This window comes from Caballeronia temeraria (assembly GCF_001544795.2).
GTDB classification, from domain to species: Bacteria; Pseudomonadota; Gammaproteobacteria; order Burkholderiales; family Burkholderiaceae; genus Caballeronia; species Caballeronia temeraria.
The window spans coordinates 56050-113720 of the sequence record NZ_FCOI02000015.1; the positions used below are offsets into that span (position 1 = coordinate 56050).

Sequence of the window (57671 nt, forward strand, 5' to 3'; positions counted from 1 at the left end):
CAACGGTTCGCGCGATCTCTCGAACCGCCTCGCTTCCGCCGATGCGAAACGCACGCGCGCCGCATCGATCGAAGTGCGCAGGCGCATGCGCGAGCAGTGGAGCGCGTGATGCATCGCGCGCCGCGTCCGCACGATCTGCTTCAGGTCACGGCCGGCGCCGTCTCTTTCGCCGATGCGCCCGCGTGGGTCGCGGCCTCGCTCGCGCGCGCGTCGTTCGTCGTCGTGCGACGTGCGCCGCGTATCGGCGACGGGATTGCTGTCGGCGTGCGCGGCATGACGCGCGGCGAACGCTTCGGAAGCTGGATCGAGCCGAGCCGCATCGACGCGCTTCTCGCGCCCGAAGATCTGCGCACGCGCGAGCCGGAACCCGCGCGCCGCGATCTGTCCGCGTTCGCGTTGCTGCGCGCGGTTTCGCCGATCATCGACGGATACGGCCTCGACTGGGGCCCGGCCGGCAGCGCGGGCTTCGAGCTCGCGAGCGCAATGCCGACGATCACGCGCGATAGCGATCTCGATATCGTCGTGCGCGCGCCGATGCCCTTGCCGCGCGACGACGCGTCATCACTCTTCGATGCGCTTTCGCACGCCGCGCAGAAGGAAGGCACGCGCATCGACGTGCAGATCGAAACGCCCCACGCCGCGTTCTCGCTCGCGGAATTCGCGCGCGCCAATCTGCGCGTGATGCTGCGCCACGCCGACGGTCCGCGTCTCGTCACCGATCCGTGGGCGGCGTCGTGATCGCGTATCTCTTTCCCGGGCAAGGCGCGCAAACGCCGGGCTTTTTGCATCGTCTCGGCGGCGGCGAGCGGCATCCGGCGATCGTCCGTGCATTCGACGAGGCATCGGACGTGCTCGGCGCGAACGTCCTCGAACTCGATCACGCCGATGCGCTGAAATCGACCGTCGCCGTGCAGATTGCGCTCGTCGTCGCGGGCGTGGCGGCGGCGCGCGCGCTCGCGGATGCGGGCATCGAGCCGGACAGCGTGGCGGGGCTGTCGGTCGGCGCGTACGCGGCGGCGGTCGTCAGCGGCGCGATCGCTTTCGACGATGCGCTCAAGCTCGTGCGCCTGCGCGCGAAACTGATGGAAGACGCGTATCCGCGCGGCTACGGCATGCTCGCCGTGCTCGGGCTCAACGAAAGCGAGATCGCGCGCGCGATCGCCGACAGCGGCGCCGATGCCTACATCGGCAATCTGAACGCGCCGCGTCAGATCGTCGTGTCGGGCAGCGATGCCGCGCTCGCGCAGGTCCGCGACATCGTGCTCGCGCGCGGCGCGCGCCGGGCCGAGCGGCTGTGCGTGAGCGTGCCGTCGCACTGCGTGCTGCTCGAGGACGCCGCCGAACGGCTGATCGACGCGGCGCGCGACGTGCCGATCGACACGCCGCGCATCGCGTATGTCGGCAATCGCGGCGCGCGCGTGCTGCGCCGTGCCGATGCCATCCGCGAAGACCTCGCCACGAACCTGCGCCATCCGGTGCGCTGGCACGATTCGACCATCGCGCTTGCCGAACTCGGCGCGAAGGTGTTCGTCGAGATGCCGCCGGGGCAGACGCTCACCCAGCTCGCCGCCGAAGCGTTGCCGGACATCGCCTCGGTCGCGATGGACGCGGCGCCCGTCGCATCCGTGGCGGCCCGCGTTCGCGCCGCATCGCGCCGGGCGCAGGATTGATTCGCTTCCCGCGCGCCACTGGTTCACGTTCCGGGCTGTCATTTTCGTGCTTTCTGCCAGCAAAATCGGAATTTTCGAATAGCTTACTTGTCGACTGTCATTAGCATTTCGCGGCGTCGGTGCTTTTGCGCATCGACCACCACAATGACAATCAAAAGGTAAAAATATGACGTTCTTCCGCATCACATTGGCGGCATCCGCCGTGGTCACGCTCGCGTCGTGCAGCAGCATGGGCAGCATGGATCCATCGCAACTGATGCAATCCGGGCAACTGGCCACTCAGGCGCTCTCGCTCAGCGATTCCGATGTCCGCACACTGTCCGACAAATCGTGCGCGGAGCTCGACAAGGAAAACAAGATCGCGCCGGCGAACAGCCCGTACACGCAGCGCCTGAACAAGATTTCGAAGCAGCTCGGCGACAACATCAACGGCGTGCCCGTCAATTACAAGGTCTATGTGACGAAGGACGTCAACGCGTGGGCGATGGCGAACGGCTGCGTGCGCGTCTATAGCGGCCTCATGGACCTGATGAACGACGATGAAGTGCGTGGCGTCGTCGGCCATGAGATGGGCCACGTCGCGCTCGGTCACACCAAGAAGGCGATGCAGGTCGCCTACGCGACCTCGGCGGCGCGCACGGTGGCGTCGTCGGCGGGTGGCGTCGTCGGCAGCTTGTCGGCTTCGCAACTCGGCGATCTGTCGGAGAAGTTCGTCAACGCGCAGTTCTCGCAATCGCAGGAAACGGCCGCCGACGATTACTCGTTCGATTCGCAGAAGAAGAAAGGCTATGACCCGAAAGGTCTCGTGACGGCGTTTCAGAAACTCGCGAACATCGACGGCGGACAGTCGAGCATGCTGAGTTCGCATCCGGCGTCGCCGGCGCGCGCGAAGCATATCCAGGATCGGATTGCTTCGGGAAAGTAAGGACGTAAAAAAGCGCGAGCGGCGAACGCTCGCGCTTCGATCGCGGGACGATCAGAAGAAGTAGTAATGCACGCCGGCGGTCAGGCTGTCATTACGGCGATGACCGTCCTGGTAGCTCGCGCTGTCACGGGTATATTCCGCTGCGACGCTCCAGTTTTTCGCGAACTTGTATTCGACGCCCGCGCCGTAGTGCAGACGCGTATCCGGCCACGTGCCCGTAAAGCCGATGCGCGCGTACGGCATGATGTCCGTGTTGACCGGCATACCGAATTTCACGTCGATACCGCCGTCTTTCTTGGTCGTCGAGCCGCCGTGGAAATCCATGAAGCCTTCGAAGCCGACCACGAAACGGTCGACATCGTAATTGACGCCGGCCACGAGGCCCGGGAAGAACGTCATGTGCGTGGAGCGCGGATTCTGACCCGTGCTCTCCGACCAGTTCAAACCGAGCTTCGCGCCGACATAGGGGCCGGCGAACTGGCTATGCGGGCCGTCGACACCCATCAATTTGAGGAGCGCCGGATCGATCGCTTCCGAATGGGCCTGCGTCGCGCAAACCAGCGACAAGAGCGCCGGAGCAATGAGTTTTTTGATACCTGCCATGACTAACCTGATGAACCGTGAAAGGTGTGTTGCCCGACGGCATCAGCGCATTCGGGCAGCATCCGGACAACGAACGCTTGCGTTGCGTTACGCCATGCTTGCCTTTCGGCAAGCAACACGTGAGGTTAGTGAGCTACCAGCCGCTTCGAAAGCGGAAATCTCCTAAAGAAACGTTGCTTTTCGTCCCACAACCGCGTCCGAACGGCAAGCTTTGTTCGATCGCAATGAATCGCAATGTTTTGAAGGAGGACGAAGCAACGGACTGCGTGCCACGGGTCGACCTAGCTCTCTTGTGAGCGTGCCGACACGCAAAGTCGAAGCGAAAAAGAAAAACAAAAAGAAAAAGCCCCGCAAGTTTTTAACCTTGCGGGGCCTTTCCACTACTACTGGCGGAGACGGAGGGATTCGAACCCTCGATCCAGTTTTTAGCCAGATGCTCCCTTAGCAGGGGAGTGCCTTCGACCTCTCGGCCACGTCTCCCAAACTTTTCGTTGCACCGGGAGTGCAGCGCAACGAGATCGAGATAATAGCGTGTTCGCGGGCCGGGGTCAAATTCGCATGACGATTTTTTACCAACCAATCCATTCTGGATCGCCGTGTGCCGCAAACCGCAATGGTGCAACGGCCCGCGAGCCGTCACACGCATGTCATACAGACAATCAGCCGCGATCCAGCTCGAATGCCTTGTGCAGCGCCCGTACGGCGAGCTCGGTGTACTTCTCGTCGATCAGCACCGAAATCTTGATTTCCGAAGTCGAGATCATCTGGATGTTGATGCCCTCTTCCGACAGCGTGCGGAACATCGTGCTCGCGATGCCCACGTGCGAGCGCATGCCGACACCCACCACCGACACCTTCGACACCTTCGGGTCGCCCAGCACGGTTTCCGCCTGCACGTGCCCTTTCACCTGGTTGTTCAGGATTTCGAGCGCGCGCTGGTAATCGCCGCGGCCGACCGTGAACGTGAAATCGGTCTTGCCGTTCACGCTCTGGTTCTGGATGATCATGTCGATGTCGATGTTCGCATCGGCGACCGGCCCGAGAATCTGATACGCGACGCCCGGCTTGTCGGGCACGCCCATGACCGCGATGCGCGCTTCGTCGCGCTGGAACGCGATGCCAGAAATCACTGCTTTTTCCATGTTCTCGTCTTCTTCAAAAGTAATCAGGGTGCCGGAGTGCATCTCGTCGGCGAGCGGCATCAGCGGATCGGTCAGGCTGGAGAGCACGCGCGTCTTCACCTGATACTTGCCCGCGAACTCCACCGAGCGGATCTGCAGCACTTTCGAGCCGAGGCTCGCCATTTCCAGCATTTCCTCGAAGGTCACGCGGTCCAGCCGGCGCGCTTCTTCCACCACGCGCGGATCGGTCGTGTAGACGCCGTCGACGTCGGTGTAGATCAGGCACTCGTCGGCCTTCATCGCCGCAGCGATGGCGACCGCCGACGTGTCCGAGCCGCCGCGTCCGAGCGTCGCGATATGGCCTTCCGGATCGACGCCCTGGAAGCCCGTGATCACGACCACCTTGCCTGCGTCGAGATCCTTCAGGACGCGTTCGCCGTCGATCTCGCTGATGCGCGCCTTCGTGAACGCGCTGTCGGTCTTGATCGGGACTTGCCAGCCGGCATAACTCACGGCGTCGAGGCCTTCGGCATGCAGCGCGATGGCAAGCAGCCCCACGCTCACCTGCTCGCCGGTGGAGGCAATCATGTCGAGTTCACGCGGGTCCGGATCGGCCTTGATGTCTCTCGCGAGACCGAGCAGGCGATTGGTTTCGCCGGACATTGCCGAAGGCACGACGACCATCTTGTGGCCAGCCTTGTGCCATTTGGCGACGCGCTTGGCGACGTTCTTGATGCGCTCGACCGAGCCCATCGAAGTGCCGCCGTATTTGTGTACGATGAGTGCCATTGTCGTTCTTGAACTGGAGAGAAAACCGCGCTTCACGCGCTTTGGCGCGAGAACGCTCGAGACTCGTGCTCGATCGCTTCAGGGGATGTCGAAGCCGGCGACGATACGCGGGCGCTGCCGCACGCCCTTCGCGCTCGCAGGATGTAATGACACGGCGCGCGGATGCGTCGTTGCGGGCGAAATCGAGTCTTTTGAACGGAGATGCCGCGCAAAAACGCGCTTGGGCGAAACGAGTTACCGTACCCGATCGAGGCCGAAATTACAAGATGGAACGCCCGTGACGCCGATTTTACCGGCTTCGGCACCACGGTCGCCGGAAACATCCTAGGCGAGCAGGAGATCCGGCCGCCATGAAATGCGGCGCAGCGGACCGCGCGCGGCGCTCGGCGCGGCTTCGCGATTCACGCCCACATGCGGCACGAACAGCAACGCTTCGCCGATGAAAAGCAGCGGCACATCGCGCTTCCATGCCGGCACGCCGCGCTCCTGAAACAGGTTCTTGAGCGTGCGGCCCGGCGCTTCGGCCGCGACACGCATGCGCTCGCCACCCGCCCGCGAACGCGCGACGAGCGGCGCGGCGCGCAAGACGCCCTCCCCGACGACGTCATCGGCGGAAGAATCGGCCGGTTCGAACACGAACGAGCCGCGCCATTGCGGCAGACGCCAGACTTCTTCGCCCTGCCATCGCAGTTCCGTCGCGGCTTTGGGCGCGAGCGCGCCTTCGTCGAGATCGGGTGCATAGGCGCTATCGCCCGGTTCCCAGAACAGCAGATTGCGATAGACGCGCAGGCTATGTCCCGCATGATCGACGCGCAGCGCGTGGCCATCGCGCGCGGCGGCGGCATCGCGTAGCTGGCGCAGCATATCGGCGATACGCGCCGTCGATGCCGCCAGCAAACCGCGCGAGCGAATCCAGAAACGCATGAGGTTGATCGCGCGTTCGTCGTCGAGTGCGAGGACCGCGTCGAGCATGAGCGCGCCCGCTTCATCCGCGCTTTGGGCGTGTTCGAGATCGATGCGCGCGAGCTGATCCAGCAGCCGCTGCGCCGACGCGGCATGCGATGCCGTTCGCGCGAGCGCATCGCGAAAACCGGGAAAGTGGACCGCGAGCATCGGCAGCACGTCGTGGCGCAGCGCGTTGCGCGAATAGCGCGTGTCGGCGTTGGATTCGTCGTCGATCCAGCTCAGATCGCGCTCGTGTGCGTATTGCTCGAGTTGCGCGCGCAGCAAACGCAACAGCGGACGCAGACGCGGCACCGCGCCATCCGCGCGCTGCGGCGCCATCGCCGCGAGGCCTGCGACGCCCGCGCCGCGCAGCAGTTGCAGCAGCACGGTTTCCGCTTGATCGTCAGCGTGATGCGCAATCAGGAGTGCCGCCGCGCCGTGCGCGTCGCAGAGTTCGTCGAGCGCGCGATAACGTGCGTCGCGCGCCGCCGCTTCGAGACTTTCGCCGCCCGCGCGGGTCACATCGACATGACGCGCGTCGAAACGCACATCGAGCGACGCCGCGAAGCGCTCGCAATGCGCCGCCCACGCGTTCGCGTTCGGGCTCAGACCGTGATGAATGTGCAGCGCGACGACCCGTTGCGCGCCGAAGCAACACACGGCCGCGTCGAGCAGCGCGGTCGAGTCGAGTCCGCCGCTCAGGGCGACCGCAAGCAGTGAAGCCGGGGGAAGATCCGCACCCAAAACCGCCGCGCGCACCGCCTCGAAGACGAGGCGGCCGGCGGGAGTTTCGTTGTCGAATGTCACGAGAATTCGTGATGGATGAGATGACGAAGATGCCGGATTACGCGCCCGGCAGCGATTCCTTGAACTTGCCGTAAGCCATCAGCTTTTCGAAGCGGCGTTCGCGCAAGTCGTTGACGCTCATGCCCTGGAACTGGCGCAGCGAATCGGCGAGTGCGCGGCGCAGAAGCGCGGCCATGCCCTTCGCGTCTCGATGCGCGCCGCCGAGCGGCTCGTTCACGATCTTGTCGATGAGACCCAGCGCCTTCAACCGATGCGCCGTGAGGCCGAGCGCTTCGGCCGCTTCCGGCGCCTTCGCCGCGCTCTTCCACAGGATCGACGCGCAGCCTTCCGGCGAAATGACCGAGTACGTGGAGAACTGCAGCATCATCACGGTGTCCGCGACGGCGATCGCGAGCGCGCCGCCCGAGCCGCCTTCGCCGATGATCGTCGTGATGATCGGCGTCTTGAGCTCGGCCATCACATACAGATTGCGGCCGATGGCTTCCGACTGCCCGCGCTCTTCCGCGCCGATGCCCGGATACGCGCCCGGCGTATCGACGAACGTGAAAATGGGCAGCGCGAACTTCTCGGCGGTGCGCATCAGACGCTCGGCCTTGCGATAGCCTTCCGGGCGCGGCATGCCGAAGTTGCGCAGCGCGCGTTCCTTCGTGTCGCGGCCCTTCTGATGGCCGATCACCATGCACGGCTGGCCATTGAAGCGCGCGAAGCCGCCGACGATCGCGAGGTCGTCGGCGTATGCGCGGTCGCCATGCAATTCGTGGAAATCGGTGAAAAGCTCGCTCACGTAGTCGAGCGTGTACGGACGCTGCGGGTGACGCGCAATCTGCGACACCTGCCACGGCGACAGATTCGCGTAGAGATCCTTCGTGAGCTGCTGGCTCTTCTTCGACAGCCGATCGATTTCTTCCGAAATATCGACAGCGGAATCGTCCTGAACGAAGCGGAGTTCTTCGATCTTCGCTTCGAGTTCAGCGATCGGCTGCTCGAAATCCAGAAACGTGGTCTTCATATGTTCGAGTCCTAGGAACATCGGGCAGCGCGTATTCTAACCGCGTCCGTCCCTCAAAAATTCGCGCGCGAACTATCGATTATAAAGCAACGATAGCGCCCGCTTGCTCGTGTGTAGTTTAGTGATCCGCCGGAATCGGATTGAGACTGCGCCACATATACCAGGTCGCCACCGTGCGCCACGGCTCCCAGTTCGCCGCCACCTCGCGCGCCTCGCTGCGCGTCACCGGCTCGCCGCTGAAGTAGTTCACGCTGATCGCCTGAATCAGGCCGAGATCGTCGAGCGGCAACACGTCCGGGCGCGACAGATTGAAGATGAGGAACATCTCCGCCGTCCATCGGCCGATGCCGCGAATCTGCGTCAACTCGGCGATCACGGCTTCGTCGTCCATCGACGTCCATGCATCGACATGCAGCGCGCCTGATTCGAAATGCTGCGCGAGATCGAGAATGTACTCGGCCTTGCGTTTCGACAAACCGCACGCCTGTAGCTTCTCGTGGCCGAGCTTGATGAAATGCGCGGGATGGACTTCCGGACATGCGCTTTTCACGCGCTCCCAGATTGCCTGCGCCGCCTTCACCGAAATCTGCTGACCGGCAACGGAGCGCGCGAGCGTGGAGAAGGGATCGCCGAGATTGACGAGATGAATCTCGCCGAACTTCGGAATCAGCTTCTTGAGGATGCGGTCGCGCCTCATGAGATCCGCGCACGCGCGATCCCAGTAATCGGGACGCGTGACTTCGCGCGTAAGCCCGCCGATCTGCACCGGCACCGCGGCGTCCGATGTCACCACGCGCGACTTGCGCACGACTTCACCGCGCTCCGCGACGAGCGCCTGCGCATTCGCGGCATCGCCGCCGACAGCGCGGCCGTTGCCCTTCACGGGCGACGCTTCCGCTTCTTCGGTGCCCGCCTTCGATGCGCGCGCAGCGCCGTTCAGGCGCGCGGCCGTCTCGGGCTTCGTCGCCTTGAGCGCGGCGCTGCGCGTCGGCTTCGCCGCGACGCCGCCACGCTTGACCGCGGTCTTGCGTCCGATCGTTGCACCTGCGCCATCGATGTTCTGCGTGTTCGCTTTCGTGTGCGCGCTGCGCGTGCGCTCCGTAGCGCCCGACGCATCGCTGACAGACGCGGGTCGCTTGACCGGCGTCTTCCTGGCCGTTGCCATCTTGCCTCCTGCCTGGTGAGTCGATCAGAGGGTTTGAAGGGCCGCGCTCAAACGCGGCGCCATTCGGTCGACCCACCCGGTTTGTCTTCAAGAGCAATACCGGCTTCGAGCAATTCAGCCCGGATCCGGTCTGCTTCGGCATAGTTCTTCGCCTGCTTCGCGGCGATGCGCTCGGCGATCTTCGCTTCGATCTCCTGCGGCGAGAGCCCGTGCTCCGAACCCGCGCCGCTCGCCTGCTGCAGGAATGCACGCGGTTCGCGCCCGAGCAGACCGAGCACGCCCGCGAGACCCTTGAGCTGGCGAGCGAGCGCGGCATCGCGCGTACGGTTCACTTCGCTCGCGAGATCGAACAACACCGACACGGCCACCGGCGTGTTGAAGTCGTCGTTCATCGCAGACTGGAAACGCTGCGCGTTCGCTTCGTTCCAGTCAAGTTGCTGATTGTCCGGCTCGACATCCTTCAACGCCGTATATAGGCGCGTCAACGCGTTCTTCGCGTCGTCGATATGCACATCGCTGTAATTCAGCGGCGACCGATAGTGTGCCCGCGCAATAAAAAAGCGCACGACTTCGGCATCAAATTTTTCAAGGACTTCACGGATCGTGAAGAAGTTGCCGAGCGACTTCGACATCTTTTCACTGTCGATCTGCACGAAGCCGTTGTGCATCCAGTAGTTCACGAACTGCTTGCCGGTTGCGCCTTCGCTCTGCGCGATCTCGTTCTCGTGATGCGGGAACTGGAGATCCATGCCGCCGCCGTGGATGTCGAACTGTTCGCCGAGCAAGGTGCAGCCCATGGCGGAACATTCGATGTGCCAGCCCGGGCGCCCGCGGCCCCACTTCGAGTCCCAGCCCGTGTCTTCCGGCTCGCCCGCCTTCGATTGTTTCCACAGCACGAAGTCGAGCGGATCTTCCTTGGCGTCGTTGGCCGCGACGCGCTCGCCCGCGCGCAAGTCTTCGATCGACTTGCCCGACAGCTTGCCGTAGTCGGCGAACTTGCGCACCGAGTAATTCACGTCGCCGTCTTTGGCCTGATACGCGTAACCGTTGGCGTGCAACGCATCGATCATGCCGAGCATCTGCGGCACGAACTCGGTCGCGCGCGGCTCGATGTCCGCACGCTCGACGCCGAGCGCATCCATGTCTTCATACATCGCCGCGATGAAACGATGCGTGAGCGACTTGATGGTTTCGTTGTTCTCCACCGCGCGACGAATGATCTTGTCATCGATGTCCGTGATGTTGCGGACGTAAGTCACCTTGTAGCCGAGCGCGCGCAGCCATCGTTGCACGATATCGAACACTACGAACATGCGCGCGTGTCCCACGTGACAGTAGTCGTACACGGTGATTCCGCAGACATACATGCGCACCTCTCCGGCGCGAAGCGGCGTGAAGGTTTGCTTGTCACGCGCGAGCGTGTTGTAGATGCGCAGCGAGTTCATAGAAGGGCGAAGCATGGGCCGGAATCAACCGTGGACCGGGCAGCAGGCGGCGTGGACGATGCATGCGGGAGCAAAAAGAGACCCACACGCGAGCGCGAACACGACGGTCATGCGACCAGGACGGAGACGGCCACGAGTGGCGAAAGACAGTCCGGCGCCGGCGCGGGATGCTCGCCCGGAGAACCAGGCGCGAGACACGTGCGCGGGACGTGCAGACCTTTTGTTAGAATGGGTCGGAGTATAACACCGGGACTTGAGCCTATGAAATCTCGAAGCGGCCGCGCGGCGGGCATTGCAAGCCGCGCTCCGGGCCGGGCTGAAAGCCTTGCCGGACCGCATGCCGCATCGGGCGTTTCTGCTCGTTTTCGGGTGCTAGCGCGCATGCATGTATTCGGGCGCTCGCCTTCCCATTCGCCGCTTTCGTGGCTTCTTTCGCTGCATCATTCATTGACTCGATTCCAAGTGACTCATCGCAAAGCGCGCACGCCTCTGCAACTCTCTTGCCGGCTCGTTTCCCGTACGCTCGTCATCGCGGCGCTCGGCTTCGCCGCATGCGCCGGCATGTCCGGCGCGGCGCTCGCGCAGACCTCGCCCGCCACGCGCGACGACACGCCGCAGATCGATACGGCCATCGCGAGCAAGGACTGGAACGCCGCGCTCACACAACTCGATGCGCGCATCGCGAGCAATCCGCGTGACGTGCAGGCAAAGTTCAAGCGCGGCACCGTGCTCGCGCGCCTGAATCGCGACAACGATGCCATCGCCGCCTTCACCGAACTCACGCAGGCCTATCCGGAGCTGCCGGAGCCGTACAACAATCTCGCCGCGCTCTATGCGAAGAAAGGCCGCTACGAGGACGCGCGCGTCGCGCTCGAAACCGCGGTCAAGGCGAACCCGGGCTACGCGCTCGCCTACGAGAACCTCGGCGATCTTTATCTGCGTCTCGCGAGCGAGTCGTACAAGCGCGCGCAATCGCTCGGCTCGAAGAGTGCGCTCACGAGCCAGCGCATCGCGGCGATCCAGAACATCTACACGCCGCCGAAGAAGCGCGCGGGCGCGGACCTCGGCGCATCGGGCGCAGGCGCGGCAACGGCGCCGCGCACGGGCGCCGACGAATGGGCGCCGGCGTCCGGCACTCCTTCGACGACAATGCCCGGCCCCGACGACTACTCGCCGTTCGGCGGCCCGACCAGCCCGCTGCCGACCACGCCTTACGTCGCGCCACAAGCGCAGCCGTAAGCACGCGCCCTGCGGGCGACCGATTGCATTCACCACACGAGGATCGATCCTTCATGAAATTGTTGATGTTGGCGCTGTCGAGCGCTGCCCTGATCGCGAGCGCACCGTCGTTCGCCCAGCCGAATGCGCAGGCCGCGCACCCCACCGTGCTCTTCAAGACCACGCAAGGCGACATCAAGGTCGAGCTTTATCCGGAGAAGGCGCCCAAGACGGTCGCGAACTTTCTCGACTACGTGAAGTCCGGTCAATACAGCGGCACGATCTTTCATCGCGTGATTCCGGGCTTCATGATCCAGGGCGGCGGCTACAGCACGAGCTTCGCCGAGAAGCCGACGCGCGCGCCGATCCCGCTGGAAAGCAAGAACGGTCTGAAGAACATGACGGGCACGCTCGCGATGGCGCGCACGAGCGACCCGAACTCGGCCACCGCGCAGTTCTTCATCAATACGGTCGATAATGCGGGTCTCGACTATCCGAACCCCGACGGCAACGGCTACGCCGTGTTCGGCAAGGTCGTCGCGGGCATGGACGTCGTGAAGAAGATCGAAGGCAGCCCGACCACCACGCGCGGCCCGATGCAGGACGTGCCGCAAAAGCCGGCCGTCATCGAGTCGGCAACCGTGGTCTCGCAGTAACTCAAGCGCCTGTCGCTGATCTGGCGCGCCTCGCGCCAGCGCTCAATCAAACACAACGGAGAAAACATCATCATGGTCGAACTGCATACGAACCACGGCATCATCAAACTGGAACTGGACGCCGAGAAGGCGCCGAAGTCCGTCGAGAACTTCCTCAACTATGTGAAGAAGGGTCATTACGACAACACCGTGTTCCACCGCGTGATCGACGGCTTCATGATCCAGGGCGGCGGCTTCGAGCCGGGCATGAAGCAAAAGCCGACCGACGCGCCGATCGACAACGAAGCCAATAATGGCCTCAAGAACGAGAACGGCTCGATCGCGATGGCGCGCACCAACGATCCGCATTCGGCGACCGCGCAGTTCTTCATCAACGTGAAGGACAACGACTTTCTGAACCACTCGTCGCCGACGCCGCAAGGCTGGGGCTACACCGTGTTCGGCAAGGTCGTCGAAGGCATGGACGTGGTCGAGAAGATCAAGAAGGTCAAGACCGGCTCGAAGGGCTTCCATCAGGACGTGCCGGTCGACGACGTGGTGATCGAGAAGGCCGTCGTGGTCTGATCGGTCATTGCATGATCGATACGAGCACTTCATTCGATCGCGAAGCAGCGGGCGCAGCGAAAGACGCGCGCCCGCTGTTTTTCATTGGCGATCTGCACCTCTCCGAAGCGATCCCGAAAACGGTCGCCGCCTTCGAGCATTTCATCGAGGTCACGGCAAGCGACGCGGACTCCGTCTTCATTCTTGGCGACCTGTTCGAGTTCTGGATCGGCGACGACATTCTCGATGGTCCCCTGACCGACGCGCGCGCCAACTTCGCGCGCCGCATGACGCGGCTCATGCATACGCTCTCGGAGCGCGGCATCGGTCTCTATGTGATGCACGGCAATCGCGACTTCCTGCTGGGCAAGCGCTTCATGAAGGATGCGGGCGCGATGCCGCTGCCCGATCCGTTCGTGATCACCGCGTTCGGCAAGCGCATCGTGCTCGCGCATGGCGACGGCCTCTGCACCGCCGATCACGCCTATCAGCGCTTTCGCGCCGTCGCGCGCAATGCGCTCGCGCAGCGGCTCTTTCTCGCGCTGCCGTTTCAGACGCGCCTCGGTATCGGCCAGCGCATGCGCACGAAAAGCGAAGGCGCGCGCGTGAGCACCGGCGTCAAGGCGAAATACGACGTCACGAAGAAAGCGGTCGCCGAACTCTTCATCAACAGCCGCACGAATACGCTGATTCACGGCCACACGCATCGTCCGGCGATGCATCGTGAAGTCGCAGGCGTGCGCTGGGTCCTGCCCGACTGGGAACTGGACGCGGACCCGCCGCGCGGCGGCTATCTGCGCGTCGACGAAGAAGGCGTGCGCCCGCTGCCGCTTTAACGCTCCATCGATGCGGCGCGCTCTTCCGTGGCTTTGCCGTCCATCGACGTGCATAGACGTTTGAGATCGACGAGCGCCGCGCCATCGACGGCATTGAGCGCTTCCACGCGCGCGCCGAGCCGCTCGAGCGCCGCGACGATGTCGTCGATGCGCTGCGTCTGCGTCGATGCGTGATCGATCAGGCCGTGGATCGCGAGCGACACGGGATCGTCCGCGTTCGGCGTGATGCCGTAGGCGCAGAAGCCGCTCTTCGCGGGTTCATCAGATTTCTTTTTCTCGACGGCCGGCATCACGATGCGCGCCGGATTGCCTACCGCCGTGCCGCCCGCCGGAACCGGCTTCACGACCACCGCATTCGAGCCGATCTTCGCGTCCGCGCCGACCGTGAAGCCGCCGAGCACCTTCGCGCCCGCGCCGACGATCACGCCGCGCCCGAGCGTCGGATGCCGCTTCGCGCCGCGCGTGAGCGACGTGCCGCCGAGCGTGACGCCCTGATAAATGGTGCAGTCATCGCCGATTTCCGCCGTCTCGCCGATCACGACGCCCATGCCGTGATCGATGAACACGCGCCGCCCGAGGGTCGCTCCCGGATGAATTTCGATGCCCGTGAGAAAACGCGCGACCTGCGAAACGAAGCGCGCGAGCCAGCGCCACTGCGCGCGCCAGCACGCGTTCGCCACGCGATGCAGCACGATCGCGTGCAGCCCGGGATAACAGGTGACGACTTCCCAGGCGCTGCGGGCGGCGGGATCGCGCTCGCGGATGGCAGCGATGTCTTCGCGGAGTCGTTCGAACATGGCGATGTCTCTGAAAGGGGGGACGAGCGCTTTGCACGGATCGCGCAAAGCTTATACGGCGAGCGCCGCTTTCGCCGATTGTAGGACGAGCGCGGCGAGTCTGCCCGATGCCCCCGATGACGGCGCGGTCAGTCTTTTTTCGATCGCAGCAGAATGTGCTTCGCGATGCCGCGCAGGATATTCACTTCTTCGGGCTCGAGTCCCGAACGCGCGAACATCCGCCGCACGCGCGACATCAGTTTCTTCGGATTGGCCGGATCGAGGAAATCGAGCGCGACGAGCGCTTCTTCGAGATGCGCGTACATGCCTTCGATTTCATCGCTCGATGCGCCCTGCCCCGCCGATTCCACGACGGCGAGCGGACTCACGGGCGTCTGGAACGCGACCCGCAATTCGTACGCGAGCACCTGGACGGCCTGCGCGAGATTGAGCGAGCTGTAGGCGGGATTGGCCGGAATATGCGCGAGCGCGCTGCAGCGCTCGACGTCCGCGTTGGACAGCCCGGTGCGCTCGTTGCCGAACACGAGCGCGATATCGCCGTGGCGCACAAATTCGTGTGCGCGTTCGGCGAGCGCGCGCGGCGGCATCTGCGGCGGGCCGTATTCGCGCATGCGCGCGGTCAGCGCGACGGACCAGCGCACCCCGACGAGCGCATCGGCGAGCGTGTCGACGACATGGGCGGACGCGAGCACGTCGTCGGCGCCGGAGGCCATCGCGATGGCTTCGGGCTCGTTCTTGACGTCGGCGACGCGCGGCGCGACGAGGACGAGGCGCGCGAAGCCCATCGTCTTGAGCGCGCGGGCGGCCGCGCCGACATTGCCCGGATGACTCGGCTCGACGAGGATGAAGCGCGTGGACGTGAAGCCGCCGGCGGGCGCGGAAAGTTCGTTGGGTTCCAAGGCGCGGTTCGTGCTGAAGTTCGTGCTGCAGTTGAAAAAAGTGCCAGCCCGATATGTTAACGCGCTTTGCCCAACTGACGAAACCGCGCGGCCACTTTCGGGTAAAATGGCGCCTTCGCGCGCGCCGCGAACGGGTTTGGTGCACCAGGTCGAACCTTCGCGCGAACGCCTCGCTCTTATTCAATTCGTCTTTCGTCGACATAGTCGTTGTCGCCAACTTTTCCGTCCACACGAAGCTGTCGGGCGGTCAGAGGATTTCGCTCATGCATCCGATGCTCAATATCGCTGTCAAGGCCGCGCGCCGCGCCGGACAGATCATCAATCGCGCCTCTCTCGATCTGGATCGCCTCCAGGTCAGCAAGAAACAGCACAACGACTTCGTGACGGAAGTCGACAAGGCGTCCGAAGCCGCGATCATCGAGACGCTGCACACCGCCTATCCCGACCACTCCATCCTCGCCGAAGAATCCGGCGCGACGGATCGCGAGTCGGAGTTCCAGTGGATCATCGATCCGCTCGACGGCACCACCAACTTCATCCACGGCTTTCCGTACTATTGCGTGTCGATCGCGCTCGCGCACAAAGGCGTCGTGCAGCAGGCCGTCATCTACGATCCGACGCGCAACGACCTCTTCACCGCATCGCGCGGCCGCGGCGCGTATCTGAACGAGCGGCGCATCCGCGTCGGCAAGCTCGATCGTCTGTCGGATGCGCTGATCGGCACCGGCTTTCCGTTCCGCGACGGGCAAGGTCTGAACGGCTACATGCGCCTTTTCAGCGAAATGACGCTGTCGTGCGCGGGCCTGCGCCGTCCGGGCGCGGCGGCGCTCGATCTCGCGAACGTCGCGGCCGGGCGTCTCGACGGCTTCTTCGAGCAAGGCATCCATCCGTGGGACGTGGCGGCGGGCAGCCTGATCGTGACCGAAGCGGGCGGGCTCGTCGGCAACTACACCGGCGAATCGGATTTCCTGTTCAGGAACGAGATCGTCGCCGCGAATCCGAAGGTGTACGCGCAGATGATCAAGATTCTCGACATGTACTCGCGCACGCGCCTGACCGGCGAATAAGCGGCATCGACGGGGCGCGTTTTGCGCCCCGTTTGTTTTTCCTCCCTTCGCGCTCCGGGCGCGCCGCCTGCTCTGCAATGAATGCAGGGCTCCGTTACAGTGCAAGCTTTGCCCGCGTTCCGGTCAGGGCGATGCGCGCTTTCCCCGCCTTCTGCTCCTGCGCCGCGCCACCCATCCAGCCCGCTCATGAAGAAAGGCTTCTACACGATCATCGCCGCGCAATTCGTCTCGTCGCTCGCCGACAATGCGCTCCTGATCGCCGCGATCGCCATGCTCGCCGTCGTGCATTCGGCGCCGTGGGTCACGCCGCTCTTGCAGATCTTTTTCACGATTTCGTATGTAGTGCTGGCGCCGTTCGTCGGCGCATTCGCCGATGCCATCCAGAAGCGCCACGTCATGTTCATCTCGAACGCGCTCAAGGCAGCCGGCTGCGCGATGATGATCGCGGGCGTCCATCCGATGATCGCGTATGGCGTCGTCGGCCTCGGCGCGGCGGCCTACTCGCCCGCGAAATACGGCATTCTCACCGAACTCCTGCCGCCGCAGAAGCTGATCGCGGCGAACGCGTGGCTCGAATCCGCGACCGTCGGCTCGACGATTCTCGGCACCGTGATCGGCGGCGCGCTCGTGAGCCAGGTCATCGGCAACTGGGTCGCGCATGCGCATCTGCCGTTCGTGAGCACCGCCGCGCACGCCGCGCTTTTCGCCGTGATGGTCATTTATGCGTCGGCGGCGGTCATCAACGTGTTCATTCCGGATACCGGCGCGCGCTATCCCGTCGTGCTGAATCATCCGACGAAGCTCATCCACGATTTCTCGCACTCGTTCAAGGTGCTGTGGAAGGACAAGCTCGCGCAGATCGCGCTGTGGGTCACGACGCTGCTCTGGGGCGCGGCCGTCACGCTGCAATTGCTCGTGCTCAAATGGGCCGACGCGAACCTCGGCCTCTCGCTCTCGAAAGCCGCCGTGCTGCAAGGCGTGACGGGCGTGGGCATCGCGTTCGGCGCCGCGGCCGCGTCCGCGTGGATCATGCTGCGCCAGTCGCTGAAAGTGCTGCCGGTGGGCGTGCTGATCGGCGCGGTCTCGGTCGCGATGGCCTTCTACAACAAGGACCTCTTCCCGGCCGGCGCGGGCGTGCATATCGGTCCGCTCTTCGCGCCCGCGTACATCCTGATGGCCTATCCGCTGATGATCGCGCTCGGCGGTCTGTCGGGCTTTTTCATCGTGCCGATGAACGCGATCCTGCAGCATCGCGGCGCGACGCTCTTGTCCGCCGGACATTCCATCGCGGTGCAGAACTTCAACCAGAATCTCGCCGTGCTGGCGATGCTCGGCGCCTACGCGCTGCTCCTGACGAGCAAGGTGCCGGTGCAGTGGATCATCGTCGTGTTCGGGCTTTTCGTGTGCCTGATGATGGCGCTCGCGATGCGCCGCCACGCGCAAAACGAACGCCAAACGGATCTCGGTGCGCTCGTCGAGGAATGAAGCTTGCTCCACGGTGTATTCTGGGTTCATACCCCGGCGCCGCCTCACGACGAACTCAAGGGAGGGAACGCGGGCGGCGGGGTCGGGTCGTAACGCTTCAAGCGGCGCGCGGCGGTTTTCCGCGCGCGTCGCGTGGCGTATCGCGGGCCGGACCCGGCGATATTCATTCCTCGGCAACGTCAATAAAGGAGCATGGAAATGGGATTGTTCACACGTTCGACGCTCGATAGCAGGATCGATGGCGCAGCCGACCTCGGCCAGCGCGCGGTGCGCGGTGCGAGCGACGCGGTCGATTCGGCCAGCAGCCAGTTGCGCAGCCTGCTCGACGACCTGGAAAGCTCGATTTCCGGCGCGAAGGACATCGACGCGGACAAGCTGCGCAAGGAGCTGCAATCGAGACTCAAGACCGCGCGTTCGCAGATGAACGGCGCGGGCACCGTGCTGTCCGGCAGGCTGAACGATGCAGCCGGTTACGCCGACGACTTCGTGCATGACAAGCCCTGGCACACGCTCGGCGCGGTGGCGGGCCTCGCCCTGCTCGTCGGTTTCCTGGCCGGGCGCGCGTAACGCGTCCAGACGCCTTTTAACGGCTGCCGCCGGCACGAGCGCGTTCGTGCCGGCGGCAGCGTTCGTTCGCGCGATTTCCATCGGCTCGTAACACGGCATCGGCCATTCGGCCGACTCCGCCGTCATCCCACGACAGGTTAAACTCATGCCCTATCGGTCGATTAACGGCCGGCGCACGTCGCGCCCGGCCGTTTAGTCATTCTGGCCTTCACAGCACGCAAGATGGGCAATCAAACGGCAACTCCCGACACTTCCACTGACACCGCCGCCCCGCTCGCGGACCTGTCGCAGCACACGCCGATGATGCAGCAGTATTTGCGCATCAAGGCGGAACATCCCGGCACGCTCGTTTTCTATCGCATGGGCGATTTTTACGAGCTTTTCTTCGACGACGCCGAGAAAGCCGCGCGTCTGCTCGATCTGACGCTCACGCAGCGCGGCGCATCGGGCGGCAATCCGATCAAGATGGCGGGCGTTCCGCATCACGCGTGCGAGCAATATCTCGCGAAGCTCGTGAAGCTGGGCGAATCGGTGGCGATTTGTGAGCAGATCGGCGATCCGGCGACATCGAAAGGGCCGGTCGAGCGCAAGGTCGTGCGCGTCGTGACGCCCGGCACGCTGACCGACGCCGCCCTGCTTTCCGACAAAAGCGATGTCTATCTGCTGGCGCTGTGCCCCGCGCACAACCGTCGCGGCGTGGTGACGAGCGTCGGCCTTGCGTGGCTCAATCTCGCGAGCGGCGCGCTGCGCCTCGCGGAAGTCGCGCCGAATCAGGTCAGCACGGCGCTCGAGCGCATTCGTCCGGCGGAAACGCTCATCGCCGATTCAATCACCGACGTGCAGGCATCGCTCGGTGTGACGAACCCCGGCGCGACCACGCGCGTGCCGGCATGGCACTTCGATGTCGGCTCGGGCACGCAGCGTTTGCGCGAGCAACTCGATGTCGCGAGCCTCGACGGCTTCGGCGCGCAGACGCTCACCTGCGCGTGCGGCGCGGCCGGCGCGCTGCTGCTCTACGCCGCGGCCACGCAGGGCCAGCAGTTGCGCCACGTGCGCAGCCTGAAGGTCGAATACGAATCGGAATACATCGGGCTGGACCCGGCTACGCGGCGCAATCTCGAACTCACCGAGACGCTGCGCGGCACCGAATCGCCCACGCTGTTTTCGCTGCTCGATACCTGCTGCACGACGATGGGCAGCCGCCTCTTGCGCCACTGGCTGCATCATCCGCCGCGCGATGCGTCGATCGCTCAGGCGCGCCAGCAGGGCATCGGCGCACTGCTCGACGCGCCCACGAGCGGCGGCCTCGACACGCTGCGCGGCGCGCTGCGCAAGATATCGGACATCGAACGGATTACGGGCCGGCTCGCGTTGCTGTCGGCGCGGCCGCGCGATCTGTCGAGCCTGCGCGACACCTTCGCCGCGCTGCCCGATCTGCGCGCGCTCGTCGCCGGCGTGGCCGCGCATGCGCCGGCGCTCGGGCGTATCGATGCGGCGCTGGAGCCGCCGCACGAGTGTCTCGATCTGCTGACGAACGCGATTGCGACGGAGCCCGCCGCGCTGATCCGCGACGGCGGCGTGATCGCGCGCGGCTACGATCCCGATCTCGATGAATTGCGCGATATTTCGGAGAACTGCGACCAGTTCCTGATCGACCTCGAAACACGCGAGCGCACGCGCACGGGCATCGCGAATCTGCGCGTCGAGTACAACAAGGTGCATGGCTTCTATATCGAAGTCACGCGGGGGCAGACGGACAAGGTGCCCGATGATTATCGGCGCCGTCAGACGCTCAAGAACGCCGAGCGCTACATCACGCCGGAACTGAAGACGTTCGAAGACAAGGCGCTTTCCGCGCAGGAACGGGCGCTGGCCCGCGAACGCGCGCTCTACGACGCGCTGCTGCAGAACCTGCTGCCCTTCATCGCGGATTGCCAGCGCGTCGCCAGCGCGCTCGCCGAGCTCGATCTGCTGTGCGCCTTCGCCGAACGCGCCCGCGCGCTCGACTGGGTCGCGCCGGAGTTCACGGCCGATGCGGGCATCGATATCGAACAGGGACGGCATCCGGTCGTCGAGGCGCAGGTCGAGCAGTTCATCGCCAATGACTGCTGTCTCAGCCAGGACCGCAAGCTTCTGCTCATCACCGGCCCGAACATGGGCGGTAAATCGACCTTCATGCGTCAGACCGCGCTCATCGCGCTGATGGCGCACGTCGGCAGTTATGTGCCCGCGAAACGCGCGCGGTTCGGCGCGCTCGATCGCATCTTCACGCGCATCGGCGCCGCCGACGATCTCGCGGGCGGCCGCTCGACCTTCATGGTCGAGATGACCGAAGCGGCGGCCATTCTCAACGACGCGAGCGCATCGAGCCTCGTTCTGATGGACGAGATCGGACGCGGCACCTCGACCTTCGACGGCCTCGCGCTCGCATGGGCCATCGCGCGGCATCTGCTCACGCACAACGGCTGCTATACGCTTTTCGCAACGCACTACTTCGAGCTCACGCAGTTGCCCGCGGAGTTCGCGCAGGCGGCGAACGTGCATTTGTCGGCGGTGGAGCACGATCACGGCATCGTGTTCCTGCACGCCGTGAGTGAAGGACCGGCCAATCAGAGCTACGGCCTGCAGGTCGCGCAACTCGCCGGCGTGCCTGCCGCGGTGATCCGCGCGGCGCGCAAGCATCTCGTGCATCTGGAGCAGCAGTCCGTCAGCCAGCCGGCCGCGCAATTCGATCTCTTCGCGAGCCAGCCGTACGCGCCGTATGAAGACGATGCACCGCTTCACGACGAAAAAGCCGAAGCGCCCGAGCATCCGGCGATGGAAAAGCTGCGCGCGCTCGACCCGAACGATCTGCGTCCGCGCGATGCGCTCGATCTGCTCTACGAACTGCATGAACTGGCGAAGCGTCCGCCGGATGCCTTGCGTTGAGCGCGCCGCGCCGCGCGTCGAGCGTGCCGCCGCGGCACGCCTGACCCGCGCCCTGACGATCGCCGTCGCGCTCGCGTGCGGCGCGATCGCGCAGGCGCACGCCGAAGGCAACGTGCCGCTCGGCTTCGCCGTGCTCTCCGACGCCCTCTCCCGCCCCGCCGACGAAGCGCCCGTGCGCCGCATGCTCGACGCGATCGGGCGCGACAGCGGTATGGCGTTCATCGTGTACGACGGCAATCTGAAGGACGGCGCCGAGCCATGCCGCGACAGCGTCTATCAGTCGCGGCACGACCTGCTGGACGCATCGCGCACGCCGCTCGTGCTGCTGCTGGGCCAGCACGACTGGGCCGACTGCGGCCTCGCGCATGCGGGCGGTTACGATCCGGTCGAGCGTCTCGACTTCGTGCGTCAGCTCTTCTTCGCCGATGCCAGCTCGCTCGGACAAAGCCCGCTCATGCTCTCGCGCGAAAGCGATGTCGCGCGCTTTCGCACGTTTCGCGAGATCGTGCGCTGGCAGGCACAGGGCATCGCGTTCATCGGGCTGAACGTGTCGAGTCCGAACAATCACTATCTGACCGCGGGCGGGCGCAACGGCGAGTTCGAGGATCGCGCCGTCGCGACGACTTTCTGGCTCGAACACGCGGCGGAAACGGCGCGGCGTACCGAGATGCGCGCGCTCGTCATCCTGATGCAGGGCGACCCGGACTTTTCGCGCTACGAGCGGCGCGAGCGCTTCGCGTGGCTGCGCTTCTCGCATTCGAACCAGCCGCGCGATGGTTTTCTCGAACTGAAACGCAGCCTCGTGAAGGCGGCGGAGATCTTTCGCGGGCCGGTCCTCGTGATTCACGCAACGGACACGCCCGAGCCCAACGGCTTTCACATCGACCAGCCATTGCGCAACGACAAGGGCTTGATCGTCACGAATCTCACGCGCGTGGCGATCGCGTTCAAGAAACCGCATTCGCAATGGCTCGAAGTGCAAAGCGATGCGCAATGGCATCCGCCGTTTCGTCTGCGTCTGCGCGATGTCAAGGACACCCGCACGCATGAGCCGGTCGCGCCGCAATCCGAGGCGCCCGCTGCGTCTTATCCTGCGCCGTATCCAACGCCTCAGCCCGCGTTGCCCGCCTCTCCCGCCCTGCTGCGCAACGATCTGCCCGAGGCGTTGCCCGCGCCGCCGTCGATGCCGCTGCCGGCGTCCGATCTGCCGCCGATCCTCACGCCGCCGCAGTCCTTGCCGCCCATCTATCCCGTGCCCGCATCTGGCGTGCAAAGCGGCATCGGCTCGGCGAACGGGCAATAAAAAAGCGCAGCCGTAGCTGCGCTTTTTTCATCGGCCGACGCGCTCAGTGCAGCGTCGGACCGGAGTCCTTGCGGGGTTCGTCGTCATCGTCGTCTTCATCGACCACATGCAAACCGTCCGCGCCATGCGCGTGTTGATGCTGGATTTCGTCGTCCGTCGCCGTGCGCACTTCCTGGACGGAGAGCGCGAAACGCAGCGCCATGCCCGCGAGCGGATGATTGCCGTCGAGCACGACTTTGTCTTCCGCGACATCGGTCACGGTGTAGATCAGCGAGTCGATGTCGTCGTCGCCGTCTTCGGGCGTGCCCTCGAACTGCATGCCGACTTCGAGCGGCTCGGGAAAGCGGCTGCGCTCCTCGACCTTCACGAGTTCGGGATCGTATTCACCGAATGCATCCTGCGGCTCGAGCTGAATGAGCGTTTCGTAGCCCGCCTCGTGACCGTCGAGCGCTTCCTCGATCTTGGGGAACGTGCCATCATAGCCGCCGTGCAGATAGACCATCGGCTCGTCGCTCTCCTCAATCAGATTGCCTTGCGCATCCGATAGCTTGTAAGCGACCGAAACGACGGTGTCTTTCGCAATTTTCATTGGATCCTCCAAGATACAAGCCTCGATTATACGATGCCCAAGCGGCCCTCTCACGCAACTCCATCCCCCGTTTCCGGCCTTCCCGAGCATGCCCGCGCGCCTCTGCCGGATGAACTCACACCGCTGTTGGGCAACCGCACGCCGCGGCAGTTCATGCGGCGATACTGGCAGAAGAAGCCGCTTCTGATCCGGCGGGCGATTCCCGATATCGTGGCGCCGCTCGCACGCGACGAACTGTTCGAGCTCGCCGATCTCGACGACGTCGAATCCCGGCTCATCACGCACTTCCGCAATGCGTGGGATCTGGAGCACGGCCCGTTCGCGCCCGACGAATTGCCGTCGATCAAAAAACGCGAGTGGAGCCTGCTCGTGCAAGGCGTGAACCTGCACGACGACCGCGCGCACGCGCTGATGAACCGGTTCCGCTTCATTCCGGATGCGCGTCTCGACGATCTGATGATCTCCTATGCAACCGACGGCGGCGGTGTCGGACCGCACTTCGACTCCTATGACGTGTTTCTGCTTCAGATTCATGGCAAGCGGCGCTGGCGTATCGGCGCGCAGCGCGATCTTTCGCTAAAACCCGGACTGCCGTTGAAAGTTTTACAGAACTTCGAGCCCGAAGAAGAATGGGTTCTGGAGCCGGGCGACATGCTTTATCTGCCGCCGCATATCGCGCATGACGGCATCGCGGAAGGCGAATGCATGACGGCGTCGATCGGCTTTCGTGCGCCCTCCTCGCACGAGCTCACGGCGCAGTTCCTCTATCATCTCGCCGAGCGCGCCGGCGATGGGCCCGATGGCGCTCGCGGCAACGCGCGCTATCGCGATCCGGCGCAGGAGCCGGTGACGAACCCGGCGGCGCTGCCGGCGCTTCTGGTCGAACGTGTTGGCGCGATCCTTGCGAACGTCAACTGGAGCGAAAAGGACGTCGCCGCATTCCTGGGCACCTATTTGAGCGAGCCGAAAGCCAATGTCGTATTCGACGCGCCTGAACGCGCGCTGAATGAGCAAAAATTTGTGGAGCGCGCGAAAAAGACGGGCGTCAGGCTAGATAGAAAGACTATTTTGCTCTATGACGCGAGGTCATATTTTGTAAATGGCGAAGCGGAAGTGTTGTCGGCGAAACTGAAAAAGTGGCTCCCTGAATTGGCCGATACTCGGTCCTTGGAGGCGAAACGCTTTGTAACACTTACAGACGAATCGTCAATGACAGCGCTGCTGCACGAATGGTATCGTGCGGGCTGGATTTTGATGGGCGCTTTGCCTTGACAGGCTTGCCTTTTAGAGACTTCCAGGCGTGCTGCGGATGCTAGAATTTTGCTGTTCCGCAATATGAAAATTTGTATGAGAAAGACAACGTATCGTCCCCTGATTTATCGACGGTCGTTACGAAAGTGCCTATAATTTCCGGCCAAGCCGTAGGAAGTCTCACATAAAAAAGAATTGTGAGTCTCCACAGCGGCCCAGGTCGGTGTTGGAGCACACATTACCGGTACTTTGCGCTGTTGCTTACCTTTAACCATAAAAGGACGTGATCATGAAGAAATCCCTCCTCGTAGCATCCCTGTTGGCTGCTGTTGCTCTGGCTGCATGCAACAAGTCTAGCGAAACGGCTGCTCCGAGCGCTGCAAGCGATACGTCGGCTGCTTCGGCTCCGGCTGCTGCTGCTTCGGACGCAAACGCTGCTGCATCGAGCGCTTCGGCCGCTGCAAGCGATGCAGCTTCGGCTGCTGGCGCAGCTTCGGACGCTGCCGCTTCGGCTGCCGCTCCGGCATCGGGCGCAAGCCAGTAAGGCCAGCGTCACGCAGCGGGCCGCCCAAGGCGGCCTGCGAACGAAAAAACCGGCTCTTGGGCCGGTTTTTTTGTATCTGCTTGCCTGTATTCGTTTGCTGGGTTCTACGCTCCAGCTAGCTATCGCGTGATTCAGAGCGTGAGCCAGTCGAAGCCTTCCGCCTGCGTTGCGACGACGACATCCACCGCGCACGCGCCCAGCACGGACGCAAGCGCCGTCTGCGCCAGATGCGGCAGATTGTTTTGCTGGCTGAGATGCGCGGCTACGAGATGGCGCAACCTGGAACGGTCCAGCGACGCGAGAATGGCCGCCGCCGCCTCGTTATTCAGGTGTCCGTGCGTCCCGCCGATGCGCGCCTTCAGCGAAGGCGGATAGCGGCTCGCGGCGAGCATCTCTACGTCGTGGTTGGATTCGAGCACGAGCGCGTCACAGCCGCTCAGCACGCTCGTGATATGCGGCGTCGACACGCCTACATCCGTCAGCACGCCAAGGCGGCATGCGCCGTCTGAGAAGACGTATTGCAGGGGCTCGCGGGCATCGTGCGGCACCGTGTAAGGCAGCACGCTCAGATCGCCAATAGCGACGCTTTCATCGCCCCACAGCACGTTGAGTTCGATGTTGGCTTCATCGGCGCCAATCGCCCGTGCCGTGCCCCAGCTCATGTGCAGCGGAATGGACCATCGGCGAGCGAGCGTCAACGCGCTGCCGATATGGTCCGTGTGCTCATGCGTGATGACGATGGCATCGAGATCTTCGGCACGGCAATTCAGCCGCGCGAGACGGCGCTCGATCTCCTTGCCGGAGAACCCGCAGTCGAGCAGCACGCGCGTCGTGGTCGTGCCACTCGATGCCTCGACGAGCAATGCATTGCCCTCGCTGCCGCTGCCGAGACTCGCGAATCTCACAATGCTAGTTCAACTGAGCATGCAGCAACGAGACGATGCGCTGCGCATCGGACGACGTGTCCGGCTGGCCATTCGCATCGACGACGCCGACTTGCGTCAGCGAGTCGGCCTTCGGCTTCACGTTGACGAGGAACTGGCGCGTCGGCTTCGGCGTGTTGCTCGAAAATAACTTGCCGAAGAGACCGTCCTTCTTCAGCTCCGCCATGGAGTCCGAAAAATGCACGTAGTAGATGCCCTTGTCGCGATCGCGATTATCGACCGTGAAGTTGGTGCGATCGAGCGCGAGGCCCACGCGCAGCCAGGCGCGATCGAACGGCTCGGCCAGATCGAGCGTGGAGCCGCCCGCGGCCTGATCCACCGCGACCTTCGCGCCAATCGGGCGCGCCTGCGCCATCAACTGTTGCGACTGCTTTTCCGTCAGGCCGAACTTCTGCATCAGCCGCGTGAGCACCGCGGCTTCGAGCTGCGGATTGCGCGGACGTGCTTCCCAGCGCGACGATGTCTTGTCCTGCCCCGTCAGCACTTCCTCCATCGCGCTGTGCGTGACGGAGATATCGGTCGAGCCATCCGATGCGCGGTCGACTTGCGTGCGGAACATGTCGCGCGTGCCCGACGAATAGGCGAAGTCGAGCAGCTTGCCCACGCTGTTGCGGAACCAGTCGTTCGGAATGTTCGCGCGATTTTCGGCCCAGTCCGTCGCCATGATGCCGGTCTGCGGGGCATCGGTCTTGAGCGTGAAGCCGTTCTCTTCCCAGAACTCCTTCAGCGGGCCCCAGATCTGGTCCGGCGAGCGGCCGTCGACGACGAGCCAGCGGTGATCGCCGTCGCTTTCGATGTGCATGCCGAACGGATCCTGCGCGTTCGGCACACCGAGGGTTGCGTTGCCGGCCGGCGTGACCGCGCGTTCGGCGGCGCCGCCGAGCGCGTTGACCTTAGGCGGCGCGGCATAGCGCTGGCTGATGTCGGCCGTGGTGAGATCGGACGGAACGGCAAGCGAGGGCGCGGTTTCAGCAGCCTTGTAGTTGACGCGATCGGGCGCGAGCCAGTCGTTGAGCGTGTCGCAACCCGCGAGCGCGAAAATCGCGCCGGCGCCGAGCGACAGCACGCTCAGGCGCTTGGCATGAGTAAGAAGAGCGGAACGTTTCATGAGGTCCTTCTTTGCTGCTGATGCGCATTGCCTCGCGCCGATCCCGCTCTAGCCGAGCGGCTCAGCGAGGCCAATGTCGAGGCCAATGAGCGGCGGTTGATGACTGAAGGTGTGGTTCATTTCGATCACTTGCGGCGGCGCGGACTTTCGATTCCTTGTGACGTGTCGCGCCGCCCCGTGCGATCAGGCGAGAAGCCCGGCGTCGCGCAACGCGTCGCGCACCACGTCGTGGTAGCGCGCGTCGAGCGGCGTGAGCGGCAAACGAATGCCGCCTTCCATGCGGCCAAGCGCCTGCAGCGCCCATTTGGCCGGAATCGGATTCGATTCGCAGAAGAGTTGCTTGTGCAGCGACAGCAGCTTCAGATGAATCCGGCGCGCGGTGATCGCATCGCCTTCGATTGCGGCGCGGCAAAGCTGGCTCATTTCCTTCGGCGCGACGTTCGCCGTCACCGAGATGTTGCCGTGGCCGCCGAGCAGCATCAGCGCGATGGCCGTGGGATCGTCGCCGCTGAAAATGCTGAAATGCGCCGGCGCGTGCTTGATGAGATGCGCCGCGCGGTCGATATTGCCCGTCGCTTCCTTCACACCGATGATGCCCGGCACGTCCGCGAGACGCAGGATCGTTTCGTTGCTCATATCGGCAACGGTGCGGCCCGGCACGTTGTACAGGATCACGGGCAGATCGACAGCTTCGGCGATCGCTTTGAAATGGCGATACATGCCTTCCTGCGTCGGCTTGTTGTAATACGGAACGACCTGGAGCGTGGCGTCGGCGCCGACTTTCTTTGCCTGCTTTGAGAGCTCGATGGCCTCGGCGGTCGAATTGCCGCCCGCGCCCGCGATGATCGGAAAGCGCTTGGCCGCATGCTCGACGGCCGTCTGGATCATCAGGATGTGCTCTTCCACCGACAAAGTGGCCGATTCGCCGCTCGTGCCGACGACGACGAGACCGTTCGAGCCTTGCTCGACGTGCCAGTCGATCAGTTTTCGAAACGCCGGCAGATCAAGACTACCGTCCTCGTGCATCGGTGTGACGATGGCAGGAATGCTGCCGCGGATCTGGATGCCGCCGTGTGTTCCGTTTGTCATGAAACTCTATGAATTTAATCGTGAATTTAATCGCAAAAAGCGATATTACGCGATTGTAGCGGATTAGCCGGTCAGCGCGTAACGTGGCGGACCCGGGGGTATGTTACTAATCGTGAGCGGTTTTTCGGCTGACTGCGGTTCGCGAACCGCGCAGATTCGCTGCACGTAGGCAGGACGCGGATCGTCGACGAATCCGTCTTCGTAGGCGATCACCCGCAAGCGCCCTCGCACCGCGTCGAGCAATTCGCCCGGTTCGAGCAGAAACGCCGGATTCGACGGCTTGCCGATGCTGCCATTGCCCGCCGCGAACGTCTCGTAGATCAGCACGCCGCCGGGCGCGAGCGCATCGATGAAATGCCCGAAAAGCGGCCGATGCAGATAATTCGTGACGACGACCGCAGCGAACGTCCGGTCGCTCGGAAACGGCCAGGGCGAGCCGTCTTCGAGATCCGCCGTGAGCGTTTCGATGCCTTCGAGCGATGCCATCGATGCGAGCGCCTCGCCATCGCGATCGACCGCCAGAACCGGACAACCGCGCGCCGCGAACCACCGCGCGTGGCGGCCGCGGCCCGCGGCGACGTCCAGCAACGCGCCGCCGGGCGCAACGAGATGCGCCCAGCGCGCGACCCACGGACTGATCGCGCTTTCCATCAGTTGTAGGAGAGGCCCATGGCTTCGCGCACGTCGCGCATGGTTTCCGTGGCGAACTTGCGCGCCTTGTCGCAGCCGTCCGCGACGATCGCGCGCAACAGCGACGGATCGTCCATGTACTTTTGCGCGCGCTCCAGCATCGGCTGCTGCTCGCGCAGGATGCCTTCGATCACCGGCTGCTTGCATTCCAGACAGCCGATGCCCGCGCTGCGGCAGCCCTTCTGCACCCATTCGTGCGTCTTTTCGTCGGTGTAGACCTGATGCAGCTGCCACACCGGGCACTTGTCGGGATCGCCCGGATCGGTGCGCCGCACGCGCGCCGGGTCGGTCGGCATCTTGCGAACCTTCTGCTCGATGGTCGCCGCGTCCTCGCGCAGACCGATGGTGTTGCCGTAGGACTTCGACATCTTCTGGCCGTCGAGGCCCGGCATGCGCGACGCTTCGGTCAGCAGAACCTGCGGCTCGACCAGAATGAGCTTGCGCGCGCCTTCAAGATAGCCGAACAGGCGCTCGCGATCGCTCATCGACAGGCTTTGCGACTCCTGCAGCATCGCGCGCGCCTGTTCGAGCGCTTCGTCGTCGCCTTCCTGCTGATACGCGACGCGCAACTCGTGATACAGCTTCGCGCGCTTGCCGCCGAGCTTCTTCGCCGCTTCGAGCGCCTTCTCCTCGAAATCCGGCTCCTTGCCGTAGAGATAGTTGAAGCGGCGCGCGATCTCGCGCGTCATCTCGACGTGCGGCACCTGATCCTCGCCCACCGGCACGAGCGACGCGCGATACAGCAGAATGTCCGCCGCCATCAGCACCGGATAGCCGAGGAAGCCGTACGTCGACAGGTCCTTCTCGCGCAGCTTCTCGATCTGTTCCTTGTAGGTCGGCACGCGTTCGAGCCAGCCGAGCGGCGTGCCCATGCCGAGCAGCAGCGAAAGTTCGGCGTGCTCGGGCACGCGGCTCTGGATGAACAAGGTTGCCTGCGCCGGATCGATGCCCGACGCCAGCCAGTCGATGAGCACCTCCCAGACGTTTTTCTCGATGACCTCGGGCGTCTCGTAGTGCGTCGTGAGCGCGTGCCAGTCGACCACCGCGAAGAAGCACGGGTATTCGGACTGCAGCCGCACCCAGTTTTTCAGCACGCCGTGATAGTGGCCGAGGTGCAGCGACCCGGTGGGCCGCATGCCGGAGAAGATACGGTCAGGGAACATGATGTTATGGGAATAGTGAAGCGAGGGGATTCAGAATAGCCGACACCGCCGTATAACCGACGTTCACGAGCGGCCCGAGCCAGTAGCGCGTCAGCACGCCGGTCACAACGAGCGCCATCACGATGAAGAAGCCATACGGCTCGAGCTTCGAAAACGCGATGGACGCCCGCACCGGCAGAAGCGCCATGACGACGCGGCCGCCGTCGAGCGGCGGCAACGGAAAGAGATTCAGCACGCCGAGCACGAGATTCACGCCGACGCCGGCGGCCGCCATGCGCGTGAAGAACACCTCGTCGACATGAAAGGCCGCGAGCAGCACCGCGATGACGCCCCAGACGATCGCCTGGACGAAGTTGCTGCCCGGCCCGGCCGCGGCGACCCACAGGCTGCCCCAGCGCGGATTGCGCAGATTGCCGAACGCCACCGGCACGGGCTTCGCGTAGCCGAACATGAACGCGCCGCTCGTCACGAAATACAGGACGATGGGAATGACGATCGTGCCGATCGGGTCGATGTGGCGCATCGGGTTCATGGAAACGCGGCCCAGCACGTAGGCCGTGTTGTCGCCGAGCAGTCGCGCGGCATAGCCATGCGCGGCCTCGTGCAGCGTGATCGCGAAAATCACGGGAAGCGCGTAGACCGCGATGGTTTGTATCAGGGAAGGATCCATGGGAGGGTATTGTATCAAGCAGGCAGGTCGGATCAGGCGCGCGCGGCGGCGCCGGGCGGGCACTATTTCGCCCATCATGTGCGAAAACGCTTAATCGGGACTTATGCCCGTGTGCGTCACTGCGCGGCGCTTACGCCGTGAGCCCGAACGGTTCGAGACTGCCTCTCCCCGCGCGCACGAGCACTGGCTCCCCCGATGAAAGATCGATCACTGTCGACGGCTCCGCCGGGCACGCGCCGGCATCGATCACGAGTTCGACCTGCTTTTCCAGGCGCTCGCGGATTTCTTCCGCGTCGTTGAGCGGCTCGGTGTCGGGCGGCAGGATCAGCGTCGACGCCAGCAGCGGTTCGCCGAGCGCCTCCAGCAGCGCGAGCGTGATCGCGTGATCGGGCACGCGCAGCCCGATCGTCTTGCGCGACGGATGCGAGAGCCGTCGCGGCACTTCCTTGGTCGCCTGCAGCACGAAGACGTACGGCCCCGGCGTCACCGACTTGATCAGCCGATATTGCTGGTTGTCGACCATTGCGAAGTTGGAAAGCTCGGAGAGATCGCGCACCAGCAGCGAGAGCAACTGTTTATCGTCGATGCCGCGCACGCGTCGCAGCCGCTCGACCGCGTCTTTATCGTCAAGATGGCAGCCGAGCGCGTAGCTCGAATCCGTCGGCAACGCGACGAGACCGCCGTCCTTGATGATCTGCACGGCCTGATTGATGAGCCGCGGCTGCGGATTGTCCGGATGAATGCGAAAGAATTGAGACATGGCGACGCCTTATTGTTTCGATCGTTATCGCGAAGGCCACGACGGCCTCGAACGCGGCGCGAATCACGCGCGAGCGCGCCCGACGCGATGCGCGTGCGGAAAATCACAGGTGATGCAAAGACCGTGCGCGCGACGCAAGAAGACGCGCGCCGAAAGAACGCTAAAGCCAGCGCTCCCAGACAGGCGTGAGGTCGTCGGGCAGCGGGGGAAGCAGCCCCAGGTCGATGCGCCCTTCGCCCGCGCCGTGGAAGTCCGAACCGCGCGAGGCCTCGAAGCCGTAGCGGCGCGCGACATCGGCATATTCGCGGTACTGGTCGGGCGTATGGCTGCCCGTCACGACCTCGATGGCCTTTCCGCCGAGCTGGATGAATTCGTCGAAGAGCGCGGCGAATTCGACCGGCGTGTAATCGTAGCGGCCCGGATGCGCGATGATCGGCTCGCCGCCCGCTTCCTTGATCCATTTCACGGCGTCAGCGAGCTTCGCCCAGCGATGCCCGACGAAGCCCGGCTTGCCGTCGCCGAGATAGCGCGCGAAGACGTCCGATGTGGACTGCGCATAGCCCGCTTCCACGAGATACCGCGCGAAATGCGTGCGCGAAATCATGTCGGGGTCTTCGGTGTAACGCAGCGCGCCTTTATAGCAATCCGGAATGCCGACCGCGGCGAGCGCCTCGCCGATCGCCACGCCGCGCGCCGCGCGTCCGTTGCGCGTGCATTCGAGGCCCTTGAGCAGCGCGTCGTTATGTGGATCGACATTCATCCCGACGATATGCACCGTGCGCGATGCCCACGTCACCGAAATCTCGACGCCGGGCAGATAGCCCATGCCGAGCGCTTCGGCCGCCTCGCGCGCTTCGTCCTGCCCGCCGAGCTGGTCGTGATCCGTCAGCGACCACAGCGTGACGCCGTTCGCATGCGCGCGCGCCGCGACCACGGCGGGTGCGAACTGGCCGTCGGACACGGTGGAGTGGCAATGCAGATCGGCGTTCATCTTGGTTTCTAGGGTTTCACTGACATTCTAACTGTAACGGCGTGACACGCCGATTATGCAGTTCCTTCGTTCCGTGTCGCGCCGCTCACGCGCAAAACGATTCGATCAGCGCCGCGACGCGCTCCGGCTGATCGTGATGGATCATGTGACCGGCATCGTCGATGAGTTCCTCGCGCCAGTCGGGAAATGCCTGAAAACGCGTCTTGAATTCAGCGATGGGCATCTCGCCCGCCAGTTCCGCGAGCGTCGGAGAATGCTTTGCTTCGACGTGCAGCACCGGCGCCGTGATGCGCGTCCACGCCGCGCTCACCTCGTCCAGCCGATACAACACAGGCCCGCGCAATTTGTGCGCCGGATCGGCGAGCAGATGAAAGCGCCCGTCCGCTTCCTCACGCGACCAGTGCTGCGCGAGGAATCGCGCGCGCGCGAGAGGCAGACGCGGATTCGTGCGGATCAGCCGATCGGCGACTTCGTCGAGGCTCGCGTAGCTGCGCAGCGCGGGTGGCGCGCGCAGACCGTCGAGCCATTGCGCGATGCGCCCCGGAGACTGCGACGCGCGCGCCGCCGGCAGCCCGAAGCCTTCCAGATCGACCACGCGACGCACGCGCGCGGGCCGCACGCCCGCGTAGAGCAGCGCGACGTTGGCGCCCATGCTGTGCCCGACGAGATCGACCTGCGCGCCCGGCGCGTAATGGTCGAGCAGCAGGTCGAGATCGGCGAGATAGTCGGGAAAATAGTAGTGACCGCCGCCCTTCTCCGCGACCGGCCAGTCCGACAGCCCGAAGCCGCGCGCATCGGGCGCGAGCACTTGCCAGTCGCCGGCGAGCGCATCGACGACGAACTGGAACGACGCGCCGATATCCATCCAGCCGTGCAGCATGAAGAGCATCGGCGCGTCGGGTGCGCCCCAGCGGCGCACATGCAGGCGCACGCCGCGCGCATCGACGAATTCGGAACGCGAATCTTTCATGGTGTCGTCTCGATAAAAAAGGATGATCGCTCGATTATAGCGACGATGATTCGTCGAGGCCCGCGAGCGCGCGCAGTTCGGCTTCGTCGAAGCCGGCGTCGCGGCGCGCTTCGAAGTTGAACGGACCGCGCAGCTTCGGCGCGTGATATTGCGCGGCGAGGCGTTCGTAGGTCGCGTGCGCGTCGAGATTCTGGCCGTCGCACAGAAAACGGAACCAGCGATTGCCGATCAGCACGTGACCGATTTCATCGCGCAGGATCACGTCGAGAATCGCCGCCGACGCGTGATCGCCGGCCTGCGCAAGACGCTTTCGGATCGGCGGCGACGCGTCGAGGCCGCGCGCCTCCAGCGTGCGCGGCACGAGCGCCATGCGCGCGAGCACGTCGTCGCGCGTGCGCTGCGCCATGTCCCACAGGCCGTCGTGAGCCGGAAAATCGCCGTAAGCGTGGCCGAATTCGGCGAGCCGCGCGCTCAACAGCGAAAAGTGATGCGCCTCCTCCGCCGCGACCTTCAACCAGTCGAGATAAAACTCGCGCGGCATCGACGGGAATCGCCAGACGGCGTCGAGCGCGAGATTGATCGCGTTGAACTCGATGTGCGCGAGCGCGTGCAGCAGCACCGCGCGCCCCGCGTCCGACTGCATGCTGCGACGCTTCAGCGACGACGGCTCGACGAGTTCCGGGCGCTCGGGCCGGCCGGGCAGATCGGCTGGCTCCGCGAGCGCGGCTTGCGGATCGATGCTCGACGGCGCTTCGCGCGTCATATCGAAGAGCGCGCTGGCTTGCGCCGCCTTCGTCGCGGGGTCGCGCTCACGCAGAATCGCGAGCGCCGCGCGGCGCGCGCAGGCGGTGGCTTGCGGGGAAATCACAGGATCGTGCATCGGACTATCTCGAAAACGGGCGTCGAATATCGCGTTCCAGCGGACGCTTACAGCAAACAGCTAAAATGGTAATCGCGGCGGACACCGCAAAACGCGTAACAATCGCTCCCGCGACACCCCGCCGACAGCCGCGCATTGTAGCGCCGCGCCGATTCCCACCACGACGACATCACGCCCCAGGAGACAATGTGGCCATCTACAAACTCGGCGACGACGCCCCGACCATCCACGAGAGCGTATTTCTTGCGGATACCGCGACCATCATCGGCCGCGTGACGCTGGAGGAGAACGCGAGCGTGTGGCCCGGCGCCGCGCTGCGTGGCGACAACGAGCCGATCGTCGTCGGACGCGGCAGCAACGTGCAGGAAGGCGCGGTGCTGCATGCGGACCCGGGTTTTCCGCTCACGATTGAAAACGACGTCACCGTCGGTCATCAGGCGATGCTGCACGGCTGCACGGTCAAGGAAGGCTCGCTGATCGGCATTCAGGCGGTGGTCTTGAATGGCGCGGTGATCGGCCGCAACTGTCTGGTTGGCGCGGGCGCCGTCGTCACCGAAGGCAAGGTGTTTCCGGACAACACGCTGATTCTGGGCGCGCCCGCGAAGGCGGTGCGGGACATCGGCGAGGCGGATATCGCCCGCATGCGCGCGGCCACGGCGAGTTATGCCGACCGGCGCGAATATTACAAGGCGCATCTCGTGCGCATCGGCTGAACGGACGTCGCGCAAGACGGCGCAGCAGCCTCAACACCCAAGGAAGAGTTGTGAACGACCAGTTGCAGAAATTCATGTTCAATGCGGCGCCCGTGCGCGGCGAGATCGTCTCGTTGCGTCACACGTGGCAGGAAGTGCTCGCGCGCCGCTCCTATCCCGTCGCCGTGCGCAACGTGCTTGGCGAGATGATGGCCGCGTGCGCGTTGCTGTCCGCGAACCTCAAGTTCGACGGCACGCTCGTCATGCAGATCTATGGCGACGGTCCCGTGAAGATGCTGGTCGTGCAGTGCAATTCGAACCTGTCGCTGCGCGCGACCGCGAAGCTCGCCGAGGGCAGCGAACACGAGCTGGACAACGAGATGTCGCTGCCCGATCTGCTGAACCGTCACGGGCGCGGCCGCTGCGTCATCACGCTCGATCCCGCCGATAAAAAGCCGGGACAGCAGCCGTATCAGGGCATCGTGCCGCTGTCGGGCGAGCACGGCCCGCTCAAGTCGATGGCCGAAGTCCTCGAGCACTACATGCATCACTCCGAGCAGCTCGACACGCGACTGTGGCTCGCCGCGGATACCGATCGCGCCGTCGGCATGCTGTTGCAGAAGCTGCCGGGCGATGGCGGCATCGTTCCGCATCCGGGCGCGCACGACTCCGATACGTGGCAGCGCGTCTGTCATCTCGGCAGCACGCTGTCGAACGAGGAATTGCTGAAGGAAGAGCCGGATACGGTGTTCAAGCGCCTCTTCTGGCAAGAGAACGTGCAGCACTTCGAACCCGCGCCGGCGCGCTTCCAGTGCACGTGCTCGCGTGAGAAGGTCGGCGGCATGCTGAAGATGCTCGGCCGCGAGGAAGTCGACAGCGTGCTCGAAGAGCGCGGCAGCGTCGAAGTGCATTGCGAGTTCTGCAACCAGCGCTACGACTTCGACTCCGTCGACGTTGCGCAACTTTTTGTCGCAAAAGAACTCTCACAAGGCGTGAGTCCAGCGTCGGACCGGCGCCACTGAAACACCTGCAAGCCTTGTCCAGTCAGGGTTTCGCAGTGCGCGCCGTGAGCTCGTGAAGCGCGGCGCGCCGCTTTGCAGCCTGAGTTTCACGACCGACGCCGCGAGCTATCATGGGACTTCCGTACAGACGTCCGACCCGCTGGAGGTCGCAAAATGAAAACCGCTACGCTCAACTGGAAATTGCTGCCGTGCCTCGCCGGGGTCGCGCTCGTCGCCGGCTGCATGATGGATCCGCCCGGCCCATCGCCGATCTATAGCCGCCTGCCCGACACCGCGCCCGCGCCGCAGCAGACGCTGACCTCGCAGCAGCAGATGGAACGCTATAACGCCATCGACAAGCAGGCGCTCAACGAATCGCAACAGGCCGCAGCCGCCGGCAATGCCGCGAAGACGATGTCGCAGTTCTACGCGCCCGCGCCGGTCTCGGTCTACGGCGGCTATTCGAGCGGCGGCTGGGGCGGGCCTTACTGGGGCACCGGCATCGGCTTCGGCACCGCCTGGTAAGCGAATCAGCACGCCACCCGGCAGAAACAAAAATGGCGCGATCGATGACCGCGCCATTTTTTCGTTCAGATGAAAAGCCGCCGCGCTATTGCGCCGCGCCCTGCTGCTGTTTCTTTTTCGCTTCGGCCGCTTTTTCCTTCTGCGCCTTCTTGTCCAGATCGCGCAACTCCTGCTTCGAGCGCGACACGGGATTCGGCACCACGCGCAGCGGCGCCGCCGACACCTGACCGCGCGTCGAACCATTCATGCCCGGCACGTTCGCGGAATTGACGGGCGCATTCGAATTCGGCGAGACGAACTGCACGAACACCTCGCTGTCCTTCACCATGCCCATCTCGTAGCGCGCGCGCTCTTCCACGGCCGCCGTGCCGTTTTGCAGATCCTGCACTTCGCCCTGGACGCGATCGTTGCGCAGTCTAAGGTTCGTGTTCTTCTCCGCCTGCTGCGCGAGTTGCTGCTGCAATTCATGCACACGCAGCCAGCCGCCGTGCCCCCACCAGAGCGGGTATTGGATCAGCACCAGCAACAGAACCAGAACGACAGTTACGAGCCGCATTCAAGTAGCCGAAATAAGCGCCGCCCGGCGGCGAGAAAGCCGTGGGCGGCGGGCTTTAAAAGATGACGCATCAAGAACGACTAAGCGTTCTTATCGACTAAAGCGGCAAAAGCTTTAGCGCAAGTTGTAGAACGCCGACTTGCCCGGGTAGCTCGCGATATCGCCGAGATCTTCCTCGATACGCAGCAACTGGTTGTACTTCGAGATGCGGTCGCTGCGCGACAGCGAGCCGGTCTTGATCTGGCCGGCGTTCAGACCGACCGCGATATCCGCGATGGTCGAATCTTCCGTCTCGCCCGAACGGTGCGAGATCACGGCCGTGTAGCCCGCGCGCTTGGCCATCTCGATTGCCGCGAAGGTTTCCGTCAGCGTGCCGATCTGGTTGATCTTGATGAGGATCGAGTTCGCGATGCCCTTCTCGATGCCTTCCTTCAGGATGCGCGTGTTCGTGACGAAGAGATCGTCGCCGACGAGCTGGATCTTCTTGCCGAGCTTGTCGGTCAGGATCTTCCAGCCTTCCCAGTCGCTTTCATGCATGCCGTCCTCGATCGACACGATCGGGAATTTATCCGCGAGCGTGGCGAGGTAGTCGGCGAATTCCGCCGACGACAGTTGCAGGCCTTCGCCCGCGAGCTGGTACTTGCCGTCGTGGTAGAACTCGCTCGCCGCGCAGTCGAGCGCGAGCAGCACGTCTTCACCGGCGCGATAGCCAGCCTTCTCGATGGCTTGCAGAATCGTTGACAGGCACTCGTCGTTGCTGCCGAAGTTCGGCGCGAAGCCGCCTTCGTCGCCCACCGCGGTGCTCATGCCGCGCTCGGCCAGAATCTTCTTGAGCGCATGGAACACTTCCGCGCCGCAACGCAGCGCTTCGCGGAACGTCGGCTGGCTCACCGGCACGATCATGAATTCCTGGATGTCCAGGCTGTTGTTCGCGTGCGCGCCGCCGTTGACGATGTTCATCATCGGGACCGGAAGCTGCATCGCGCCCGAGCCGCCGAAGTAGCGGTACAGCGGCAGGCCGGCTTCTTCAGCAGCGGCCTTGGCGACCGCCATCGACACGGCCAGCATCGCGTTCGCGCCGAGGCGCGACTTGTTGTCGGTGCCGTCGAGCTCGAGCAAGGTCTTGTCGAGGAAAGCCTGTTCCGAGGCGTCGAGGCCCATGATGGCTTCGGAGATCTCGGTGTTGATGTGTTCGACGGCCTTCAGCACGCCCTTGCCGCCATAGCGGCCCGCTTCGCCGTCGCGCAATTCGATGGCCTCGCGCGAACCCGTCGATGCGCCCGACGGCACTGCCGCCCGGCCCATCGTGCCCGATTCGAGCAACACGTCGCATTCGACGGTCGGATTGCCTCGCGAATCGAGAATCTCGCGGCCGATGATATCTACGATAGCACTCATGGTTTCCTCAAGAAATGACGATGAATTCTGTCAGTCACAACGAAGCGCGCCGTCAGCTTTTACACTTCGATACACGCTGCGCACGCGTTTCACAGGCTTCGCTCAGACCATCTCGATGCCCACCGGTTCAGTCCCGGCGTACAGAACGGTCGTTTCGGAATCGAACTGATTCGATTCGCATCGCTTTCATGGGGAGCGGGCGCCGGTCCCGCTGATCGCGGGTATCGCCCTGATGCGATGCACGCTCCTCCAATGCCCTGATCGCTCCAGGCGACCTATTTTCGCAACACGGGCGCCGATGATGACGCCCGTGCCTTACTACCTTTTGCAGCTGATGCTCAGTTGAAGTCGTTCTCGAGGAACGGACCGCTCTTCACCGCGCGATCGATCGTGATGAGCGTGGACAGCAGCGCTTCCATGTGATGCAGCGGCACCGCGTTCGGGCCGTCCGACTTCGCGCAGGCCGGGTCCGGATGCGTCTCCATGAAGAGACCGGCGACGCCCGTTGCGACCGCGGCGCGCGCCAGCACCGGCACGAATTCGCGCTGACCGCCCGAACTCGTTCCCTGCCCGCCCGGCAACTGCACCGAATGCGTTGCGTCGAACACGACCGGCGCGTTGGTTTCGCGCATGATCGCGAGCGAGCGCATGTCGGACACGAGGTTGTTATAACCGAACGACACGCCGCGCTCGCACGCCATGAAACGGTCTTCCGACAGACCCGCTTCACGCGCGGCGTCGCGCGCCTTGTCGATCACGTTCTTCATGTCGTGCGGCGCGAGAAACTGGCCCTTCTTGATGTTGACCGGTTTGCCCGAGCGCGCGCACGCGTGGATGAAGTCGGTCTGACGGCACAGGAACGCGGGCGTCTGCAACACGTCCACGACCGATGCCACCGCTTCGATCTCATGTTCGGCATGCACGTCCGTCAGAACCGGCACGCCGAGCTGCTTCTTCACTTCGCCGAGGATGCGCAGACCTTCGTCCATGCCGAGGCCGCGGAACGACTTGCCCGAGCTGCGGTTCGCCTTGTCATACGACGACTTGTAGATGAACGGCACGCCGAGCTTCTCGGTCATTTCCTTGAGCCGACCGGCGACGTCGATCGTCATTTGCTCCGACTCGACGACGCACGTGCCCGCGATCAGGAAGAACGGCTTGTCGAGCCCTGCTTCGAAGTGACACAGCTTCATGCTTGCGCTCCCGCGGTGGCCTTGGCCGGCGCCTTCACGCCATTGCCTTCGGCGTGCGCGCGTGCGGCATCGACGAATGCCTTGAACAGCGGATGCCCGTCGCGCGGCGTCGACGTGAACTCGGGGTGGAACTGCACGCCGACGAACCACGGGTGCAGCGACTGCGGCAACTCCATCATCTCGGGCAAATCCTCGCTCGGGGTACGGGCGCTGATGATAAGCCCACCGGCTTCGAGCTGGGGCACGAAACGGTTATTGACTTCATAACGGTGACGATGACGCTCGTTCACATCGCTGCCGTAAATGCGTTCGGCCATCGTGCCGGGCTTGATCGGGCACTTCTGCGAGCCGAGGCGCATGGTGCCGCCGAGATCCGACTCTTCGTTGCGCTTCTCGATGCGGCCCGCGCGGTCGTACCACTCGGTGATAAGCGCGACGACCGGATTCTGCGTGTCCTGATCGAACTCGGTGGAATTCGCATCCGTGAGGCCGGCGACATCGCGTGCGAACTCGATCACCGCGAGCTGCATGCCGAGGCAGATGCCGAGATACGGCGTCTTCGATTCGCGCGCATAGCGGATCGCCTTGATCTTGCCTTCCGTGCCGCGACGGCCGAAGCCGCCCGGAACGAGCACGGCGTCGAGATGCTTCAGCGCATCGGTGCCTTCGGCGTCGATCTGCTCCGAATCGATGTACTCGATGTTGACCTTCGTCGACGTGTGAATGGCCGCGTGACGCAGCGCTTCGATCAGCGACTTGTACGACTCCGTCAGCTCGACATACTTGCCGACCATGCCGATGGTCACTTCGTGCTTCGGATTCTCGAGCTTCTCGACGAGGTTCGACCACATCGTGAGATCGGCCGGCGGCGGCGACAGCTTCAGCGCTTCGCAGATGATGTCGTCGAGATGCTGGTCGTTGAGCATCTGCGGAATCTTGTAGATGCTGTCCGCGTCCCACACCGAGATGACGGCGTCTTCGGGCACGTTCGAGAACATCGAGATCTTGGCGCGCTCGTCGTCCGGAATGGGGCGGTCAGCGCGGCACAACAGAACGTTCGGATAGATACCGATTTCGCGCAGCTTCTGCACGCTGTGCTGCGTAGGCTTCGTCTTCAGCTCGCCCGCCGTCGCGATGAACGGCACCAGCGTGAGGTGCACGAAGCACGCGCTGTTGCGGCCCATGCGCAGGCTCATCTGACGCGCGGCTTCGAGGAACGGCAGCGATTCGATGTCGCCCACCGTGCCGCCCACTTCCACGATCGCCACGTCCGGCTGGCCGCACGTCGCCGCTGCGGCGCCGCGCTCCACGAATGCCTGGATTTCGTTGGTGATGTGCGGAATAACCTGCACCGTCTTGCCGAGATACTCGCCGCGGCGTTCCTTGCGGATCACCGATTCGTAGATCTGGCCCGTGGTGAAGTTGTTGGCCTTGCGCATCTTCGTGCTGATGAAGCGCTCGTAGTGGCCGAGGTCGAGGTCGGTCTCCGCGCCGTCTTCCGTCACGAACACTTCCCCGTGCTGGAACGGGCTCATCGTGCCGGGGTCGACGTTGATGTAGGGATCGAGCTTGAGGAGAGTGACTTTGAGACCGCGCGATTCGAGGATCGCGGCGAGAGAGGCGGCGGCAATACCCTTGCCAAGGGACGAAACTACGCCGCCGGTGACGAATACATATTTGGTCATCGCTAGATGCTCGCGGGAAAAACGGATTATACCGTAAAGGCCGGTTCCCACGAAGCGCGCGCGGCGCGGATATTGACTACAAATACGCGCATTTCGGCGTCATTTTTGCGGAACGTGGCGCAGGCCGTTCGTCAAGTCCCGCGTGCGTGCTCGTGCCCTTTTGAGCGCGCCGTCAGCACGGCGCGCGCATGGCCTCGAGCAGGCGTTGCACGGCGCGCGCGGTATCGATCGGGCGCTCCATCGGAAAGAGATGGCTGCCTTCCATCCATTCGACGTTTTCGCCCGCGATGCGCCGCGTCATGCCCAGGCCGACCTGCCGCACTTCGCGCGAATGCGTCCCCGCGATGAAACCGACCGGCACCGGCGCGCCATGCGCGAGCCGCGCGCCGAGCGTGTGCGGCAGCGTGCGATAGATCTGATATTCCACCTGACGATCGAAGGCGAGCGTGCGTGCGCCGTTCGGGTGCGTCTGCGGAATGCCGAAATCGATATAGTCGGACAGCATGCGCTCGTCCCAGCGCGCGAACGCGGGCTTCGACTGAAAATGGCGCCACGCCTCGTCGCGGCTCGCCCACTGCGTGCGGCGCTTACGGGTCGCCGCGGCGGGCGAGAGGCGCTCGTCGAGCCCGGTCCACTGCGTGACGCGCAACAGGCCGCTTTTCCAGCCCGCGATCACCGGCGAATCCAGCATCACGACACCCTTCACCCATTGCGGGCGCTTCAGCGCCGCCAGCAGCGACAGATAGCCGCCGAGCGAATGCCCGACGAGCCACACTTTCGGATGATCGTCGCCCGTTTCGCGCCGATAGCGGCTCATGTCGTCGATGAGCTGATCGACGAGATACGGCCAGTCGCGCGTCACCGGAAAGCGCGCGTCATGACCGATGCGCTCGATGCTGCGCACGTCGTAATCGTCAGAAAGCTCCGCGAAAATCGTGCGATACGTCGACGCCGGAAAGCCGTTCGCGTGCGAGAAATGGATGATGTCTTTCAAGCGTGTCTCATTTTTTTCTAGCGCGCCATCCAATAGCGCGCGTGGCTTTGCCGGTAGCGCTCGAACGTGATCTGCGAACCGATTTCGATACGCGCCGCGCCGTCTTCGTCGCTGCGCGACAGCACGATCTCGCGCATCCGGTAGCGCGCGTACACGGTTGGATGCGGATGATGAAAACGGTTGCGATAGCCTACCTGAAATATCGCCGCCGACGGCCCGACGGAATCGAGGAAAGGCTCGGTAGACGAAGTGCGGCTGCCGTGATGCGGCACGATCAGCACGTCGGCGCGCAGGTCGGCGGGCGCACGCGCGATCAGTTCGCGTTCGACGTCCGCTTCGATGTCGGCCGCGAACAGCGCCGCGCGCCCTGCCGCGTTCGTCACCTTGAGCACGCACGACTGATGATTCGGCTTGCCCGAAAGCGGTCCCGGCTCGGGCCACAGCACGCGGAATTCGACGCCGTCCCATGTCCAGCGCTGTCCGGCGATGCAGCGCAGCGTGTGCGCGCCGCGTGCGCGGGCATCGGACCACAACGCGTCCTGCGCGGGCAGCGACGCGAGCAGTTGCCGCACGGCGATCGATTGCAGTACGGCCGGCGCGCCGCCCGCATGATCCGAATCCGAATGGCTGATGACAAGCGTATCGAGCGCGCGCACGCCCGCGGCCTGCAGATATGGCACGACGATGCGCTCGCCCGCATGCGTCGATTCGGGGCCGGGACCAGCGTCGAAGAGCAACGCGTGCCGCGCGGTTTCGACGACGAGCGCCGAGCCCTGCCCGATATCGAGCGCCGTGACGCGAAACGCGCCCACGGGCGCGGGATGCATCGCGGGTGCGAGCAGCGGCAGCCACGTCAACGGCGCCGCGAAGCGCAACGGCCAGCCGCGCGGCGCAAGCGCCCATGCGACGCCGACGCACGCCGCCGCGAGCGCGAACGCATCCGGCCGGGGCAGAAGCCAGAGCGAGGACGGCGCGGCATCGGCGAGACGCGCGAGCATGTCGCAGAGCACGGACAACGCGGCGTGCGCGAGGTGGAACATCGGCGCATCGAGCGGCGCGGGAAGGAGGAGGCCCGCGAGTGTGGCGGGCGTCACGATCACGCTGACCCACGGAATCGCGAATGCATTCGCGAGCGGACCGAGCAAGGGAATCTGCGAGAACCAGTAGACCGTGAGCGGCGCGAGCGCGATCGTCACCGCGTACTGCACGCGCGCGCTCGACGCGATGTGACGCCGCATCCGACCTGCGAATCGCGCGACGATCGCAAACGGCCTGCGCTTCTTCGGAGTTTGCGGACGCTGCCCCACTTCGCTCGGATCGACGCGATCCCACTGGTCGATGTCATCGTCGTCTTCCGTCTGCGCACGCGATTCGCTGCGCCCCGCCGACGCGATCGCATGCAGGATCGCCGCCACCGCGCCGAACGACAACCAGAATCCCGTCGACGTCACCGCCCACGGATCGCCGATCAGCACGAACGCGAGCGCCCAAAGCAGCACGAGCGATGACGCCGGCCGTCGCCCGCCGAGAAACGCGATCGCGAAGATCAGCAGCATCCACAGCGTTCGTTGCGCGGGCACGTTGAAACCGGCGAGCGCGGCATAGCACGCGGCGAATGCAACCGCGCCGAGCGCCGCCACTTTCGGCGCGGGCGCGATCAACGGCGCGCTCACGCCACGCCAGCGCACGCGCTTCCAGACGAAGCCGAAGATCAACGCGGCCAATCCCGCGACGAAGCCGATATGCAAGCCCGATATCGCGACGAGATGGCTCGTGCCGGTGGCGCGCATGACGGCCCAGTCGGCATCGCTGACCTCGTCCTGCGCGCCCACCGCGAGCGCGACGATGATCCCGCGATGCGGCGCATCCCCAAGCACGCGCTCGATGCGATCCCGTGCGCGCGCACGCAGCCGATCGATCGTGAGTCGCGGGCCGGTCGCATCGGATTTCAAATGGCGCGGCGCGCGCGCAGTCGAGACATAACCCGTCGCGCGAATGCCGCGTTCGAGCAGCGTCACTTCGCCGTCGCGCAGACCGAAATTCGCGTTGGCGTTCGGACGCTTCAACCGCGCGGTCAAAGTCCATCGCTCGCCTGCGTGAAGGTCCGGAACATGATCGCCCGACATCCACAGCAAGCGCACGACGCGCGGAAATTCATGCAGTTTCGCGCCGTTGGCTTCGACTTCGAACAGAAAGCGCGTGCCATCGGCCTGTTGCTCGGGCAGCCCGCGCACGAAACCCGTCAGTTCGATATCGCGCTGCTCGTACTCGGATGGCAATTGCTCGCGCAGCCGCACGTCGGCGCGTATCGACGCATACGCGAAACCCAGCGCGCACGCCGCCATCGCGAAGCTCGCGATGCGCACGCGCGGCTGCATCGCGCCGAGCATCGTCGCAATGGCGAACGCCGCGCCGCACATGAACCACACGGTTCCATCCGGCAGGCGCGCCTGCTGCTGCAACAACACGACGCCCAATGCAAAACACAGCAGAATCGCCCGCACTTCTTTCCTCGTCCTCGTCGTCACGCCGAACGCATGCAGCCGATGCGTCGATCGAAACGATTATGAAGAGGCGAGCGCGAGCCGTGGGAGCGCCGCGTGAGCGTTAGCCGTTGTGCCTAGGGCGAGCGCGTTTTCGTCGATGCCGCGAAGCTGCGCGAGCACCTCCGCGATGCGCGCGACCTGATCCGGCGTGTTGCGCCCTTTGTACCGCCACGACGGCGCGATATCGGGCGCATCGGTTTCGAGGACGATCGCGTCGAGCGGAAGTTCGGTCGCGAGCCGGCGAATCTGCCGCGCGCGCTCGAACGTGAGATTGCCGCCGAAGCCGAGATGCATGCCCTGCGCGATGAACGCCTCGGCCTGCTGGAAGCTGCCGTTGAACGCATGCGCGATGCCGCAATGAATGTCATGCACGCGCAGGCCCTTGAGCACCTTGTCCTGCGACTTGCGCACGTGGCAGATGACGGGCAGACCGAACTCGCGCGCGAGCTTCAGTTGCTCGTTGTAGAAGAACTGCTGGCGGGCGTCGTCGAGCGCCGGCACGAAATAATCCAGCCCGATTTCGCCGATGCCGACGAAACGCGGATCGTACATGCTCGCTTCGATTTCCTCGCGCAGCACGCGCAAGTCATCGTCCTGCGCGCCCGGCGTGAAAAGCGGATGGATGCCCAGCGCATACGCACCGCCTTCGATACGATGCGCGAGCGCGCGCACCGTCCCGAAGTTGAAGCGCCCGACGCCCGGAATCACGATGCGATTCACGCGTGCATCGCGGGCCGCGTCGGCGACGGCATCGCGGTCGGCATCGAACTCGCCGGCATCGAGATGACAGTGCGTATCGATCCACATGACGCCTCCCGCAGAGGACCGCGTTAAACCGGCACGACCGGCTCTTCGTGCAGCACGCCGTCGCGCAGGCGCATGATGCGGTCGCAGCGCGCGGCGAGATCGGGATCGTGCGTGACGATCACGAAGCTCGTTTCGAGCGTCTGCGACAGCTCCAGCATCAGGTTGAAGACGGTGTCGGCGGTGCCGCCGTCGAGATTGCCGGTGGGTTCGTCGGCGAGCACGCACGCGGGATGCGTGACCAGCGCGCGCGCGATCGCCACACGCTGCCGCTCGCCGCCCGACAGCTCGCCCGGCCGATGCTTCGCGCGATGCCCGATGCCCACACGCTCCAGCATGACCTGCGCTTCCTTGCGCGCGGCTTCCTCGGGCATGCGGCGGATGCGCAGCGGCATCGCGACGTTATCGAGCGCCGTGAATTCGGGCAGCAGATGATGAAACTGATACACGAACCCGAGCGCGCGATTGCGCAGCTCGTTGCGCTCTTTTTCCTTCAGCTCGGTGAACGGCTTGCCGAGGAGCGAGACCTTGCCCGCGCTCGGTTCGTCGAGACCGCCGAGCACGTGCAGCAGCGTGCTCTTGCCCGAACCCGACGCGCCGACGATCGCGAGCTTTTCGCCCTTCATCACGTCGAGTTGCGCGTTGTTGAGCACCTGCACGTTGAAGCCGCCCTGCACGAACGTCTTCGAAATCGCCGATGCCTGCAGCACGATATTGTTGGCCGGAATCAGATCACTCATAGCGCAGCGCCTCCGCCGGACGAACCTTCGCGCCGCGCCAGCTCGGATAGAGCGTGGCGAGCGAGGACAACAGGAATGCGATCACGCCGATCTTGACGACATCGCCCGGCACGAGCTCCGACGGCAGCTCGCTGATGAAATACACCGACGACGGCAGGAACTGCACGTTGAAGAGATGCTCGATCATCGGCACGAGCCACGGAATACTCCACGCAATGAGGCAGCCGAAAGTCACGCCGAGCGCCGTGCCGATGAAGCCGATCGTCACGCCCTGCACCACGAAAATCTTCATGATCGAGCCGGGCTGCGCGCCGAGCGTGCGCAGGATGGCGATATCGGCCTGCTTGTCGGTGACGGTCATCACGAGCGACGACACCAGATTGAACGCCGCCACCGCGATGATCAGTGTGAGGATGATGAACATCATGCGTTTTTCGATCTGCACGGCGGAGAACCACGTCTTGTTCTGCTGCGTCCAGTCGCGAATGTAGAGATCGCCGGAGAGCGTGCGCGCGAGCTGGCGCGCGACTTCCGGCGCGCGCTGCATGTCCTTCAGGCGCAGACGCACGCCGGTCGGCGCGTTGAGGCGAAAGAGCGCTTGCGCATCGTGGATTTCGATGAGCGCGAGCGTCGAGTCGTACTCGTAGTGTCCCGACTCGAAGACGCCGACCACGGTGAACTGCTTGAGGCGCGGCATCATCCCCGCCGGCGTGATGGTGCCTTCGGGCGCGACGAGCGTCACCTTGTCGCCGTCCATCACGCCGAGATTGGACGCCAGATCCTTGCCGAGCACGATGCCGAACTCGCCCGGCTTGAGGTCCGTGAGCTTGCCCGCGCGCATTTCCTTGCCGATATCCGACACTTCCGGCTCCAGCGTGGGTTCGACGCCGCGCAGCGCGACGCCGCTCACGGCGCCCTGGCGCGTGAGCAACGCCTGTGCTTCGACATAAGGCGCGGCGCCGATCACTTCGGGATTGCGGCGCGCCTCCTGCGCGGTCAGTTGCCAGTTGGGCATGGAACCCGTCGGCGAGAAGATTTCGACGTGCGCGAGCACCGACAGCATGCGGTCGCGCACTTCCTTCTGGAAGCCGTTCATGACCGACAGCACGACGATCAGCGCCGCGACACCGAGCGCGATGCCCGCCATCGACACGAGCGCGATGAAGGAGATGAAGCCGTTGCCTGTGGTGCGTTTGCTGGCGCGCGTGTAGCGCCAGCCAATCTGCCATTCGTACGGAAGTTTCAAGCGATTCCTTTCTGCTGCTGGTTCAGCGTTGTTGTGCCCCGGTGGCGCGATTTTGCGAAAGTTTGCCATACATGACGCGGACGGGACGGCAGCGAACGCCAGAAGCGGCGTTCAGTGCAAGCTCACGCGGCACCATTGATAGAGGCTGACACCCTTTCCGATTCCGGCCCGGCGGCGTTCGCACGATGCCGCGTCGAGCGCGAAGCCGTAGCGCGCGAATGCCGGCGCCGCGCGCTCGGCCAGAAAGCGGTTTTCAGCGTCGACGTCGCGCACGTCGTCGGCGCGCAGATCGAGATGACAGCGCTTCGGGCCGGCGGCATCGTCGTGATAGCTCGCCCGCAGACGCAGACGATCCACCGCCCAGCGCAGCGCGCCGCAGCCGTTCGCGCCCGAAGTCAGGCCGAGACGGTCGAGTATCGCGTTCGTGCGCGCGATGGTGTCGGTTCGCGCGTTGTAGCTTCCGTCGATCAGGGCGAACGCGGGGCCGCCGCGCGAACGGACCAGCTCGCGCACGCGTTCGTCGAAGGCCGGGCCGCGCGGGAAACTGCTGTCGATTTGCGTGAACGCGACGTCGACCGGAAAGCGTGTTGCGAGCCACGCCCATGCGGTGCTCTCGCTGTAAATGATCGCGGTGGTGCGCGCAGGCTCGGCGAGCGACGGCAATTCGGCGTGATAAAGCGGGTCTGCCCAGCCTTCATGTCCCCAGCTGCGCACGCCGCCCGCGACTGTCACCACTACCGCGCCGCCGATGATCCAGAACGCCACGCGCCGCGCCCGCCGATAATCGAGCAGTTGTTGCAGCAGCACGAACGTGACGACGGGCGTGAGCACTTCGACGGCGACGACGTACCGGTAGATGCTGAAGCCCTTCATCCACAAGAGATATCCGAGCGCGACGAACACCACGACGAAGCGCGAGCGCGCATCCAGACGCGGCATGCTGCGTCCGCGCAGTTTCGCGATCCCGCACGCGGCGACCCAGACCCAGAACACGGCATAGACGATCGGCCAGACGACCTCACGTACCGGCGATTCGCCGACGCGCTTCGGATCGGCGGCGATCACGAACGGCCACAGCAGCGTTTCGAGCAGGTTGCGCGGCAGCCAGCGCACGTCGCCGCTGATCGGCACGGTCATCGGATTGGGAAACCACTTCGCGAAGAGCGGAAAGAAGGGATTGCCGAACGACTGCCACATGTGGACGAGCCAGTAGCCGCCCGTTACGGCGAATCCGGCGAGCGACCCGACGCCGAAGACGAACGCGAACCGCACGCGCGCGCCGAACGACGCGGGATAGCCGAGCAGCGCCGCGCACAGCGCCACCGCGAAGATGGCGTTGGTGAGCTTGAACCCGACGCCGAGTCCGCACACGAAGCCGCCGCCGGCGACGACGAGCCAGCTGCGCAGCCGCCCCGACGACAGCGTGTCCCAGCTGGCGAGCAAAATGAGCAGGCTCGCGAGAATGAGGAGCGACGTCGTGTCGTCGCCCATCGAGTTGCCGAGGCCGGTCAGAAAGCTCGGGCTCAACGCGCCTGCGAGCGCGAGCAGCAACGGCACGCGATTCGCGTCTTCCGCCGCGCTCTGCGCCACCGCGTGACGCGCGATGTGGAACACGAGCACGAACACGAGGCCATGCAGCGCGCCCATCGCGAAGCCGACGACGCGCGACGGCACATGCGTGTTCAGCCAGTACAGCCCGACATCGAGCATCGGGTTGAAGAACGATTGCATGCCCGCCGGCGCGAAATCGATCGACAGCTTGCCGTTGAGCCACGCAAACGGGTTGTAAAGGTGATAGTTGAAGAGATCCCAGTTGGCGTCTGCGCCGAGCCAGAGGGAATACAGGCCGAACAGCACCGGCACGAGAAAGCACGCGAAAGCGCGCGTGCGCGGCGCGTTCAGATCGATCGATTTCAATCGCGCCATCCGTGAGGACGACGGCGCGGGCACATCAGTTGACGGCATCGGACGGCTGGTTTCGATGTTAAAAGGCGCACCGTTCGACGGTGGCGATATGGCCGGTCGTGCCGGCGAGCGGGCCTGCGGACGCCGCGGCGAAGGCCGGACATCACCGCAACCGCGGAATCTGCGATTCTACCTTTCGCCTCCCGGCGTGCGATGCAGCGCGCCCCACTTCGCCTGCGCCAACGCCGCCCGTCGCACCATCGGCTTTGCCCTACAATGCCGAGCATCATGCCTGTTCACCACCTCCATCTCCTGCTGCCGTTCGCCCTGCCCTCGGCCGCAGACGCCGCCACCGCCCTGCACGGACTGGAGAGCGCGGCGCTCGACAAGCTGCTTGCCCGCGCCACGCTCGAGGAGCGGGTCATCGGCGAGGATTTTCAGCGCACGCTGCCGCACGAACGCTGGATCGCGCGGCGCTTCGACGCCGTCGCGCCCGCCGACCGGCTCTACGCCGACGACGCCCCGCTCGCGCCCTTCATGCTGCTCGCCGACGGCGGCACGCCCGGCGATGCGTCCTGGGCGTGCATCGAGCCGGTTCACGTGCGTATCGCGCACGATCATCTGGTGCTGATCGATCCGGACACGCTCGGCGTGCACACGGAAGAAGCGCGCGCGCTGCTGCAAACCGCGCGGCCGGTGATCGAAGCGCTCGGCGTGACGCTGCAGGCGCCCACGCCGTTGCGCTGGTACGTATCGGGCGAAGCGCTGGGCACGCTCGCGGGTGCATCGCCGTTGCGCGCGACGGGACGCAACATCGAAATCTGGCTGCCGCACGAAGCCCGCACCGGCGAGCGCTCGCGCGCGTGGATGAAGCTGCAGAACGAAGTGCAGATGGCGTGGTTCGAGCATCCGCTGAACATCGAGCGCGAATCGCGCGGGCTGCCCGCGATCAATTCGATCTGGCTGCACGCACAAGGCGCGATGCGCCCCGTGACGAGCCCGTTCGCCCGCGTGATGTCCGACGCCGCGGCCACCCGCGGCCTCGCGCTCGCAGCCGGCGTGAAGCCGTCGATGCCGCCGGAGTCCTTCGCATCGCTCCCGAAAGACGATGCGCAGGGCACGACGCTCGTCGAGCTGAATGCGTTCTCCGCGCCGTTCATCGAGCAGGACTGGGCGCGCTGGAACGCATCGCTGAAGGCGCTGGAAAGCGGCTGGTTCGCGCCCGCGCTGCAGGCGCTCGGCGACGGCTCGCTCGGCCGCCTGAGCCTCACGCTCTGCGGCGACACCGGCTCGGTCACGCTCTCGGTCACGCGCGCCGACTTGCGCAAGTTCTGGCGGCGCCGTCCGATCGCGGCGCTTTTCATCGAATAAGGCACTTTGCAATGACGCGAATCGTTACGCGCGCTTCCTCCCCCGCCGATGCCGAAGCGCTGATGCGCCACGGCCTGCATCCTGTCATCGCGCGTCTGTACGCGTCGCGCGGCGTGACTTCGCCCGATGAAGTCGAAACCGAATTCAAGCGCCTGCACGCGCCCGCCGGCCTGAAAGGCTGCGACGACGCCGCCGTCGTGCTCGCCGATGCGCTCGCCGCGGGCCGCCGCATGCTCGTCGTCGCGGACTACGACTGCGACGGCGCAACCGCCTGCGCGGTGGCCGTGCGCGGGCTGCGGATGTTTGGCGCGAGCATCGACTATCTCGTGCCGAACCGCTTCGAATACGGTTACGGGCTCACGCCGGAGATCGTCGAGCTGGCGTCGCGCTCGACGTCCGGCCTGCCCGATTTGCTCATCACGGTCGATAACGGCATCGCGAGCGTCGATGGCGTCGCGGCGGCGAATGCGCTCGGCATCGACGTGCTCGTCACCGATCACCATCTGCCCGGCGACGAACTGCCCGCTGCCCGCGCGATCGTCAATCCGAATCAGCCGGGCTGCGAATTTCCAAGCAAGTGCATCGCGGGCGTGGGCGTCATGTTCTACGTGCTGCTCGCGTTGCGCGCGGAGCTGCGCCGGCGCGGCGCGTATGCCGATGGCACGCCCGAGCCGCGTCTCGACGGCCTGCTCGATCTCGTCGCGCTCGGCACCGTCGCCGATGTCGTGAAGCTCGATTGCAACAATCGCATTCTCGTCGCGCAGGGTTTGAAGCGGATTCGTTCGGGCCGGATGCAGCCGGGCATCGCCGCGCTCTTCCGCGCCGCCGGCCGCGATGCGCGCGCCGCCTCGGGCTTCGATCTCGGCTTCGCGCTCGGCCCGCGCCTGAACGCGGCGGGACGCCTGTCGGACATGTCGCTCGGCATCGAATGCCTGACGACCGACGACGTCGGCCGCGCGTGGGAACTCGCGCAGCAGCTCGACTCGATGAACCGCGAGCGCCGCGAAATCGAAGCCGGCATGCAGCAGCAGGCGCTCGCCGAACTGCAGACGATCGATCCGGGCGAGCGCGCGACGCTCACGCTCTACGACGCGAGCTGGCATCAGGGCGTGATCGGCATCGTCGCGGGGCGGCTGAAGGAGCGGTTTCACCGGCCGTCGTTCACGTTCGCGCACGCCGACGACAGCGGCACGCTCTGCAAGGGCTCCGGCCGCTCGATTCCGGGCTTTCATCTGCGCGATGCCGTCGATCTGATAGCCAAGCGCGAGCCCGGCCTCATCCACAAATTCGGCGGCCACGCGATGGCTGCGGGCCTGACGATCGCCACCGCCGACATTCCGCGCTTCACCGCCGCGTTCGAAGCGATCGGGCGCGAATGGCTGACCACGGAAGCGCTCTCGCGCACCGTCGAAACCGATGGCGAATTGGAGGACGCGTATTTCACGCCGCAATTCGTCGAAATGCTCGACGCCGCCGTCTGGGGACAAGGCTTTCCCGCACCGACGTTTTCCGGCGAGTTCGAAGTCGCGTCGCAGGCGCTCGTGAAGGAGAAGCATCTGAAGCTGTCGCTTCTGCGCGGGCGTCAGCGCTTCAACGCGATCTGGTTCAATCACGTCGATCCGCTGCCGCCGCGCGCGACCGTCGCGTACCGGCTCGTCAGCGATTCGTGGAACGGCGTCGCGCGGGTGCAGATGATCGTCGAGCACGCGGGCTGAACGGGCGTAAGGCACGCAGGGCACGCCGAATCCAGAATTCGGCCTCGTCTCATTGATCGACGTATTTCGATCGCCTTAGGATCACGGGGGTCAAAACCAGGGAAACGCCCACACGGTCTGCCCCGATCCTCATGCCAACAAATAAAATCGATCTACGCAACGTCACACTGTGCTCGGTGGACTGCCTGAACCCCATCCTCGCATCGAGAGCGCTGACTCTTTCGGAGCATCACTGCCGGTTCGGTGAGACGCTCCTGCTCACGGACAAGCCGATCGATACCCATGCCCGACTCGTTTCCATCCCCTCTATTCGTTCGACGGCGGAATACAGCGCCTTCATCCTGAAAAAACTCGCCGGCTATATCAGCACGCCTTGGGTGCTCATCGTTCAATGGGACGGGTTCGTTCTGGATGGCGCAGCATGGACGGACGACTTTCTCGAATACGACTACATCGGCGCGCGCTGGCCTCAGCATCACGATGGCATGGCCGTGGGAAACGGCGGATTTTCGCTGCGTTCGACCCGGCTCTTGAACATTCTGGCAACGGACCCACGATTCCAACCGCGTCCGAAAGCCGGCGAAGACGAACTCATCGGCCGGGATTTTCGCCCGGCGCTCGAAAGGGAATATGGGATTCGCTTCGCGCCGGAAAGCCTCGCCGACCGATTTTCAGTCGAGTTGTCCGAATCCGCCGGTCCGACATTTGGCTTTCACGGGCTATTCAACATGCATCGCTTTGTCGATTCCGACGAAATCCGGTTCATCGCGCAAAACGCTGACCCCGCCACGGTCGTTTCGGGCGAATTCATCGGACTATGCTTCCGATGTCTCCTATCGGGCCACGCCGCCGCCGCACGCGAAATCTATGCGCGATTGCGAGAGCAGGTTCATCCGCGAGAAATCGAAGCAGTCCTTGCCCACAACGGCCTTAGCCAGCCGGAGGCCGAGGAACACGTCGCATTTTGCGAATCCATGCTCGCTCGCGCCCCGATCGCAGGCTGAGGCAACACGCGTCACAAGCGCGACCGCCCCACCGAAGGCCGGCGCTGCGCGCGCGGACGTAACGAGTCGATCGGCTATAATTTCATCTTTTTACGAAGCCGAAGATCGACAATGGAAGCGGAACGTCTCAACGCGATCGAAAGCCTTCTGGCCGACCTGCGCCGCCGCGCGGGCGAGCTACGGGGGTATCTTTGACTACGACGCCAAGTCCGCGCGTCTAGCCGAAGTCAATAAAGAACTCGAAGATCCGAACGTCTGGAACGACTCGAAGAACGCCCAGGCGCTCGGTCGCGAAAAGAAGCTGCTCGACGGCGTGGTGTCCACGCTCACCGCCCTCGACAACGACCTGCGCGACGCGAACGAACTGTTCGACATGGCGCGCGAGGAAGACGACGAGGACACGCTCGTCGCGTCCGAATCCGACGCTGACGCCTTGCGCCTGCGCGTCGAGGACATGGAATTCCGCCGGATGTTCTCGAACCCGGCCGACCCGAACAACTGCTTCATCGACATTCAGGCGGGCGCCGGCGGCACCGAAGCGTGCGACTGGGCGTCCATGCTGCTGCGCCAGTACTTGCGCTACTGCGAGCGCAAGGGCTTCAAGACCGAAGTGCTCGAAGAGTCCGAAGGCGACGTCGCCGGCATCAAGAGCGCGACGATCAAGGTCGAAGGCGAATACGCGTACGGTTATCTGCGCACGGAAACAGGCATTCACCGCCTCGTGCGCAAGTCGCCGTTCGATTCGTCGGGCGGACGCCATACGTCGTTCTCGTCGGTGTTCGTGTATCCGGAAATCGACGATTCGATCGAAATCGAGATCAATCCCGCCGATATCCGCACGGACACGTACCGCGCATCGGGCGCGGGCGGCCAGCACATCAACAAGACGGACTCCGCCGTGCGTCTCACGCACGCGCCCACGGGCATCGTCGTGCAGTGCCAGAACGACCGCTCGCAGCACCGCAACCGCGCGGAAGCCATGCAGATGCTGAAGGCGCGTCTCTACGAATTCGAAATGCGCAAGCGCCAGGCGGAACAGGACAAGCTCGAATCGAGCAAGACCGATGTGGGCTGGGGCCATCAGATCCGCTCCTACGTGCTCGACCAGAGCCGCGTGAAGGACCTGCGCACCAACGTGGAAATGAGCAACACGCGCGCCGTGCTCGACGGCGACCTCGACGACTTCATCAGCGCGAGCCTGAAACAGGGCGTTTAAATCGCCGGCGCGGGTATCGAATTTCGATATCCGCGTTTTCAATTCAGCTCGCCTCGCATCAAAAAGCCACAAATCATCATGACCGAATCGACCCAACCGGCGACTCAACCGGGCGCCGCTCCCGAACTGGAAGAGAACCAGATCATCGCCGAGCGGCGCGACAAGCTGCGCTCGCTGCGCGAGCAAGGCATTGCCTATCCGAACGATTTCCGCCCGACGCATCAGGCCGCCGCGCTGCAGAGCGAATACGCCGAGACGGACAAAGACGCGCTCGAAGCGAATGCCCTGCCCGTTGCGATCGCCGGCCGGATGATGCTCAAGCGCGTGATGGGCAAGGCCAGCTTCGCGACGGTTCAGGACGGCAGCGGCCAGATCCAGTTCTTCGTGACGCCCGCCGATGTCGGCGCCGAAACGTACGACGCCTTCAAAAAGTGGGACCTGGGCGACATCATCGCCGCAAAGGGCGTGCTGTTTCGCACGAACAAGGGCGAGCTGTCGGTGCGCTGCACGGAACTGCGACTGCTCTCGAAGGCGCTGCGTCCGCTGCCGGACAAGTTCCACGGCCTCGCCGATCAGGAAATGCGCTATCGCCAGCGCTACGTCGACCTGATCGTCACGCCGGAATCGCGCAACACGTTCATGGCGCGCACGAAGGCCGTCACGTCGATCCGCAATTTCATGGCGCAGGCCAGCTTCATGGAAGTCGAAACGCCGATGCTGCACCCGATTCCGGGCGGCGCGGCGGCCAAGCCGTTCACCACGCATCACAACGCGCTCGACATGCAGATGTTTCTGCGTATCGCGCCGGAGCTGTATCTGAAGCGGCTGATCGTCGGCGGCTTCGAGCGCGTGTTCGAGATCAACCGTAACTTCCGGAACGAAGGCGTATCGCCGCGTCACAATCCGGAATTCACGATGATGGAGTTCTACGCCGCGTACACCGATTACCGCTGGCTGATGGACTTCACCGAGCAGTTGATCCGCCAGGCCGCGATCGATGCGCTCGGCACCGCGACCATCACGTATCAGGGGCGCGAGCTCGATCTCGCGAAGCCGTTCCATCGTCTGACGATCAATCAGGCGATCCAGAAGTACGCGCCGCAGTACACCGACGCGCAGTTGTCCGATGCCGCGTTCCTGCGCACGGAACTGAAGAAGTTCGGCGTCGATACGGCGCAGCCCGCTTTCCTGAACGCGGGCGTCGGTTCGCTGCAGTTGGCGCTGTTCGAAGAGACGGCGGAGTCGCAGTTGTGGGAGCCGACGTATATCGTCGATTACCCGATCGAAGTGTCGCCCCTCGCGCGCGCGTCGGATTCGGTGCCGGGCATCACCGAGCGCTTCGAGCTTTTCATTACGGGCCGCGAGATCGCCAATGGTTTCTCGGAGTTGAACGATCCGGAAGATCAGGCCGCGCGCTTCCAGAAGCAGGTCGACCAGAAGGACGCCGGCGACGAGGAAGCGATGTACTTCGACGCCGACTACATCCGCGCGCTCGAATACGGCATGCCGCCGACGGGCGGTTGCGGCATCGGCATCGATCGTCTGGTCATGTTGCTGACCGACAGCCCGAGCATCCGCGATGTGATTCTGTTCCCGCATCTGCGTCGCGAAGACTGAGTTTTACCGCTCGCCTCTACCGAAAAGCGCGCCCTTTGCGGCGCGCTTTTTTTCGTCAAGGCGCTCCTTGTTGTAACGGCTGGTAAAAGTTTCACGGCAATTCCGGTGCCGATCCCGTGCTCCGCCGCGCCCTTGCGGTTGGCATCGCTCGTGCTTATATCGACACGGATCAAGTCCGCGAAATTGTTACAAGCCGAAAAAGCGGAGATTTCGGGATTGCTCCAGAATGAGATGACAGCCGACATGGGTAGCGGCAACTCGCCTCGAAACGGAGGTTCGACAAAATGGATAACGGAACCAGCAAACTCAGCACGTCGCCCTCTTCCGGCGGCGCTCAACCGCCGCAACGTCGGCTGCATCCGCTCATCGCTACGGCGGCGGGTGCGGTTATCGTCGCGAGCCTCGTGGCTACGGCCGCGATGACGGGGCTATTCCCGAAGGCCTCGAGCAATTCTGCGCAGAATCCGCAGACGCAGACGGCCGCGGTCGCGCAGCAGCCGGTGGTGGATTCCGCCGCGCCTAGCCCCGCGCAGCAACAACAGGCTGCCGCTGAACAGCGGGCGGCAGAGCAACAGCAGGCGGCGCAACAGCAAGCCGCCGCGCAACAGGCCGCGGCACAGCAAGCCGCGCAGCAGCAGGCGCAACAAGCGCCGGCCCAACCGCAGCCCGCGCAGCCATCGTATGCGCAGCAACCGCCGCAGCATCCCGCGTATTGTTCGACTTGCGGCACCGTCGAATCCATTTCGGCCATCAAGCATGAAGGGCACGGAACGGGGATCGGCGCCGTCGGTGGCGCGGTGGCGGGCGGTGTCGTCGGCAATCAGTTCGGGCGCGGGGGCGGCCGTACCGCGATGACGCTCCTCGGCGCGCTCGGCGGCGGTCTGGCGGGCAATTCGGTCGAGAAGCATATCCGCAGCGAAACCGATTATTCGGTGCACGTGCGGATGGAAAACGGCAAGACGCGCACCTTCACGTATAAGAATGCCCCACCGTTCCAGCAAGGCGAACGCGTGCACATTCAGAACGGTACGCTGGT

Annotated in this window: 53 protein-coding genes and 1 tRNA gene (2 of these 54 only partly in view); 24 read left to right on the top strand and 30 right to left on the bottom strand. The window is 64.4% G+C overall.

Annotation, left to right across the window (positions count from 1 at the left end; all coding sequences use genetic code 11):
* From mdcE to loiP, 4 genes are all read left to right on the top strand, one after another.
* A protein-coding gene (gene mdcE / locus AWB76_RS21510; protein WP_061162163.1) for a biotin-independent malonate decarboxylase subunit gamma crosses the window boundary here: on the top strand, positions 1-109 show its 3' end. The gene continues 707 nt to the left of window position 1, outside the view; only the last 109 of its 816 coding nucleotides appear in the window; the start codon falls outside the window, past its left edge; it ends in the stop codon at positions 107-109.
* Positions 109-738: a malonate decarboxylase holo-ACP synthase gene (locus AWB76_RS21515; RefSeq protein WP_063936373.1), complete on the top strand. Its 630-nt coding sequence runs from the start codon at positions 109-111 to the stop codon at positions 736-738. Before mdcE ends, AWB76_RS21515 begins: the two co-directional genes overlap by 1 nt.
* On the top strand, positions 735-1670 hold the full coding sequence (mdcH, locus tag AWB76_RS21520; RefSeq protein ID WP_061162279.1) for a malonate decarboxylase subunit epsilon: 936 nt from the start codon (positions 735-737) through the stop codon (positions 1668-1670). The genes AWB76_RS21515 and mdcH overlap by 4 nt, the downstream gene beginning before the upstream one ends.
* Positions 1671-1836: 166 nt before the next feature.
* Entirely contained in the window at positions 1837-2595 is a 759-nt protein-coding gene (gene loiP / locus AWB76_RS21525; protein ID WP_061162165.1) for a metalloprotease LoiP, read from the top strand.
* Between the two features lie 51 nt (positions 2596-2646).
* Here loiP and AWB76_RS21530 read toward each other — a convergent pair whose 3' ends face one another.
* From AWB76_RS21530 to cysS, 7 genes are all read right to left on the bottom strand, one after another.
* The gene (locus AWB76_RS21530; protein WP_061162166.1) at positions 2647-3198 is read right to left on the bottom strand and encodes a porin family protein; all 552 of its coding nucleotides are present in this window, start codon (positions 3196-3198) and stop codon (positions 2647-2649) included.
* A 387-nt stretch (positions 3199-3585) separates the two neighbouring features.
* Positions 3586-3678, bottom strand: a tRNA-Ser gene (locus tag AWB76_RS21535).
* A gap of 179 nt (positions 3679-3857) precedes the next feature.
* Entirely contained in the window at positions 3858-5108 is a 1251-nt protein-coding gene (locus AWB76_RS21540; RefSeq protein WP_061162167.1) for an aspartate kinase, read from the bottom strand.
* Between the two features lie 324 nt (positions 5109-5432).
* Positions 5433-6860: a tRNA lysidine(34) synthetase TilS gene (tilS, locus tag AWB76_RS21545; RefSeq protein WP_061162168.1), complete on the bottom strand. Its 1428-nt coding sequence runs from the start codon at positions 6858-6860 to the stop codon at positions 5433-5435.
* Positions 6861-6897: 37 nt separating this feature from the next.
* A complete protein-coding gene (locus tag AWB76_RS21550; RefSeq protein ID WP_061162280.1) occupies positions 6898-7869 on the bottom strand; it encodes an acetyl-CoA carboxylase carboxyltransferase subunit alpha in 972 nt (323 codons plus the stop codon).
* 118 nt (positions 7870-7987) lie between these two features.
* Complete coding sequence (locus AWB76_RS21555) at positions 7988-9034, bottom strand: endonuclease III domain-containing protein (RefSeq protein ID WP_061162169.1); 1047 nt, start codon at positions 9032-9034, stop codon at positions 7988-7990.
* A 47-nt stretch (positions 9035-9081) separates the two neighbouring features.
* Positions 9082-10479 (bottom strand): cysteine--tRNA ligase, encoded by a 1398-nt coding sequence (gene cysS / locus AWB76_RS21560; RefSeq protein ID WP_061162170.1) that lies wholly within the window; start codon positions 10477-10479, stop codon positions 9082-9084.
* Positions 10480-11040: 561 nt separating this feature from the next.
* Here cysS and AWB76_RS21565 point away from each other — a divergent pair.
* The 4 genes from AWB76_RS21565 to AWB76_RS21580 all read left to right on the top strand — a co-directional run bounded on the left by AWB76_RS21565 (position 11041) and on the right by AWB76_RS21580 (position 13732).
* Positions 11041-11718 (top strand): tetratricopeptide repeat protein, encoded by a 678-nt coding sequence (locus tag AWB76_RS21565; protein ID WP_167357775.1) that lies wholly within the window; start codon positions 11041-11043, stop codon positions 11716-11718.
* Positions 11719-11771: 53 nt separating this feature from the next.
* Positions 11772-12353, top strand: a complete 582-nt coding sequence (locus AWB76_RS21570) for a peptidylprolyl isomerase (protein WP_061162172.1) — start codon at positions 11772-11774, stop codon at positions 12351-12353.
* A 72-nt stretch (positions 12354-12425) separates the two neighbouring features.
* Positions 12426-12917 carry a peptidylprolyl isomerase gene (locus tag AWB76_RS21575; RefSeq protein WP_061162173.1) on the top strand — a complete coding sequence of 164 codons (492 nt, stop codon included), beginning with the start codon at positions 12426-12428 and terminating at the stop codon, positions 12915-12917.
* An 11-nt stretch (positions 12918-12928) separates the two neighbouring features.
* The gene (locus AWB76_RS21580) at positions 12929-13732 is read left to right on the top strand and encodes a UDP-2,3-diacylglucosamine diphosphatase (protein WP_061162174.1); all 804 of its coding nucleotides are present in this window, start codon (positions 12929-12931) and stop codon (positions 13730-13732) included.
* On the opposite strand, the gene cysE is transcribed toward AWB76_RS21580, so the two are convergent.
* Complete coding sequence (cysE, locus tag AWB76_RS21585; protein WP_061162175.1) at positions 13729-14529, bottom strand: serine O-acetyltransferase; 801 nt, start codon at positions 14527-14529, stop codon at positions 13729-13731. The genes AWB76_RS21580 and cysE overlap by 4 nt on opposite strands.
* Before the next feature lie 128 nt (positions 14530-14657).
* On the bottom strand, positions 14658-15428 hold the full coding sequence (locus tag AWB76_RS21590; RefSeq protein ID WP_061162176.1) for an RNA methyltransferase: 771 nt from the start codon (positions 15426-15428) through the stop codon (positions 14658-14660).
* A gap of 263 nt (positions 15429-15691) precedes the next feature.
* Here AWB76_RS21590 and AWB76_RS21595 point away from each other — a divergent pair, with 263 nt between their 5' ends.
* The 5 genes from AWB76_RS21595 (at position 15692) to AWB76_RS21615 (ending at position 22778) form a co-directional block, all read left to right on the top strand.
* Complete coding sequence (locus AWB76_RS21595; protein ID WP_061162177.1) at positions 15692-16495, top strand: inositol monophosphatase family protein; 804 nt, start codon at positions 15692-15694, stop codon at positions 16493-16495.
* 186 nt (positions 16496-16681) lie between these two features.
* Positions 16682-17980 (top strand): lysophospholipid transporter LplT, encoded by a 1299-nt coding sequence (lplT, locus tag AWB76_RS21600; RefSeq protein WP_061162178.1) that lies wholly within the window; start codon positions 16682-16684, stop codon positions 17978-17980.
* 198 nt (positions 17981-18178) lie between these two features.
* The gene (locus AWB76_RS21605) at positions 18179-18547 is read left to right on the top strand and encodes an ElaB/YgaM/YqjD family protein (protein WP_061162281.1); all 369 of its coding nucleotides are present in this window, start codon (positions 18179-18181) and stop codon (positions 18545-18547) included.
* A 222-nt stretch (positions 18548-18769) separates the two neighbouring features.
* On the top strand, positions 18770-21475 hold the full coding sequence (mutS, locus tag AWB76_RS21610; RefSeq protein WP_061162179.1) for a DNA mismatch repair protein MutS: 2706 nt from the start codon (positions 18770-18772) through the stop codon (positions 21473-21475).
* Positions 21438-22778 (top strand): hypothetical protein, encoded by a 1341-nt coding sequence (locus AWB76_RS21615; RefSeq protein WP_244173415.1) that lies wholly within the window; start codon positions 21438-21440, stop codon positions 22776-22778. Before mutS ends, AWB76_RS21615 begins: the two co-directional genes overlap by 38 nt.
* A 43-nt stretch (positions 22779-22821) precedes the next feature.
* Here the strand turns inward: AWB76_RS21615 and AWB76_RS21620 are convergent, their stop codons facing one another.
* Entirely contained in the window at positions 22822-23367 is a 546-nt protein-coding gene (locus AWB76_RS21620; RefSeq protein ID WP_061162181.1) for an FKBP-type peptidyl-prolyl cis-trans isomerase, read from the bottom strand.
* Positions 23368-23400: 33 nt separating this feature from the next.
* Between AWB76_RS21620 and AWB76_RS21625 the strand changes: the two genes are divergently transcribed.
* Positions 23401-24639 carry a cupin domain-containing protein gene (locus AWB76_RS21625; protein WP_061162182.1) on the top strand — a complete coding sequence of 413 codons (1239 nt, stop codon included), beginning with the start codon at positions 23401-23403 and terminating at the stop codon, positions 24637-24639.
* 268 nt (positions 24640-24907) lie between these two features.
* Entirely contained in the window at positions 24908-25162 is a 255-nt protein-coding gene (locus tag AWB76_RS42200; RefSeq protein WP_074168913.1) for a hypothetical protein, read from the top strand.
* 131 nt (positions 25163-25293) lie between these two features.
* Here the strand turns inward: AWB76_RS42200 and AWB76_RS21635 are convergent, their stop codons facing one another.
* From AWB76_RS21635 to AWB76_RS21680, 10 genes are all read right to left on the bottom strand, one after another.
* On the bottom strand, positions 25294-26067 hold the full coding sequence (locus AWB76_RS21635; protein WP_061162184.1) for an MBL fold metallo-hydrolase: 774 nt from the start codon (positions 26065-26067) through the stop codon (positions 25294-25296).
* 4 nt (positions 26068-26071) lie between these two features.
* A complete protein-coding gene (gene bamC / locus AWB76_RS21640; protein WP_061162185.1) occupies positions 26072-27214 on the bottom strand; it encodes an NlpB/DapX family lipoprotein in 1143 nt (380 codons plus the stop codon).
* Between the two features lie 183 nt (positions 27215-27397).
* Positions 27398-28303, bottom strand: coding sequence for a 4-hydroxy-tetrahydrodipicolinate synthase (gene dapA, locus AWB76_RS21645; RefSeq protein WP_061162186.1), 906 nt, complete (start codon positions 28301-28303; stop codon positions 27398-27400).
* Between the two features lie 63 nt (positions 28304-28366).
* The gene (locus tag AWB76_RS21650; RefSeq protein ID WP_061162187.1) at positions 28367-28954 is read right to left on the bottom strand and encodes a class I SAM-dependent methyltransferase; all 588 of its coding nucleotides are present in this window, start codon (positions 28952-28954) and stop codon (positions 28367-28369) included.
* Positions 28954-30156, bottom strand: a complete 1203-nt coding sequence (locus tag AWB76_RS21655; RefSeq protein WP_061136158.1) for a tryptophan--tRNA ligase — start codon at positions 30154-30156, stop codon at positions 28954-28956. The genes AWB76_RS21650 and AWB76_RS21655 overlap by 1 nt, the downstream gene beginning before the upstream one ends.
* A gap of 4 nt (positions 30157-30160) precedes the next feature.
* Positions 30161-30826: a site-2 protease family protein gene (locus AWB76_RS21660; RefSeq protein WP_061162188.1), complete on the bottom strand. Its 666-nt coding sequence runs from the start codon at positions 30824-30826 to the stop codon at positions 30161-30163.
* 130 nt (positions 30827-30956) lie between these two features.
* Positions 30957-31586 (bottom strand): L-threonylcarbamoyladenylate synthase, encoded by a 630-nt coding sequence (locus AWB76_RS21665; protein WP_061162189.1) that lies wholly within the window; start codon positions 31584-31586, stop codon positions 30957-30959.
* Positions 31587-31746: 160 nt separating this feature from the next.
* Positions 31747-32577: a 3',5'-nucleoside bisphosphate phosphatase gene (locus AWB76_RS21670; RefSeq protein ID WP_061162190.1), complete on the bottom strand. Its 831-nt coding sequence runs from the start codon at positions 32575-32577 to the stop codon at positions 31747-31749.
* An 85-nt stretch (positions 32578-32662) separates the two neighbouring features.
* Entirely contained in the window at positions 32663-33547 is an 885-nt protein-coding gene (locus AWB76_RS21675) for an alpha/beta fold hydrolase (RefSeq protein WP_061162191.1), read from the bottom strand.
* A 34-nt stretch (positions 33548-33581) separates the two neighbouring features.
* Positions 33582-34427 (bottom strand): ferritin-like domain-containing protein, encoded by an 846-nt coding sequence (locus AWB76_RS21680; protein WP_061162192.1) that lies wholly within the window; start codon positions 34425-34427, stop codon positions 33582-33584.
* A gap of 188 nt (positions 34428-34615) precedes the next feature.
* On the opposite strand from AWB76_RS21680, the gene AWB76_RS21685 reads away from it, so the two are divergent.
* From AWB76_RS21685 to AWB76_RS21695, 3 genes are all read left to right on the top strand, one after another.
* Positions 34616-35140 carry a gamma carbonic anhydrase family protein gene (locus AWB76_RS21685; protein ID WP_061162193.1) on the top strand — a complete coding sequence of 175 codons (525 nt, stop codon included), beginning with the start codon at positions 34616-34618 and terminating at the stop codon, positions 35138-35140.
* 50 nt (positions 35141-35190) lie between these two features.
* On the top strand, positions 35191-36141 hold the full coding sequence (hslO, locus tag AWB76_RS21690) for an Hsp33 family molecular chaperone HslO (RefSeq protein WP_061162194.1): 951 nt from the start codon (positions 35191-35193) through the stop codon (positions 36139-36141).
* 153 nt (positions 36142-36294) lie between these two features.
* Positions 36295-36645: a hypothetical protein gene (locus AWB76_RS21695; protein WP_061162195.1), complete on the top strand. Its 351-nt coding sequence runs from the start codon at positions 36295-36297 to the stop codon at positions 36643-36645.
* 85 nt (positions 36646-36730) lie between these two features.
* Here the strand turns inward: AWB76_RS21695 and ftsB are convergent, their stop codons facing one another.
* The 10 genes from ftsB to AWB76_RS21745 all read right to left on the bottom strand — a co-directional run bounded on the left by ftsB (position 36731) and on the right by AWB76_RS21745 (position 49733).
* Complete coding sequence (gene ftsB, locus AWB76_RS21700) at positions 36731-37201, bottom strand: cell division protein FtsB (RefSeq protein WP_061162196.1); 471 nt, start codon at positions 37199-37201, stop codon at positions 36731-36733.
* Positions 37202-37315: 114 nt separating this feature from the next.
* Positions 37316-38599: a phosphopyruvate hydratase gene (gene eno / locus AWB76_RS21705; protein WP_061162197.1), complete on the bottom strand. Its 1284-nt coding sequence runs from the start codon at positions 38597-38599 to the stop codon at positions 37316-37318.
* Positions 38600-38937: 338 nt separating this feature from the next.
* Entirely contained in the window at positions 38938-39792 is an 855-nt protein-coding gene (kdsA, locus tag AWB76_RS21710) for a 3-deoxy-8-phosphooctulonate synthase (RefSeq protein WP_061162198.1), read from the bottom strand.
* On the bottom strand, positions 39789-41477 hold the full coding sequence (pyrG, locus tag AWB76_RS21715) for a CTP synthase (RefSeq protein WP_061162199.1): 1689 nt from the start codon (positions 41475-41477) through the stop codon (positions 39789-39791). The genes kdsA and pyrG overlap by 4 nt, the downstream gene beginning before the upstream one ends.
* 172 nt (positions 41478-41649) lie before the next feature.
* A complete protein-coding gene (locus AWB76_RS21720) occupies positions 41650-42471 on the bottom strand; it encodes an alpha/beta fold hydrolase (protein ID WP_061162282.1) in 822 nt (273 codons plus the stop codon).
* Between the two features lie 17 nt (positions 42472-42488).
* Complete coding sequence (locus tag AWB76_RS21725; RefSeq protein WP_061162283.1) at positions 42489-44975, bottom strand: DNA internalization-related competence protein ComEC/Rec2; 2487 nt, start codon at positions 44973-44975, stop codon at positions 42489-42491.
* Between the two features lie 60 nt (positions 44976-45035).
* The gene (locus AWB76_RS21730) at positions 45036-45824 is read right to left on the bottom strand and encodes a TatD family hydrolase (RefSeq protein ID WP_061162200.1); all 789 of its coding nucleotides are present in this window, start codon (positions 45822-45824) and stop codon (positions 45036-45038) included.
* 23 nt (positions 45825-45847) lie between these two features.
* The gene (gene lolD, locus AWB76_RS21735) at positions 45848-46561 is read right to left on the bottom strand and encodes a lipoprotein-releasing ABC transporter ATP-binding protein LolD (protein WP_061162201.1); all 714 of its coding nucleotides are present in this window, start codon (positions 46559-46561) and stop codon (positions 45848-45850) included.
* The gene (locus AWB76_RS21740) at positions 46554-47807 is read right to left on the bottom strand and encodes a lipoprotein-releasing ABC transporter permease subunit (RefSeq protein WP_061162202.1); all 1254 of its coding nucleotides are present in this window, start codon (positions 47805-47807) and stop codon (positions 46554-46556) included. Before AWB76_RS21740 ends, lolD begins: the two co-directional genes overlap by 8 nt.
* A gap of 111 nt (positions 47808-47918) precedes the next feature.
* Positions 47919-49733 (bottom strand): phosphatidylglycerol lysyltransferase domain-containing protein, encoded by a 1815-nt coding sequence (locus AWB76_RS21745; protein ID WP_063936370.1) that lies wholly within the window; start codon positions 49731-49733, stop codon positions 47919-47921.
* 255 nt (positions 49734-49988) lie between these two features.
* Between AWB76_RS21745 and AWB76_RS21750 the strand changes: the two genes are divergently transcribed.
* The 6 genes from AWB76_RS21750 to AWB76_RS21780 all read left to right on the top strand — a co-directional run.
* Positions 49989-51083, top strand: a complete 1095-nt coding sequence (locus tag AWB76_RS21750; protein WP_061162204.1) for a hypothetical protein — start codon at positions 49989-49991, stop codon at positions 51081-51083.
* 11 nt (positions 51084-51094) lie between these two features.
* A complete protein-coding gene (recJ, locus tag AWB76_RS21755; protein WP_061162205.1) occupies positions 51095-52798 on the top strand; it encodes a single-stranded-DNA-specific exonuclease RecJ in 1704 nt (567 codons plus the stop codon).
* A gap of 131 nt (positions 52799-52929) precedes the next feature.
* Positions 52930-53802: a DUF5672 family protein gene (locus AWB76_RS21760; protein ID WP_157696175.1), complete on the top strand. Its 873-nt coding sequence runs from the start codon at positions 52930-52932 to the stop codon at positions 53800-53802.
* A 111-nt stretch (positions 53803-53913) separates the two neighbouring features.
* Positions 53914-55018 (top strand): peptide chain release factor 2 gene (gene prfB, locus AWB76_RS21770; RefSeq protein WP_096031340.1). Its coding sequence is split into 2 segments (ribosomal slippage): positions 53914-53994 and positions 53996-55018, totalling 1104 coding nucleotides; the frame shifts between segments, so codons are not numbered across the junction.
* Positions 55019-55096: 78 nt separating this feature from the next.
* Positions 55097-56635 carry a lysine--tRNA ligase gene (gene lysS / locus AWB76_RS21775; protein ID WP_061162208.1) on the top strand — a complete coding sequence of 513 codons (1539 nt, stop codon included), beginning with the start codon at positions 55097-55099 and terminating at the stop codon, positions 56633-56635.
* A 284-nt stretch (positions 56636-56919) separates the two neighbouring features.
* Positions 56920-57671: the 5' portion of a glycine zipper 2TM domain-containing protein gene (locus tag AWB76_RS21780; RefSeq protein WP_061162209.1), read on the top strand. 10 nt of this gene lie beyond the right edge of the window; only the first 752 of its 762 coding nucleotides appear in the window; the start codon lies at positions 56920-56922; its stop codon lies off the right edge, out of view.

Bases quoted from the DNA above. Each gene is read 5' to 3' on its own strand.
- AWB76_RS21515 (WP_063936373.1), top strand. From the start codon at position 109: ATGCATCGCGCGCCGCGTCCGCACGATCTGCTTCAGGTCACGGCCGGC.
- loiP (WP_061162165.1), top strand. From the start codon at position 1,837: ATGACGTTCTTCCGCATCACATTGGCGGCATCCGCCGTGGTCACGCTC.
- AWB76_RS21530 (WP_061162166.1), bottom strand. From the start codon at position 3,198: ATGGCAGGTATCAAAAAACTCATTGCTCCGGCGCTCTTGTCGCTGGTT.
- AWB76_RS21540 (WP_061162167.1), bottom strand. From the start codon at position 5,108: ATGGCACTCATCGTACACAAATACGGCGGCACTTCGATGGGCTCGGTC.
- AWB76_RS21550 (WP_061162280.1), bottom strand. From the start codon at position 7,869: ATGAAGACCACGTTTCTGGATTTCGAGCAGCCGATCGCTGAACTCGAA.
- AWB76_RS21555 (WP_061162169.1), bottom strand. From the start codon at position 9,034: ATGGCAACGGCCAGGAAGACGCCGGTCAAGCGACCCGCGTCTGTCAGC.
- cysS (WP_061162170.1), bottom strand. From the start codon at position 10,479: ATGAACTCGCTGCGCATCTACAACACGCTCGCGCGTGACAAGCAAACC.
- AWB76_RS21565 (WP_167357775.1), top strand. From the start codon at position 11,041: ATGTCCGGCGCGGCGCTCGCGCAGACCTCGCCCGCCACGCGCGACGAC.
- AWB76_RS21570 (WP_061162172.1), top strand. From the start codon at position 11,772: ATGAAATTGTTGATGTTGGCGCTGTCGAGCGCTGCCCTGATCGCGAGC.
- AWB76_RS21575 (WP_061162173.1), top strand. From the start codon at position 12,426: ATGGTCGAACTGCATACGAACCACGGCATCATCAAACTGGAACTGGAC.
- AWB76_RS21580 (WP_061162174.1), top strand. From the start codon at position 12,929: ATGATCGATACGAGCACTTCATTCGATCGCGAAGCAGCGGGCGCAGCG.
- cysE (WP_061162175.1), bottom strand. From the start codon at position 14,529: ATGTTCGAACGACTCCGCGAAGACATCGCTGCCATCCGCGAGCGCGAT.
- AWB76_RS21595 (WP_061162177.1), top strand. From the start codon at position 15,692: ATGCATCCGATGCTCAATATCGCTGTCAAGGCCGCGCGCCGCGCCGGA.
- lplT (WP_061162178.1), top strand. From the start codon at position 16,682: ATGAAGAAAGGCTTCTACACGATCATCGCCGCGCAATTCGTCTCGTCG.
- AWB76_RS21605 (WP_061162281.1), top strand. From the start codon at position 18,179: ATGGGATTGTTCACACGTTCGACGCTCGATAGCAGGATCGATGGCGCA.
- mutS (WP_061162179.1), top strand. From the start codon at position 18,770: ATGGGCAATCAAACGGCAACTCCCGACACTTCCACTGACACCGCCGCC.
- AWB76_RS21615 (WP_244173415.1), top strand. From the start codon at position 21,438: ATGAACTGGCGAAGCGTCCGCCGGATGCCTTGCGTTGAGCGCGCCGCG.
- AWB76_RS21620 (WP_061162181.1), bottom strand. From the start codon at position 23,367: ATGAAAATTGCGAAAGACACCGTCGTTTCGGTCGCTTACAAGCTATCG.
- AWB76_RS21625 (WP_061162182.1), top strand. From the start codon at position 23,401: ATGCCCAAGCGGCCCTCTCACGCAACTCCATCCCCCGTTTCCGGCCTT.
- AWB76_RS42200 (WP_074168913.1), top strand. From the start codon at position 24,908: ATGAAGAAATCCCTCCTCGTAGCATCCCTGTTGGCTGCTGTTGCTCTG.
- bamC (WP_061162185.1), bottom strand. From the start codon at position 27,214: ATGAAACGTTCCGCTCTTCTTACTCATGCCAAGCGCCTGAGCGTGCTG.
- dapA (WP_061162186.1), bottom strand. From the start codon at position 28,303: ATGACAAACGGAACACACGGCGGCATCCAGATCCGCGGCAGCATTCCT.
- AWB76_RS21650 (WP_061162187.1), bottom strand. From the start codon at position 28,954: ATGGAAAGCGCGATCAGTCCGTGGGTCGCGCGCTGGGCGCATCTCGTT.
- AWB76_RS21655 (WP_061136158.1), bottom strand. From the start codon at position 30,156: ATGTTCCCTGACCGTATCTTCTCCGGCATGCGGCCCACCGGGTCGCTG.
- AWB76_RS21660 (WP_061162188.1), bottom strand. From the start codon at position 30,826: ATGGATCCTTCCCTGATACAAACCATCGCGGTCTACGCGCTTCCCGTG.
- AWB76_RS21665 (WP_061162189.1), bottom strand. From the start codon at position 31,586: ATGTCTCAATTCTTTCGCATTCATCCGGACAATCCGCAGCCGCGGCTC.
- AWB76_RS21670 (WP_061162190.1), bottom strand. From the start codon at position 32,577: ATGAACGCCGATCTGCATTGCCACTCCACCGTGTCCGACGGCCAGTTC.
- AWB76_RS21675 (WP_061162191.1), bottom strand. From the start codon at position 33,547: ATGAAAGATTCGCGTTCCGAATTCGTCGATGCGCGCGGCGTGCGCCTG.
- AWB76_RS21680 (WP_061162192.1), bottom strand. From the start codon at position 34,427: ATGCACGATCCTGTGATTTCCCCGCAAGCCACCGCCTGCGCGCGCCGC.
- AWB76_RS21695 (WP_061162195.1), top strand. From the start codon at position 36,295: ATGAAAACCGCTACGCTCAACTGGAAATTGCTGCCGTGCCTCGCCGGG.
- ftsB (WP_061162196.1), bottom strand. From the start codon at position 37,201: ATGCGGCTCGTAACTGTCGTTCTGGTTCTGTTGCTGGTGCTGATCCAA.
- eno (WP_061162197.1), bottom strand. From the start codon at position 38,599: ATGAGTGCTATCGTAGATATCATCGGCCGCGAGATTCTCGATTCGCGA.
- kdsA (WP_061162198.1), bottom strand. From the start codon at position 39,792: ATGAAGCTGTGTCACTTCGAAGCAGGGCTCGACAAGCCGTTCTTCCTG.
- pyrG (WP_061162199.1), bottom strand. From the start codon at position 41,477: ATGACCAAATATGTATTCGTCACCGGCGGCGTAGTTTCGTCCCTTGGC.
- AWB76_RS21730 (WP_061162200.1), bottom strand. From the start codon at position 45,824: ATGTGGATCGATACGCACTGTCATCTCGATGCCGGCGAGTTCGATGCC.
- lolD (WP_061162201.1), bottom strand. From the start codon at position 46,561: ATGAGTGATCTGATTCCGGCCAACAATATCGTGCTGCAGGCATCGGCG.
- AWB76_RS21745 (WP_063936370.1), bottom strand. From the start codon at position 49,733: ATGGCGCGATTGAAATCGATCGATCTGAACGCGCCGCGCACGCGCGCT.
- AWB76_RS21750 (WP_061162204.1), top strand. From the start codon at position 49,989: ATGCCGAGCATCATGCCTGTTCACCACCTCCATCTCCTGCTGCCGTTC.
- recJ (WP_061162205.1), top strand. From the start codon at position 51,095: ATGACGCGAATCGTTACGCGCGCTTCCTCCCCCGCCGATGCCGAAGCG.
- AWB76_RS21760 (WP_157696175.1), top strand. From the start codon at position 52,930: ATGCCAACAAATAAAATCGATCTACGCAACGTCACACTGTGCTCGGTG.
- lysS (WP_061162208.1), top strand. From the start codon at position 55,097: ATGACCGAATCGACCCAACCGGCGACTCAACCGGGCGCCGCTCCCGAA.